This is a genomic window from Eximiradius sp., from assembly GCA_937127445.1.
Lineage (GTDB): Bacteria > Bacteroidota > Ignavibacteria > Kapaibacteriales > UBA2268 > JAKIZO01.
Genome location: CAKZLY010000020.1, coordinates 57,672 through 105,409 on the forward strand (window position 1 = coordinate 57,672; position 47,738 = coordinate 105,409).

Genomic DNA, 47,738 nt, shown 5'->3' on the forward strand with positions numbered 1-47,738 from the left:
AACAAGGTCGGAACTTATCTGAAAGCGTTAGCCGCAAAAGAACATAATGTTCCGTTCTGGGTAGCATTGCCAACAAGCACAATTGATTGGGAAATCCCAGATTTCAGAAAGATTCCCATAGAAGAGCGCTCTCCCGATGAGATAGACTTTCTCGAAGGCATTCATCAGGATAAAATTTGTAAAGTTAGAATTACTCCAATTGGTTCTAATTCGCTGAATTATGCATTTGATATTACCCCGAACCAATTTGTTTCGAAGTATATAACCGAAAAAGGTGTGTTCGATAGCATTCAAGATTTAAGAAAAAGTACTTAGGCAAACAAAAATGGCGGGTTCTGACCCGCCATTAATAATATAAGATTCAGAAAGACTAATTTATTCAATTAATTTTTGTTCTGCTTTGGGTCAACTGCGCTACCCCAGCCATTAATATCAATAGTTTTAGATTCTTCGTTGTCTGTTGTGATGGAGACACGAATTGAATTAACACCAATTTGAGTTGGGGTAAATTTTACTTCCAACGGGATTTCCGATTTTGGTTTTAATACATCATTTGCTTTTAGATTAATTTTTAATGATTCAGGGTTAGTTTTAATATCAAGAATTTTAATCGGAGCATCAGTGTTGTTTTTTAGCATAACTTTCGAAGTTGCTTCTTGCATATAATAGAGTTCGTTGAAAGGGATATATTGAGGGACAACGACAATCGGTCGGAATACATTTGCTTTGATATAGTAGTAGAAAGATTTTTTCTCGGGGTCGGTCGATTCAATCATAATGCTTTTGACAACATTGTCGGAATAACCGGTAATATTTAAAGTGATGTCTAAATTAGCGGAGTCGCCGGGAGTAAGAATTTTTTTATCAAGCGGAGCAGTAGTGCAACCGCAGCCAGGCTTAACATTTAGAATATGTAGTTCTTCGTTCCCTTTGTTGTAGATTTTTACAGTAGCTTTAAGTGGGTTGTCGGATGATTTCACCTTTCCCCAATTGTATTCATTCGGTGGGTAAATCTCAAGTTTTGGTTGAGAATATGCAGCAACACTCAAACCGATGAGAGCCAAGAACAAACCCAATAATCTTTTCATAGCAAACCTTTAAACAAAATTGATGAAACTAACAAGCAAACTTAAAAAAAAAAATAATATTATCAAATTATGGTTGATTTTTCAGCAACATAAAGGTATCACGAATTGCATAAGCCGAACCGACAACCCCGATGCCACCTTCGACACTACCAAGCAAAGGATTGACAGAATTTACTCCAACGTTTTGAAGATACCAGCGGACTAAATTCCAGTCTGCTGCCATAATAGCAACTTCGTGCTTGCCAAACCATTTGAAAGCCGACCACACAACACGAGTTTTTGTAGCAGGGATCAATCCTGAAACTGATTGTTCTTTATATCTATTTTCATTAATGAAAGGATTATATACTCTTCTATTTTTTTCATTAGTTGGTGAATCAAGATATTTACCATATTCAAGTGTATCTAAACAGGTTTCGGCAATAATATAATAATCGAAACCGGGAGCGCGTGTCCAAGAAATTGAATCACTTTGAGGCAAATTAATAGTATCCTTTGGGTATTGAATAATCTTATTAATACGGGTTTGCCAGGAAATTTCCGTTGGAGTAGTAGTTTTACCACTCAGAATTGTCCCATCGGGGAGTTTAACTTCAATTGAGTATTCAGTGTTTGGTTTCACTTTATAATTAACATCGGGGTAGTAATAGCCGGGCTTTAAAGTATCGTAATTGAACAAAAGTGGGAAAACTTGACCATCGCCTTTGACAAGAACTTCTGCATTTTTGATAAAAGCTTGATAATGATTATATTTTGTCGATATTGGCTGAGTTTTCAATACAGCAATGTTTTGGATTGGTTCGCCGACAAGCAATATGGCTTCTAAAACGTTTTCAGGTTTGTAGTCAGTTGGGACATCATCACCACAAGCAGCAAGAAACACCAACGAAATCAATATATATTTGAGCAGTTTCATTTTTCCTCCTAAAATTTAATTTCATAAGAAATAGTTGGTAAAATCGGGATTAAACGCACATCTTCGACTTTTGTTTCTTCTTCTTGCAGATTATAATATCTGAACCAGATATCGCGTCGATTATAAACGTTGTAGATATCAAAAATAAGTTTGGAATCAAGACCAAATGATTTAAAAGAATAAGTAGCATTGAGATTAAGCTGATGAGATGGCGGAAGTCGCAACCCATATCTTTGAGATGGGACGATTTTGCCACGACCATAGGTTTGAGTAGGCAGATAGGATTGAAATCTTGAAGTTGCACCAGTATAGGATTGCCCAGATTGGAAAGTAAAAGTAGCACCAATATCCCATTTTTCTGATAAATTATATTGCAAGACAACTTTAAAATCGTGCAATCGATCATATTTAGGTCTGAATTCTCGCCCATAATTGATACTATCGAATTTGGCACGAATATACCCTAAAGCATAACCAGCCCATCCGGTGAGCCTACCAACTCGCTTTTGCAAAAATACTTCGAAGCCATAAGAATAAGCATTTCCAATATAAAATACATCTCGAACATTAGAACCTTGAAGAGCATTTTGATTAAGTTCGCTAACATTTCTGTATTGTTTGTAGTATATATCAAAGTTCAAATCATAATCATGGAATGGCTTTGTTTCGACACTAAAAATGTAATGAGTAGCACGACTTGCGGGAACCGTGGAATCAGTAGGTAACCAGGTATCGAAGAATGAGAAATCAGGTTGAGTAGCAAGACGAAGATTTTGGCTGAATACTCCCCAGGCAGCTTTCAAAGAAATTTTATCGGTCAAACTGTATCGTAAAGCTAAACGTGGATCAATCAAAATTATGTTTCTCATCTCCCAATAATTAGCTCTTAATCCGGCTTGAACAGCAAATAATTCAATCGGAGAATAGCTAATTTGAGCATATGCCGAATAATTATAGTCCTTTACTTTTAAGTTTGTGGTTCCGGCAGAGGAACCTACCTGAGTACTATCGGTTTCGCCAGTGAAATTTTGCAAGAACTGAAAATTGTAATTGTTTATTTCTAAACCGAAATTATGAGTAATTTTTTCATTAGTAAACCATTCGAAATTAAGTTTTGCAGAATAATCAGTAATTGAATTTTCAATCAAAAATTCGTATCCTGTCTGATCACCACTAAAATTATTGAAATAATGGCTTGCACTAAGGTTTAAATTAGCAAAAAGAGAATTAGAAAATATATGTGTCCAATTTAGAGAAGCAAGCCTATTACCAATAGACAAATCCATTCCTATCCCGAAAGTGTTAACATCAAGGTTATCTTTACTCATAAATCCACTTAAAGATAATTTATCATTGTTTCCGATATCTTGCGTAACTTTTGCATTAACATCGTAGAAATTGAAATCTGGGATTGGTTGTTCAGGATCATTGTCGATGAAACTTTTGACGACTTCGAAGTAAGTGCGGCGCCCACCAATGAACCAGGAACCTTGTCCAAGAGGACCTTCCAAAGTAGCACGCGATGAAATTGCGCCAATAGATGCTAATCCTTGAGTTTGGCTTCTATCACCATCTTTTTGCGTAATATTGAGAACCGCTGAAAGCCGTCCACCGTATTGCGATTCAAAACCGCCCTTTATCAATTCAACATCTTTGATAGCATCAGTATTAAAAGTTGAAATAAATCCAAACAAATGAGTAGGATTATATACTGTAGAACCATCAAGAAGAACTAAATTTTGGTCTGGCGAACCACCACGAACAAATAAACCACTTGAAATTTGTGATGAAGTAAGCACGCCCGGCAAATATTGCAAAGAGCGGAAAACATCTGATTCACCGCCTATACGAATTTCCTTAATTGTTTCCACTGGAACGTTTACTTTGCTAATCATTACTTGCTTTTGTTCGATTTCTCGTTCGGCTTCGACAATTACGTCTTCCTTTCTAACGGCAGTTTGTTTCAACGAAATATCAAGGCGAAGTTCCTCATTTGCTTTTAAAGTAATTTTTTTCTCAAAGCGTTCATATCCCAAAAATGACACTACAAGGGTATAGTTGCCCGGAGTAATGCTTGATATACTGTAGAATCCGTTTTTGTTTGTTCTTGTTCCAAGCTTTGTGTCTTTGAGCATAACAGTTGCAGAGATAAGCGTTTCCTTGCTTTTTTCATCGCGAACAAAACCAGCGACAGAGGATGTATTCGGAGCATTTAAATTCGCGCTGAGATTAAAGAAAATAAACACGCTAAACAAACAGATAAAAATGATAAGTTTCATAATTCCTTTAAGTTATTGAATAACCACAGAACAAAAAACGTAAAAAATACTTAATAGTTTCAAAAAATTTTACAGCATACAATAATTAACGTATTTAACAGTGTATTATTAATTTCTAATTAACAATTATAGATTTGGATTGAGTATATAAATTTTGGTGAGAGTATGAAAAAATATCTGTTTATGCTATTAGTTGTTTTTTCTGTAAATAATCTGTTTGCAATTGAACCATTGCTGTTTAAGCCACTTGTAGGGAACACATTTGAGCCGCGGGTTGGAACCATATACAATATAGATGATGAAAAATTGCGTCTCGACATAGGCACTTCGATTGATTTAAGTACACTGCATAAATCTGATTCATCAGAAGTAAGATTAGGTGGTGATTTTTTCACATATACACGATTGCGTTCAGTTGGGCATTTTAAATTTCCGGTAGAGGCAAGCGATTACTTTTTTGGAGCAAATATTTCAGGAAAGACCTATTTAATGGAGCAACCATTTGAATGGCGTGTGAGGCTAGCCCATATATCAGCGCATTTGGTAGATGGCTATGCAAGCGACAGTGTTTTTCTGCAACGCCCGTTCAGTTATAGTCGTGAATTTGTCGAGGCGATTGGTGCAGTGCGTTATAAAAATGTAAGATTTTATGGCGGTACAACTTTTATTTTTTCAACGCTACCGAAGAATCTGGGTAAATGGGTGCCGCAATTTGGGTTTGATGGAGAGTATAAATTCTGGCGGAATCTATATTTATCTTATGGTTACGACTATAAAATTAGCAGAATAAAGAAAATCTCAAAACTCAATGCCACAGGTCAGTTAGGTGTAATATTTAAATCTACAATGAAAACAGGGATCGGGTTTTATCTGTACAATCACAATGGCTGGAACGAACACGGAATGTTTTATGATAAAAAATTAAATTATACAGGCATAGGATTTCAATTAATATTTTGAAATTACAAAAAAATTTCGTTGATTTGAAAATTGTGTTTTTATTATCTTTTTAGAATAAGGTTAGATATATGGCAAGAAGTGTTAACCGTGCCACATTAGTTGGCAATATTGGGCAAGACCCAGAATTACGCTCCACTCCTGGTGGAAGGAACGTATGCAGTTTCCGTATGGCAACATCCGAAGCTTATAAGGACAGCAACGGAGAATGGAAAGAAATCACCGATTGGCATACTGTTGTGTGTTGGGATAATTTGGCAGTGCAGGTTGCTGAGAACTTCCGCAAAGGCACAAAAGTATATGTCGAAGGGAAAATTAAGCACCGCAGCTACGAAGGCAAAGACGGTGTTACTCGCCACGTAACAGAAGTTATTGCTAACACCGTTATTTCTCTTGGTAGTCGTAAAACTAACGATAATCAGGAAAAAGAAACCTACGACGAACCTGAGTTCGACGAAGGCACACCTGACGATGACGTGCCATTTTAGGTTCAATGAAAAAAATTGTACTTTTTGATATAGATGGTACTATTTTAAATGTCGAAAGTTCACTCGCCAGAAGTATTTTTATTGATGCTTTTGGCGAGATGTTTAGTATAGATATTTCTCAAAATATCCCATCGTTTCACGGGAAAACTGATTTGCAAATAATTGCCGATATTGCTGATTTATATAGTATTGATTATAGCAGCAATATTGAGCAAATCTGGGAAAATATTTTCGATAAATTCAAGCAAAGAATTTCAAGAGATAGCATAACGATTTTGCCAGGGGCAGCGGAATTAATCGACGAGATTGCCAAAGCAGATAATTTTGAATTGGGATTGGTAACGGGCAATTTTCAGAAGAATGCTTATTTGAAGTTATCGCTGGTTGGTCTAGATAGTTATTTTCTTTTCGGTGGGTTTGGGGATGATTGTCCGGATCGCAATAAGCTACCTTTAATAGCGATTGACCGAGCAAAAAACAGCAAAATTATTGATGAGAATTTCTCGATTTCTAATTCAGTGATTATCGGAGACACGTTTCGTGATATTCAGGCGGCAAAGAGCAACTTGTTCAAATCTGTAGCGGTAGCCACTGGCAAAGCATCATTAAGCGAATTGCAACATTATGCTCCTGATGTTTTATTTGAAGATTTATCTGATTACAAAAAAGTACTTGATTGTTTGAACAAATTATAAAAAAATGAAAAAAATTGTAATCGCAATAGATGGTCCTGCTGGTTCGGGAAAAAGTTCTTCGGCAAAGATAGTAGCGGAACGTCTTGGCTATATTTATATCGATACAGGAGCGATGTATCGCGCTGTAACGCTTGAAGCACTGCGTCGTGGAATAGCCGAAAACGAAGCAGAAATATGCAAAATACTTGATGAAATTAATATTGAACTTCGCACTTCACCGCAAGGACAGCGAACAATCCTGAATGGCGAAGATGTATCGGACGATATTCGTTTGCCAGGAGTTACTCGGTTGGTGTCGCCAGTGAGTGCGATTGGATGCGTACGAGAAAAACTTGTTGCAGAGCAGAGGCGTATAGGCGAACGTGGTGGAATAGTAATGGATGGGCGCGACATTGGGACAGTTGTTTTTCCGAACGCAGAACTTAAAATATATCTTGTTGCTTCAATAGAAGCACGAACCGAGCGGCGTGCAAAGGAATTGCGAGCGAAAGGCATACGCGTAGAAATAGAAGAAATAAAGAAGCAAATTATTGAGCGGGACAATTACGATAGCAGCCGAGCGATTAGCCCATTGCGAAAGGCAGAAGACGCGATATTGATTGATACATCAGAAATGACATTGGAGCAACAATCGGAATTAATCATTGAACTTGCCAATAAAATTATAAATTTATAAGTTCAGAAAAAAAATTTTGTCAATAAATAATATTATGTTATTTTTGTAATCCGTTTATTTTATAAATTTTTATGTTGTTTGATATTATTTAAAATAACTATAAAAGCGAGGAAAAATGAATTATACGGGTCCAAAGGTCAAATTATCCAGAAAATTAGGGATAAATTTAACCGTTAAAGCTAAAAAATACAGCAGTAGAAAGCCAAATCCTCCTGGACAGCATGGTGCAGCAAAAAAACGTGCAAAGCTTTCGGATTACGGACGTCAGTTACTTGAAAAACAACGTCTTCGTTTGCAATATAACGTATCAGAAAAGCAAATGGGCAATTACTACAAGAAAGCGACAAGAATGCATGGCAACACAGCCGAAAATCTTGTGCTTTTGCTTGAAACTCGCCTTGATGCTGTAGTGTATCGTGCAGGATTTGCTCGCTCGATTTATTCTGCTCGTCAGTTTGTTAAACACGGTCATTTTCTGGTAAACGGGCGCCGTTTGGATGTCCCATCGTATCAGGTAAAGACTTCTGATGTTATTCAATTGCGTGAAAAGAGCCGCAATATCGAAGCATTCCAGGAATCAATTCGCAATTCTGCTCCTCCTGCTTACATTGAAGTATCGAAAGCAGATTTTTCAGCAAAATTGCTCTATCCACCAAAGAGAGAAGAGGTTCCTATTCAATGCGAAGTTTCTCTGGTTGTGGAATATTACTCGAGATAATTCAGTCAAAATATGATACGATGCCCGCTATTTTTTGTAATGGCGGGTTTTTTATTCAAAAATATTTAAAATACTTTGTTAATTTATTCGATATTAGCATAAAAGTAAAACAATTTGGAGGTGTGTTATGTTCTGGACCCCTGAACTTGCAGCATATTTAGAAGATGCACCTTGGCCCGCAACAAAAGAAGAACTTTTCGATTACGCTATGCGCTCGGGCTGCCCACAGCAGGTGCTTGATAACATTGCTGAACTTGAAGATAGCGACGAACTTATCGAAGGAATGGAAGATTTGTGGCCTGAATACGAAGATATGGCTAACGAAGAGTATTTCTATAACGACGACGAAGAAGAGCAATACATTTAAGCAAACAGTCGGGGCTTATTGCGAAGCCCCGATTTTGTTTGCGTTGCTATGTCACATTACTTAGCTATTGTTATTGGTATGGTAACAGTTTCTTTTTGATTGTTGAGACGAACGAAATATTTTCCGGCCCCGATTTCATTCAATTCTATTATATTTGAGTATAGTTTTCCTTCTTTTACTATTTTACCTTCTAATGAAACAATTGAAAAATCATCGAAATTTAAATTGTTAGTTTCAATTTCAATGAAAGATGTTGCAGGATTAGGATAAACTTTTATCATTTGTAGCAAATCCTTTACGCTTGCAAGTGGACTAACCCAAATAGTAACGTAATCGTTTGCAGAATAATCAAGGTTGTTTACCAATGCAGCAATAAAAACATCATTATCGTAATAATTTGTCCAGAGCATTCCTTCAATTTTCTTGCCTGCGTTTATTGTATTGACCGGTTGATTGTCTGTTGTCTTGAATTCGTAAATATTTCCATCGTAAGCAGAAACTCTGAATTTTGTGCCATCTGGGTTGAACACTAATTCGCGGGGACCATCGTAGCCGCTTGTGCCAATTTCATATTCGAATTTTTCATCGATATCGAGTGCATATCTATATACTTTGTGACTCCCATTAGATACAACATACAACTGGTTGTCTTTGATTTCAAAATAATTTCCGAATGAGCCAACCGGATAGGAATTTATTTCTTCTTTTGTGGATAAATCATAAACAGTAACGTAACTATCTTTCACACCAGTTCCTTCGTTAAGCACAAACAATTTGTTGTTGAAAATCTGGCACATTTGCACATTCATTTTTGTTTCAATAGTGTCTTTTGCTTCTTTTGTAGCAAGATCGATTGAAATCACATAATTGTGTTCGGGTGTCCAAGAACCAGGCGGGGTTATTCGTGTAGAAACATAGAGCAATCCATTATCTATTGAAAATCCATAAACAGTATGTTCAAATTCAATTGAATCTACAAGGCTACCGTTTATAATATTATATTTCCAGATATATCCATTTGTTTGAAGATAGAGAAATTCGGTATCGAAAAGCGCTCTTATAGGAAAGCTATTTAATCCGAAAGGGAATTCAATGATTTTCGAAGCCGAAAGTGGTCCCATCCCAATTGGGTCATTACGCCAAAGTGAAGGTGGCTCGTCAGTGTCAGGGTCGTAGCTGCCATCAAAATTAGCATCAACGCCTTTGCATAATACATAAAAATCTGAATTATAGCGGTAAATCATAAGTGGCTGTAAGCCAACGGATACATTAATTTGTGCATTTAAATAAAAAATGCTAACGAACATTAATGCGAAAAACGCATACAAATGCTTCATAAAAGAAACCTCCAATTATTTAAATATCTATAGAATCTGAAGGAAATGAAAAGATACAGATTGTCCTTTCGCTTCCCTCATTCATCAGTTTGCGCTGATGTACCACACGAAGTGGTTAATGAGTATTGCAAATCGGTCTTCTGACTTGAGCATCGAACCCTTGCGCTTTGCCTTCCCATTCTGTTTGAACAGTGGCTGCTTGCGTAGAGGCAAGCGTAAAGCCAAAGTAGCTCTTACAGCGGCGCAACCGTACAGGATTTTCACCTGTTTCCCGTACATTTGCAATAGCATTATTTTCAAAAATAGAAAAATAATATTTTTTTGCAAAGTAAAATAATTTCTGCAATCAATAAATCATCATTAATTAATTTATAAGTTATTTAATAACTTACTACTTAAATCTCAATGCAGATACAGGTTTTATTTTTGCTGCAATCAAAGCGGGAAGAACTGATGCCAGCAGCACCAGCACAAATGTAATCAAAGCAACAAGGACGTAATGCACTGGTGAAATAAAAATTGGCAGAGCATCTAAAAAATATATTTCACCTTTGAGATGAATAAATTTAAATTGTTGCTGTAAAAAGCAAAATACAAAAGACAAGACACAACCCGCGGCAACACCATAAAGCCCTATTTGAAAACCTTGGTATGCAAATATCTTGATAATACCAATTTTACTTATTCCCAGGGTTCGAAGAATTCCAATAGTGCGAGTTTTCTCGATGACGGTAATTATTAAAGTAGTGATAATATTCAGCATAGCAACAATAGAAATAATTCCCAGCACCAGAGGAATTGGCTCACGTTGGAGTTCAATCCAGGCGAACAGTGATGAATGTATTTCATAATAAGTCAAAGTCCAGAACGGGAATCCCAAAAATTGCATAATCGATTGCGAAACATCTTTTGCTTGGTTTATATCTGTGATGAAAATTTCAATCTTATTTGCAGAATTTGGTGGCATTCCAATGAAAGAGCGAGCGGAAGTTTCTGGCAGTAGTACCAAAGTTTCGTCATATGTTGTCATCCCAGTTTTGTATGTGCTTATTATCTTGAATTTTCTAATTTTATATTTAGGAGTATTCTCCTTAATGTTGATTGAATATAAGTTCACGAAATCGCCGATTTGAAGTCCAAGTTTTCTGAGCAATGGTTCGCCGACAATTATTTCATTAGCGCTATCGCTCGAAAAATAGTTTTTCCCAGCAATAAGTTTGGAAAACCCATTAGGATCTTTGCTGGGATTATAAATTCTGAACATTATGCCATCAATAAATCCGGTAGAACGGATTAGACCTTCGCCTTCGATTATCGGATGAATCACAGAAATTACATCAAAATGAGCTCGAATTTGTTCGGTAATTTCTTTAATATTACTGATAGGGTCTTTGTTATAGCTGAAAACAACAATGTGAGAGGTGAATTTTGTTGTATTATTGCGAAGTTCATTTTCAAAACCGTGGAGAATGGCTAAGCTTATCAACAAAGCCAAAACACCGAGCATAACACTCAGTAGCGACACTAACCGAGCAAATCGCAAAAATCTGGTTTTTCGTGATTTTGCAATTGTAGAAGAAATATATCTATATAAATTCATTTATCACTCAAAAACTTCAATTTGGAAACATTTAAAATATAATTTAACAAATATAAATTAAAATTTGTTTCAATAATTATTATTATTTTGCGTTTCTAAATCAATAATTATTAACAAAATAGCAGTTCTTTGATGGAGAAAAAGTATAAGATTTTAGTTACAAACGATGATGGAATAGATTCACCTGGTATTTACGCATTGGCAAGTGCTATGTCGCAATTGGGAGAAGTCGTGGTAGCAGCCCCGGACCGCCAGCAAAGTGCAGTTGGTCATGCGCTTACAGTAGCGCGCCCATTGAGAATAACAAAAGTAAAGCGAAATGGGACAGTGTTTGGGTATGCGATTGATGGAACGCCATCGGATTGTGTGAAAATTGCATTATCGAATTTGTTGGAGGGAAAGCCTGATTTAGTAATTTCAGGAATAAATCACGGGCAAAATACAGCGATAAATATACTATATTCGGGAACAGTTGCAGCAGCGACCGAAGGAATGTTGGCGGACGTTCCGTCGATAGCAATTTCGGTTGCATCGCACGATATAAGTGTTCCGATGGATGCAGCAGCAGAATATGCTTCGAAAATAGCAAGTAAATTGCTCGAAAGCAAGCTGAAGCCAAATTTTTTGCTTAATGTAAATGTACCAGCAATTCCAAAAGAAAATATTCTTGGTATAAAAGTTGCTAAACATAGTTCATCATATTGGAAAGATACATATGAAATGAGGTTAGACCCGTTTGGACGAAAGTATTATTGGTTTGCGGGTGAATATTGTCTGGAAAGCGAAGATGATATAGAAACGGACGATGCTGCATTAGCAAAAGGTTATGTAACAATTACGCCTGTTCATTTCGACTTTACAAAATATGATGTTCTATCTGAATTGAAACATTTCGAGGTTGAGTGATGGCAAAGGTCATTGCAGTAGAAGACATACAAGATGGTATGATAATAGCCGAACCGATTGTAAATCGTTACGGACAGGTTCTTCTGGCTGCGGGTGTTGTCCTTTCGCAGCAGCACGCAACTTTTCTAAAAACCTGGAATATTAGGACCATAAAAGTGTCGTCTGGAACAGAAGACGAGGAAACTTCTGAAATTTCGGAAGAGATGCGCCAACAAATACTGGAAAGCATTGCTCAAAGAACATCATGGACGCCTCGCATTCCAATAGAAGAAGATTTATTTAAAGTTGCCGTCTATCATCTTGCAAAAAAAATGTCTCACTCAGTGAAGAAATAATATGGATATTTTAAATAAATTAATTGCCCGTGCGGATGAATTTCCAACTTTGCCGACGATATATTCTACATTGTCGGATGTAATTTCTAATCCTCGCTCTACTGCACACGATGTTGCCAATATTATTGCGGAGGACCAGGCAGCAGCAGCAAAGGTATTGAAAGCAGCAAATTCACCAATTTATGGATTTAGAGGAAGAATTTCAACAATCTCTCAAGCTATTATCTTTATTGGGTTCGAGGAAGTTCGCAATCTTGTTATTGCTATGGGGATAATTGACGTTTTTCGGAATATGAAGGGCAATTTCCCAATAAATCCAGTAGATTTGTGGAAACATTCAATAGCAGTTGGCACAATTACGCGAGTGCTTGGCAAAACGCTTCGAATAACTAATCTCGAAAATTATTTTCTTGCTGGTATTTTGCATGATATAGGGAAGCTACTTTTCTTAAAATTTATACCCGATGAATATGCGAAATCAATTGAATATGCAATAGAAAAAAATCTGCCAGCTCGCGAAGCTGAGAATGCAGTTTTAGGAGTAAATCACATTATCGCTGGTGAAATTTTAGCTGAAAAATGGAAACTGCCACAATCTTTGAAAGATGCAATTCGCTATCATGCTGTCGGCAAAGTAGATAATGCAAATAACATACTTGTTGGATGCGTTCATATTGCAAATTCAGTAGCTTCTTTACTTGAACTTGGACAAGCAGGAGACGATGTTGTTCCAACTCCAAATCTTGACGCGTGGAAAGCCTTAAATTTACCTGATAACTACTGGTCCAAGAATTATGATGCAATGCTTCTTGAATATGAAGCAGCTATAGGTATTTTTCTTTTAAATTGATGTTTAGTTTTATTGTATTAATAAAAAATGATTATTGGCGAACATATTGGATATCTACAAAGCATTTATTTTGACGCTATCCAAGAATTTATTGTAATGAATAAAAATTTCAACAGGTTACCTGATCTGCTTAAAAGTGGTCTGAATGTATTCGTTAAATTTCCTAATTCAGTTTCATCGGCAATTTATCTTTTAAAAAACAATTCGTTTGAGTTCGAGTTAAATAGTTATTTCCCTGAAAGTGAAAAAAATAACATAGAGAAGATTTTCAATTCGTGTGTTCATAACGGGATAATTGGAGAAGCTCTGGCAAATGGCGCAATTTCCTATGGTTCGCCTGGTTTTGATAAATTAGTTACAATTGCTGTGCCTCTTGTATCATCATTTGGAGTTATGGGAATTGCTTTAATTAATTCTAATGATGATACACTTATCAAAACTGAACTAAACATTGTTACTTCTCTTTTTTCAAGGGTACTTTCCGCCAGTCTGGAAAATGTGCTATTGCAACAAAATTTAAAAGCTACAAAGTCAAGTTTGGAGCAAATGGTTGCTGCAAAAACTATGGATTTAACTCAAAGCAGACGAGAATTAAATGCTATTTTTGATGCTGTACAAACTGGAATAATAATTCACAACTGGGATTCACTCGAAATAATTAAAATTAATCCTGTTGCAGTAGAATTAATAAATTTAGATGAGAAAGATATTTTGGGAGGGAAAATATACGATTTTCTTGAAAAAATTGATTACAATGACCCCGATTTCTCTTCCGAAACATATAAAAATTTCGAATCTTATTTAATTAATTCTAATAGTGAAAAAATTCCGATAATCCGCACTACTTCTTTCGTTAATATTGGCTCAACAAAGAAAAGAATTGATTGCTTTATTGATATAACTGAACTAAAGAAATATCAAGAAGAACTGAAACAAATAAATCAAACATTAGAGCTAAAAGTAGAAGAGCGAACGCAGGACCTACAAATATTGGTTAAAAAGCTAAAAGACGAAATTGAGCAACACCACAAAGTTCAGAAGGAACTAAAATTAATGTTAGATAAGGAAAAAGAGTTAAATCAGATGAAGTCGCGTTTTGTTAGTATGGTGTCTCACGAGTTCCGCACCCCGCTCACTATCGTTCGTTCTGCAGCGCAAATGCTTGAGAAATACCAGAACTCTCTATCCGACGAGGAAAAGCAAGAATATCTAAACAGAATTATGAAAACTGTAGACAACTTAACTGATTTAATTGAGAATATGTTATTTATCAGCAAAGAAAAAGACAAAGGAGTTGAAACGGACAATGTCGAACAAATAGATTTAATTCAATTTACTGAAAACCTAATTAATGAATTTCAGACCACTTTGCTTCAAAGAAGGGATATTTCTTTCATAAACATTGGTTACAAAAATACAATTGCAACAAATGAGCGGTTGCTTAGGTTAATACTACTAAATTTGCTTTCAAATGCAGCAAAATATTCATCGCCAGACACACCAATAGATGTCAAACTATATTTCAACGAAGATAATTTTGCGTATGCAATAAGAGACTATGGAATTGGAATTCCAGATGATGAACAGGAAAAGATATTTGATTTATTCTATCGTGCTGATAATGTTGGGAAAATATCGGGCAGTGGTATTGGATTGCAGGTAGTGCTAAATGCAATAAAAATGTTAAATGGCAAGTTAGATTTTACAAGTAAAATTAATAGAGGAACTACTTTTACAGTAACAATTCCATATAGTTCAGGAAATTAAAATGAAAAAGAAAATATTAATAATCGAGGACGAAGAGGAAATTAGAAAAGACATTATAAAAATATTAAATATCAATGGGTTTGAAGTATTTCAAGCTAAGAATGGGAAAGAAGGCATTAATATAGCATTAGCTGTAATCCCAAACTTGATTATTTGTGATATTATGATGCCCGAAATGGATGGGTTAGCCGTATTAAAAGAACTGAGAAACTACCCTTCTACTGAGCTGATCCCTTTTATTTTTCTAACTGCGAAATCATCTCGCCAGGATATTCGGGAGGGTATGAACCTTGGTGCGGATGATTATATTACCAAACCATTTGATTTTGATGAACTGATTGCAGCTGTGCAAAAACGCCTCGAAAAAGCCGAAACAGCTGAAAAGAAGTTCAACTCAAAATATGAAACGCTTGCAAATACTTTGCGAAGTTATATGCCTCACGAAATTCGAACGCCGCTGAATATTATTTTGGGCTTATCTGATTTTTTGCGAAAGCACTACGACCAAACACATTATAATGAAGCACGTGATATTTTGCAAAATATCAATGAATCTGCAAAACGAATACAAAGATTATTCGAGAATTATCTTTTTTTCTCGAAATTACAATTAATCATTTCGAACGTAGACGAAATTGCGAAGTTGCGTCAGAAGAAAACACCTCTTGCAGATTTTCTTATTAGAGATATTGTGGTTTACTCGGCGGGAAATGCAGGACGTTCGAACGATATCGAACTTGATTTAGAAGAAGCAAGCTTAGCAGTTCCCGAAGATTTATTTATGAAAGCAATCGAAGAAGTTCTCGACAATGCTTATAAGTTTTCAGAGCGTGGTAAGCCAATTAAAATCGACTCAAACATTTCAAATGGTTATTACTTTATCCATATTACAGACTTTGGTCGAGGAATGACACAAGAACAAATTGTCAACATAGCACCGTATATTCAATTCGAACGTGATATTTATGAACAGCAGGGGTCCGGTCTTGGGCTCGCAATCGTTAAAGCAATAGCTGCAATAGTTGGTGGTGATATAATGATACAAAGCCAGCCAAATGTTTACACAACTGTTTCGATAAAATTCCCAATATTGAAATCTGAAAAATGAACTTCACCGGTTGCATAATTGCAAAAAATGAAGAAAAATACATTGCAGGCGCAATAAGCTCGTTGCTGCCTATTTGTTCCCAGATAGTAGTTGTTGATACAGGCTCAATTGATGACACACCCAAAATTGCTGCTAATTCAAATTGCGAAATTTACTTCAAGAAATGGAACAATGATTTTTCTGAGATGAGAAACTATGCTTTGAGATTTGCTAAACGTGATTGGATTATTTTTCTCGATGCCGACGAAGTGCTGCTACCATTTTCAGCAAAACAATATGAAAAAATATTTCAAGATGATAGAATTGGAGGAATTTCCTGCATAATTAGAAATTATCTGACGGACGATAGAACAAGTTTTATTGAGCACCGCTATACCCGAATTTTCAGGAATCATCCCAAAATTCGTTATCAAGGTGCTGTTCATGAACAAATTTCTGAAAGTATTTTCGAACTTGGTCTGGATATATATGAAACTGATATAATGATTGAGCATTTTGGCTACATAGATAATTCAACTGAAAAGAAACAACGTAATTTGGAACTTATAAAGAAGGAACTATCTCTAAATCCATCTGATTATTTGCTATTTCATCTTGCAAACACCGAATTTTCGATGAATAATTTGATAACAGCGAAGGAAATTTTTCTGAAAATTCTTGCTTCACGCGAGCTATCTGTTGATAATTTGGAACTTGCACAATTGCGTCTGTTCCAGATTGCAACAAGTTTGAATGACTGGAAATATATACTCGAACATCAGAATTACGTGTTTTCGAATAGTAATTACGAAGGGTTAAAACAATTTATTCTCTCGGCCTGCTTTATGCACCGCAAGCAGTGGGAAAAAGCATATCATTGCTTGCTTGCAGCAGAGAAATGTAATTCGAGCCTTGTTGATAGCGAACTGCTGCAGAAATCAATTAAAGCAGTCGAAAAATACATAGATTTCTTTTAGTCCGATTTATCGGCAGTTTTGTTTTTTTGTTTTATTGATTCAATTTTTGCAATAGTTTGTTGCCGAAGTTCCTCTAATGAACGAGCCGAAAGCATATGCAAGGCTTCTTCGCGTAATTTTCCCCATTCGTCGTGTACGGGACAGGGTTCATCAACCGAGCAATTTGGGAAACCAAGCACACATCGGTGAAAAACATCAGTTCCATCAATTGCTTCAACAATATCGATAAGTTTAATTTCCTTTGCGGGACGAGCTAAATAAAAACCACCGGATTTACCTTTGCGAGAACCGACTATCTCACTTTTTGTAAGAGTTTGAAGAATTTTAGAGGTAAATTCCTTTGGGGTACCAATTTCTTCTGAAATTTCCAATGCCGAGGTAAGCGCATCTTTATCCTTGTGGGCTAAATATAGCACCGCTTGAAGAGCCAACTCGCATTTTTTAGAAAAAATTACTGTCATTGATTTGTATAACTTTCAATAAATATATTAATGATATTTTAGTAAAATTAAGTATTTTTAAGAAATTTGAAAAGTCTAAAATCTATATGAAACGTTTAATTTTCTTTATATCATTGCTTGCTTTTTCGTTGAATTGCTATTGCCAAGGAACTGCTGGCAATTCGGCAGCTTTTGAAACTCGAGATATAGTGGATATGCCAACAGCGGGCATAATACCAAAAGGCGATTATGCAGTTGACTTAGTTTATTTTGATAATGGCGGTATAGCTTTTACTTTCAACTATGCACGTTGGCGAAATTTTAATATTGGCACAGCCCTTTCGGCACAAAATTTTGTGGGTTCGGGTGAAATAACTTTACAAAACATTCCCGCAATATTATTAAAATATAGATTTATAAACGAAACTATCGAAGTGCCTGCCTTTGCAGTAGGATTGTCCACACGAGGTTCGGGAATGTATTCAAACAGTTCAAACAGATATGCAATTGCATCACCAGGGATTTTCCTTGCAATTAGCAAGAATTTCCGTTGGGATTTAGGTTCGATAGCTACTCACGCTGGATTGAATTATTCATTCGAAAATAGTACAGACGAGTTTTTTATTAACTATTTCGCCGGAATTGAGCAATCTATTGGGAATAGAGTTGCTGTAAATGCTGAATACAATGCAGGCATGTTCGAATGGAAAGCAGGAAGAACAAAAGGGCGCGGATTTTTGAATACTTCTTTGCGTTATTCTCTTGGCTATGGTTTTACTCTTCAATTTCAATTTCGGGATATGCTAAATAACTTCAAAAATTCAGATAAAATTACTCGCTATTTTGGTATTGAGTGGGTTGGGAAACATTGATGGATGCCGAAGACTTACATAATTTTTGTCTTACTTTGCCAGATGTAACTTTCGATTTTCCTTTCGATGCGGACACAGTTTGTTATCGAATATGTAACAAAATTTTTGCACTTGCCTCGTTGGAGAGAGTTCCGCTAACGGTTAATCTTAAATGTTCGTCTGAAATTATTGATGAGATTAGGGAGAAATTCAGCAGCATCCGACCCGGCTATCATATGAACAAACGCAATTGGAACACCGTTGTTTTCGATGGAGTATTATCAACTTCTGCATTGAAAACTTTAATTCAGCACTCGTATGCAATGACTTTCCGCTCACTGACAAAGAAACAGCAGGCAATTGCTTTGCAGCAATCACCTGAAATCAAGCAAATCATTGATAATCATTCTGCGTTAGATTTAGAGAAATTACGCTAAAATTGAATTGGCAAGCCTGTTTTTAGAGATTCAATAGCGTAGAAAGTTGCTTCTGTGGTTTTAAATATTTCTTCAATTGAAATAGGGCTTGGCTTTCCAGAACGAATAGAATCAATAAACGCACAAACTTCTTCGGCAATGCCTTTTTTCCCATTGAATTTAAATGATTGGTGTTTTTGGCTATATAAATCAAGTGTTGTAAAATTATTCATAATAGCAGATTTACATTCGCAATGGACTTCGCAATATTCTTTTTCGAGCAAACTACTACCATTTGCAAAATATACAATATTGGCGATAGAACCATCGTTAAATTTGAGATTAATCGATACGTTATCAGAATTTGGCATCTGCGAGTGGCTTGCCGAAACGCTTGTAGCAAAAACACTAATTGGCACAGCATCAGTAAGATAGACGGCACAATCAACAAAATGACAAATTTCACCGATAATTCTGCCACCTTGCTCAGGAGAATGCACCCAGTGAGTAGCTGGAACAAATCCTGCATTAATTCTATAATTTATTACCATTTTACCCTGACGGTTGGCAAAAAAATCTTTCATTTTTACAAATGGAGCAGAGAAACGCCTGTTAAATCCAACAAGAAGTCTTGCGTTATTGCTTGAAATTACTTCTTTGATGCTGTCGAGTTGTTCGAAATTGACTGCGAGAGGTTTTTCAACAAATACATTTTTCCCAAAGCGGAGCCCTTCAACCACATAACGAGAGTGGCTATCGTGGCGAGATGCAATAAACAGAGTGTTTATCCTTGTATCATTTGCAATTTCATCTGAATTAGTTGTTGCTTCAACGAAGCCGAAACGTTCAGCAACACTTTTAGCATTAACAGCAGTAGCAGTTGAAACACTCAAAAAACGAACATTACAATTTTTCAGAGCAGGCAACAAATTGTTTTGTGCAAAATTGCCTGCACCAATAAATCCAATATTGATATTATTTTCTTGCCTAAATTCCGATTGTTTTATTTTTATTGTACTCTCAGGTTCTGTATTTTCATTGTAGCGAAGGAGTATACCGAGATAGCGTTCGCGTGTTTTCCCGGTAATTAGGTTGTAAGCATTAATTGCATCAGTAATCGGGAAAACGTGAGTTGTAAGAGTGCGACAGTCAAGTTGCCCATCTGCAATTAACTGCAAAAAAGCAATCATATTACGGTTTTCGGTCCAGCGAACATAAGCAAAAGGATAATCTTGACCGTATTCCTCATAAAATGGGTCATAGCGCCCAGGTCCATAGCTACAAGATATACGGTAATCAATTTCTTTTGTATAAAAGAGGCTGCGAGGGATATTCATTCCGACTGCACCAACAACAACGATTTTACCACGCTTACGACAAATATTCAAAGCCAACTCTGTTGGTTCATTAGAATTTGTGCTTGCAGTAATTATGACGCTATCGACGCCATAGCCATTAGTGAATGAATTAACTGTATTTACAATATCAGGTGAATTTTTAGCATTCAGGAGCAAGTCGCAGCTAAATTTTTTTGCATAATCGAAAGTATCAGGATTAATATCCATTCCAATAACGCGGCATCCAGCTGCTTTCAAGAGCTGGACTGTAATCTGACCGAGCAAACCAAGACCAACAACAGCAACTGTTTCACCAAGGACAGGTTCAGCTTGACGAAAACCTTGCAGGGCAATTGCTCCAAGAGTCGTATATGCAGCATCTTCGAAAGAAACACCATCGGGGATACGGACGACAAGATTTTTCGGGACTGCCACAAATTCAGCGTGAACAGCATAGCCGGCACCAGCAGCAGCAACTTTATCGCCTGGGGAAAATTCTTCAACATCACTTTCTACAACAACCCCTGAAATAGAATAACCAAGCGATTTATATGAATCAAGTTTATTGAGAACTTTTCCAATTGTTGTGCGAAGTCCGTCACGTTTGACCATATTAAGCACCTGGCGCACCTGCTCAGGTTGCTTACGGGCTCGCGATAGCAAACTTGATTGAGCGTTTTCGACAGAGGTTCGCTCTGTGCCTGCGCTTATTAAGCTAAATCGAGTTTGAATAAGAACACCACCGGCCGGACATTGCGGTGCTGGGAGTTCGGCTACTTCTAATCTCCCATCTTTTTGATATTGAACAACTTGCAACATAGTTCGAAATTTATATTAAGAATAATCACAAAAATAAGAAAGTTCGAACACATTCCTATAGGAAAATTAATGTTTTGATTACACTTCGATTAGACTATTTTCATAAAAAGGTATTAATAGAAATAAATTAATTTATGAAAACAATAAGTAAATAATATTAATAAGTTTGCGTCAAATAAAATATGAAAAGATATAATTATATAGCACTAGTTTTAATTTTGCTGCTTTATTTAGGGCAAGAGCTCAAATCTGACGTTATCAAGATAAGCGTCGAGGGAGGGATTTCTCCTGCAACAACTTTATTTATAAAAAAATCAATACAATATGCAGAAGACAGAAAAGCCGAAGCTTTGATTGTTCGGCTCAATACACCGGGAGGATTGCTCGATGCAACGCGCGATATAGTACAGGAAATAATGGGCGCAAATGTTCCGGTAGTAGTATGGATTGCTCCATCGGGTGCAAGGGCGGGTTCGGCGGGAGTATTTATTACGCTGGCGGCACATATTGCAGCGATGGCACCAGGAACGAACATTGGTGCAGCTCACCCGGTTGGGATGGGTGGAGAAAAGATTGACTCGACAATGAATGAAAAGATTACAAACGACGCTGCTGCGTTTATTCGTTCAATTGCAAACGAACGTAATAAGAACATAGATTGGGCAGAACGAACGGTCCGCGAAAGCATTTCAGCAACGGAGAAAGAATCGTTGCTTGCGGGTGCGATTGATTTTATTGCGCCAACTATTGACAGTTTACTTGTATTGATAGATGGATATGAAGTTAAAATTGCGAGCGGGACGAAAATCATATCGACCAAAGGGAAAAAAGTTGTCGAACGCAAGATGACATGGCGGGAAAGTCTTCTATTTTGGCTGGCAAATCCTAATATTGCCTATATTTTGCTAATGATTGGAATTTATGGATTGCTGTTTGAATTTTGGAGCCCTGGAGCAATGTTTCCGGGCATATTAGGAGCTATTTCGCTGATGATTGCATTATATGCATTGCAGATGTTGCCGCTTAATTATGCCGGAATTGGATTAATATTGATTGCAATTATTTTATTCATACTTGAAATTAAAGTAGTGAGCTACGGTTTGCTCACTATAGCAGGAATCTTGTCGTTGGCAATTGGTTCAATTATGTTAATAGATGCACCAAATGAAATTATGGATATTTCTATGAACTTGATAATAACAGTTGTAATAATTACAACTTTGCTGTTTCTTGTTTTGATTGTTTTCGGGATTAAAGCACAAACTCGCAGAGCAGTAACAGGCGATTTAGCTTTAATCGGCCTTAGAGGAACTGCAATGACTGATATTTCTCCTATGCAAAAAGGGCAAGTGAAGGTCTCTGGTGAGATTTGGAATGCGGTATCTGATGAGGAAATAAAGGAAGGTGAGGAAATAGTCGTGCAAAACGTTCAGAACTTTGTGCTAAAAGTGCGTAAATATATTGCGTGATATTTTTTGCCAATAATTTGTCCACCATTGTTTTCTTTATAAATTTCAGCAATGTAGGCAAACGCATCCACTTGATCGTCGTATTTCCCATCAGGAAATTGAGTGAGTTCTTTTTCGAAATCAATCAACCAATCAGCGTAATCTGGGAAAAAAATTCTGCCTGCTTCAAACATTGCTGATACAGGAATAGCACGAGTAAATTTATCCGAATAAGGTTTAATTTCTTTGACAGGTATCCCAAGAGCAGATACTTGATGCACTAAAGCATACTGATATTGAACTGCCTCTATTCCCCACAGTCTAACGTTGTATTTAATTGTTAAATTTTTTATTATTTCGATGTGTTTTGTTGGTTGGCAGCGAATACGAATAATGTCTCTAATCAATATTGACTTATCAGGAGTAACGGAGAAGACAAAGAAAACGCTCCAATCAGCATTATGACTGGTGGAAATAGCCAAATCGGCAGTTCCAAAATTCAAGCATTCTGTTAAATCAATATATCGCCCTTCAACAATAGCGTAGTTGTCAATCTGCTTGTAATATTTGAAATGCTCGCGTTTGAATAGCGAATTTGCATTGTCGGAAGGTTCTTGTTGATATAGAGCATTGAACCAATAGGAGCCGATTTGTTTATGAATTTGCTGCAAAGTGTCGATGGGAAAGCGTTCTGCCCAAAGTGCTTCGCCGGGGACTCTGCCGAGTGGGTCGTCGCTGGTTGCAATAGCAGGAATTTTCACCAGTTGCCAATCGCTTGAATAATCTTCAAGCAAACGCCCGACTAAGTCTTGCTTGTGCCAGCGTGTCATAATAATAATGCAAGAACCATTGGGTTCGATGCGAGAATAAGCAGTAGAAACGAACCAATCCCAGATATTCTGTCTAATAGTTTCGCTGTGAGCCTCTTCGGCATTTTTTATTGGGTCGTCTATGATTAGCAAATTGGCACCCTTTCCGGTGAGGGCTCCACCTGCACCAGCTGTCATCATAGTGCTATTGTTCGAAAGCTCAAAGAAGTTTGCAGCAGATGCTTCATTAGAAATTGAAACATTGAAATATTTGCCATAGTTTTCAATCAAAGCCCGTACTTTGCGTCCCCAAAATGCAGCGAAGTTTGCTTCATAAGAGGTAAGCAGCAATCTTTTTCCACTGAAAGTGGTTAAATACCAGAATGGGAAATATTTCGAGATAAGTTCGCTTTTGCCGTGGCGAGGCGGCAAGCACACAAGCAATCGTTGTTTTCTGTTGAAACTGATGCGATAAAGAATGCTGTCGATAAATTCAATATGCGGTGGAATTTGGTATGCACCATTGGTAATAATTTTTGCCAAAACTGCGGGCGAAAGAATATATTTTTTGATTTTTCTCATTTTCAAACATTTTTCTTCAAATATCGGAGAAATACGCAAACTGATTAAATAATTAAATTTAGAATGAGTTATAAAATAGGCGGATAGAGGAGTTTAAATTGAATAGCTGATTATTGAAGAGAGTGGTTGAATAAATGCTTTGTTTGTCGCAATCGGGATAAATTCCTCAAATATAATAATTTTTTTTTCAATCTTTTAATAATTATCTTTGTAAATGTTTTAAGTTGTATTGGAAAAAGATTTATGATACAACTTAAAAATTAATATTAAGAATAATTTGGAGTAAAGCAATGAAAATTTTGGTGTCTGATGGTATCGAAAAAATTGGAGCTGATATGCTAAAATCAGCTGGTTTCGAAGTAGTAGAGCAAAAGCTAACACCAGAAGAATTACTCAAAGAAATTGAAAAGTATGATGCAATAATTGTTCGCTCCGCAACAAAAGTTACCAAAGAAGTGATAGAAGCAGGTAAAAATCTAAAAGCAATTGCACGCGGTGGAGTTGGGCTGGATAATATCGATGTGGAATATGCAAAATCGAAAGGAATTCCTGTGCTGAACACACCCGGAGCATCTTCAATTTCGGTGGCAGAGTTGGCAATTGCTCATATGTTCGCTGTATGCCGCTTCCTGAATCAGAGTAATATTGAAATGCGACAAGGAAAATGGCCAAAGAAAGAATATTCGAAAGGTATCGAACTTACAGGTAAAACACTTGGTTTGCTTGGATTTGGCAACATTGGCAGAGAAGTTGCGAAAAGAGCAATTGGGCTTGGAATGACTGTTATTGCCCACGACCCATTTATTACTCAAACTGATATGAACGTTCGACTTGTAGGCAAAGAAGAAGTAATAAACCAATCGGATATAATTTCACTGCATATGCCACTTATCAAAGGTGAAGGTCCAGCAATAGGCGAAAAAGAAATTGAAATGATGAAAGAAGAAGTAATTATAATCAATTGCGCCCGTGGTGGAGTTGTTTCTGAAAAAGCATTGCTCGAAGGATTAAATTCGGGCAAAGTAGCTGCTGCGGGAATTGATGTGTTCGAAAACGAACCACCAACCGAAGCACAGACTGCGATTATCAATCACCCAAGAGTATCTGTTACGCCACATATTGGAGCTTCCACAGTAGAAGCACAAAATAGAGTTGGTGAAGAAATCGCTCAAAAAGTTATTGATGTTTTGAAAAAATAATTGTTAATAAATTAGGTAGAAGAAATGGCTGTATTCCGTCCTTTCAAAGCATTTAGACCAAAACCCGAGCTTGCTGCCGAAGTTGCAGCAAAGCCCTATGATGTGCTAAATTCTGACGAAGCCCGCGAAGAAGCAAAAGGGCATCCGCTTTCTTTTCTTCACGTAGGCAAGCCAGAAATTGATTTAGACCCATCAATTGATCTTTACGACCCACGTGTTTATGAAAAAGGTAAGGAGAATTTACAAAAATTGATACGTGATGGTGTTTTGGTCGAAGATAGCGAGCCGTATTATTATATTTATGCTCAAACTATGTTCGACAGAACTCAGTATGGGCTTGTTGGCTGCGCCTCTGTTGATGACTACTGGAATGATGTTATTTTGAAGCACGAGAAAACACGCAAAGATAAGGAAGAAGACCGCTGCCAGCACGTACGCGTAACTAACGCACACACTGGACCAATATTTCTTACTTACAAAGACAAACCTGAAATCGATGCAATAGTCAATAGATATATAGAGCAAAAGCCTAATACAGATATTATCACAGTCGATGGTATTCGCCACCAGGTGTGGGTTATTTCGGATAAAAACGATATTATAAAAATCCGTGAACTGCTCGCTGGTGTTGCTAAGTTCTACGTTGCAGATGGGCACCATCGTTCAGCAGCTGCCGCAATTGTTGGTCGCGAACGTCAGCAAGCAAATCCAAATCATACAGGCGAAGAAGAATACAATTTTTTCCTTGCAGTACTATTCCCGGCAAGTCACCTGTATATTATGGACTACAACCGCCTTGTCAAAGATTTGAACGGGCTTTCGCAAGATGAATTTCTTGCAAAGCTTGAAGATTTGTTCGTGGTTAATAAAGTTGATGGACAATTTGCTCCAAAGAAAAAAGGACAAATCGGTATGTATCTTGGCGGTCAATGGTATAGTCTGGATGCAAGAGAAAAGCTCTTTCATCCAGATGACCCTGTAGAAAATCTTGATGTTTCGATTTTGCAACATCACGTTCTGGCACCGATTTTAGGGATTGACGACCCACGCACAAGCAAACGCATTGATTTTGTTGGTGGTATTCGTGGGCTGGGCGAGTTGGAACGCAGGGTAAATTCTGGCGAAATGACTGTGGCTTTCTCAATGTATCCAACTTCGATTGAGGAACTTATGGCTATTGCTGATGCTGGGAAAATTATGCCACCTAAATCAACTTGGTTCGAACCAAAATTGCGTGATGGATTATTCGTTCATTTCTTAGATTAAATAGAAAGAAGAATATAATTATTCAAAGGTTGCCGCGCAAGGGCAGCCTTGTTTTTTGAAGAAGAAAAATAGAGAATAAAAATCGATTATGCTTTGATAGTGTTTTCTTTGCGTAATTGTCGCAACTTTTCGTAAAGAGATTTTTCTTCGTCTGTTAGATTTTTGGAGACTTTAATCTGAACATTGAGATAAAGATCACCGCGTTCGCCATCAGAATTATATTTAGGCATACCCAATCCTTTGAGCTTAAGGACTTTACCAGAGCTTGTTTCTGGCGGAATAGTAACTTTAACCATTCCACTGAAAGTTTTGATTTTAGCGGAACCACCCAAAACAGCAGTGAATAAATCAACAGGTAAATCTAAGTAAAGGTCGTCTCCGCGTCGCTCAACTTTGTTGTGGGGCAACACTTTAACTTTAACAAGCAAGTCGCCTTTCTGCCCGCCGTAGTTTCCGTCGCCTCCTTGCCCAGTTATTTTCATTACCTGCCCATCAGTGATACCAGGCTTGAATTTTACTTCTATTTTTTTACCATTGGCCTGTATTTGCCGAGTTGCTCCATTGAATGCTTCAGCTAATGTTAATTCAACTTCTACTTCTACATCTTCGCCACGTTGAGGTGGATACTTGAACCCCTGACGCGAAGAAAACCCCGAACCGAATATTCGTTCGAAGAAGTCAGACAAGCCGCCACCAGAAGAAAAGAAATCACCAACCGTCTGGTAAGTGGAACGTGTGCGGCGTCCCGCAGATTGCTGAGCTTCGGCGAACCAGCTTGCCCAATCGAAATTGTCGCTCGAACCACCAGTTTGACGATGGCGATTGAAGGAATTATTTAAATTATCATATTTTCGGCGTTTTTCAGGATCCGAAAGTACCTGATAAGCTTCGGAAATTTCTTTAAATTTGTTTTCTGCATTTGGGTCAGATTTGTTCGAATCAGGGTGATATTGACGAGCAAGTTTTCGATATACTTGCTTGATTTCGTCAGTAGTTGCAGTTTTATCGACGCCTAATATTTTATAATAATCTTTAAATTCCACTAAAATCACCTCCTTGTGAATTTATTCAATTAGTATTTTGCCTGTCATTTCCTCTGGAATTTCAAGCCCCATAATATTGAGAACAGTTGGGGCGACATCGGCTAAAATACCATCTTTTGCTTTTTTATATTCATCAGAAACGACGATGAAAGGCACAGGATTGAGAGAATGAGCTGTGTTTGGTGAGCCATCTGGATTTTTTGCGTAGTCTGCGTTACCGTGGTCAGCAAGAATTAGCACGATATAATTGTTTTTTCGAGCAATTTCGACAACATCCGCAAGACAAGTATCAACGGCTTCGACAGCTTTGCGAATTGCTTCATAAACTCCCGTATGCCCTACCATATCACCATTAGCAAAATTCAAGCAAATGAAATCATATTTCTGGGTGTTAAGTTGCTCGGCAAGTGCATCTTTCACTTCAAAGGCACTCATTTCGGGTTTCATATCGTAAGTAGGGACTTTTGGAGAATGGATTAGAATTCTATCTTCATTTTCGAAAACTTCCTCTCGCCCACCCGAGAAGAAAAATGTAACGTGAGCATATTTTTCGGTTTCGGCTATTCTCAGTTGGTGAAATCCTGCTTTGGAAATAACTTCGCCCAAGGTATTGGATACATTTTCCTTATCATAAATTACGTGAACATTCTGGAAAGTGTCGTCGTATCGTGTCATAGTAAGACAATATAAATTTATAGTATGCATATCGTATTCGTGCATATCTTTTTGAGTAAGTGCAATTGTAATTTCGCGAAGTCTGTCAGTTCGGAAATTGAAACAAATAAAGACATCGCCTTCCTGAACCACCGCAATAGGTTTTCCACCGTCATCGACACAAACTATTGGCTTAATAAATTCATCAGTAACATCTTCGTCGTAAGACTCTTGAATTGCTTTGAGGATGTCAGTTGTAGGTTTACCAATTCCTTTCGTAATTAAATCGTAACCTTGTTTGATGCGTTCCCAACGTTTATCTCTATCCATTGTGTAATACCGGCCGCAGAGAGAGGCAATTTTCCCGTTAGAATGCTCAAGATGATCGAGCAAGTTTTTAATGTAGCCATAGCCGCTTCGAGGGTCGGTATCTCGTCCATCGGTCAATGCGTGGATAAATACACGTTCTAAACCATAGTCTTTTGTAAGGTCGCATAATTTGTAAAGGTGTTTGTCGAGTGAATGAACACCGCCATCGGAAACTAGACCGAGAAAATGAACAGCTTTATTGTTTTCTTTGGCATATTTAAACGCATCTGCAAGAACAGGGTTTTTGTCTATTTTTCCTTCGCGAATTTCTTTGTTGATTTTGACTAAATCCTGATAAACAATGCGTCCAGCACCAATATTCAAGTGTCCAACTTCGGAATTGCCCATTTGCCCATCAGGAAGACCAACATTTTCTCCGCAAGTAAGCAATTTCGAGTTTGGATAATTAGCAATTAATTGATCCCAATATGGTGTATTGGCAACACTAATAACGTCAGATTGGCTACCATCGCCAATTCCCCAACCGTCTAATATTGTCAGTAAAACTTTTTTTCTCATACTATTCCCAAATTAGTTCTTAATAAGATGAAGACGATTTTCTAAACTATTAATTTTCAATAATTATTCTTAATTTGGGAAGATAATTTTGGTATAATGCAATGAAAATTGGGTATTTATCATATTTTAATTCTAAAGACGTTCGAGCGTGGTCGGGTTCTATCTATTTCATACGCCGAGAACTTGAAAAAATGGGTATAGAGCTTGTTCCGATTGACGATATTGGGAGTATGCTTGATGAATCGTATAAGATTAAGTCGTTATATTACAAGGCAATAGGGAAAAATCATCATCGATTACGTGAAAGTCGAATAATGCAAAGGGCAGCAGAAAAAGCTAAGAAACTTATAGAAAAGTATCGTCCGGATGTTCTATTAAGTCTTGGTTCGCTTGAAATCTCTATGCTAAAATGCGAAGTACCTGCAACATTTTGGGCTGATGCGACTTTTCGTCAGCTTGTGAATTACTATCCAGAATATTCGAATTTATCGGCGACTACGCTGCGAGAAGGTGAATTTTTAGAGAAAAAAAGCATTGATAATGCATCTCGAATGTTTTTTGCATCGGAATGGGCTGCATTGGGAGCAGTAGAATTCTACCGTGCTGATAAGAATAAAGTAAAGGTTTTACCGTTCGGGGCAAATTTGTATAATCCACCCGCAGAAAGCGAAGTAGCAAGTTATATTGAAAATAAGAGCTTTGATGCTATTGAATTACTATTTGTAGGAGTGGCCTTCGAGCGAAAAGGTGGCAGGACTGCTTTGGAAATAGCCCACAAAATAAATCAAAAAGGGCGAAAGGTGCGGCTTCATATAATCGGTTGCCAACCTGAAATAAATGAAAGCAATGATTTTATCAAAATCTATGGATTTCTTAACAAAGCCAATCCCAATGATATGAAGACAATTGAGGAATTATATAGGAAAGCGCATTTTTTTGTTATGCCATCGATTGCTGAGTGCTATGGAATTGTATTTTGTGAAGCGAACGCTTACGGACTACCTGTTGTTGGAGCAAATAATGGAGGAATGCCAACGATAATAAATCCGAATAATAATGGTTTTTTGTTCGATTATTTGAATTATGAGCAAAGCGTAAATTATATATCTGAAAAAATAATTGAGATTGGAGCAAATCGTAGCAATTACGAAGAAGCGGCTTATAAATCACGCAATGAGTACGAAAAACGTCTAAATTGGGAAGTATCGGTAAAGGAATTAATACGTGAATTGAAATCTATAATATAAAGAAGGCTGCTCTAAACGAGCAGCCTTTCGAAAATTTAAGAACAGAATTAATCATTCATTTCGTGTGATAATTTCTTTTGACGACGAGCGGCTTTAATACGCGACATACGTTTTTCGACCGAAGGCTTCACATAAGCTGTTCTTTTTTTGAACTCGCGTAGAATACCCGAGCGCTCATATTTTTTCTTAAAGCGTTTTAAAGCGCGGTCGATATTTTCATTAGTTTGAAGAGTTACGCCTATCACTGCTATTTTTCACCTACCTTTCGCGCAGATTTAATTTAGTTCAACATATTTATGATAATTTTTCGATAAGACGTTTTTCGTTGTTCTTTTCAAATTGAACGATGATTGAATGGCCACCATTGCTAGTAACTTCTTTTTTGCGAACAATGCCGACATCTTGCCACACTTCGTGATAGATTACGTCGCCGATTTTATATTCGTTTTTAGGTGTGTATGTTTTTGCATCCTCACGTGTAATATGAATAACGGCTTTGGACTTATCCTGGTCTTGTTCGATTGCATCCAAATTAACAAGTTGGGAGTGGCGGCTTCTGGTGCATCTTGCCCATTGCTGGCGTCCGTTTTCGGTTTCGATTGGTTCGCCGATGAGCTCGTGTTTGGTTTCTTTCATTAAAAAGGGAGAGTATAGAGTAATGTACTTAGCTCTACGAGACCTTCTTTTTATGGCCATATTAAATCTCTTTATGAAAAAGAACAAAAATTATATGCAAAATTACGAAAAAATTTGTTGAAAATCAAAAAATATATTATAATGCAAAATTATATTTGCATAAAATGGAATAAAATATTTAATTTTTTTGTTTAACTAATAAGCCCCAATTCTCTTCCAACTTCTGCAAATACTTCTAAAATTTTGTCCAAATGTTCTTTTTCATGGGAAGCCATATATGAAGTTCTCATCATACTCATATTAGGTGGAACGCCTGGCGGAATAAATGCGTTGACGAACACACCTTTGTCGAATAGTTTACGCCAAAAAACGAAAGCTATCTCGACTTGTCCAACAATTACAGGAACGATTGCTGTTTTGCTTTCAACAATATGGAAGCCTAATTGCTTGAAGCCTTCGCGCATATAATTTGCGTTCCAGATTAATTTGTCGACAAGTTCGGGCTGCTCTTCCAAAATATCGAGTGCAGCAAGAGTTGCTGCGCAGGAAGCAGGAGTTGGGCTGGCACTAAAAATAATAGCAGGAGAATTATGTTTCAAGTAATTAATAACACGTTCGGGACCACCAACAAAGCCGCCGAGAGAAGCGAAAGTTTTCGAGAATGTTCCCATAACAAGATTCTGCTTGACATCTATTCCGAAGTAACTATGAGTACCTCGTCCACCTACTCCAATTACGCCAGTTGAATGAGCATCGTCGACAAGGACGCGAGCGCCATATTTTTCTGCAATTGCAACTAATTCAGGAAGGTTTACTATTTCGCCTGTAACTGAGAAGACACCATCGGTAACGATAAATTTGCCGGCACTATCGGGAATTGACTGAAGGACTTTTTCCAAATCTTCCATATCGTTGTGTTTGTAGCGTTTGAATTCAGCAAAAGCACCTTTTGCCATCATCGCACCGCTTACGATACAAGCGTGATTTTCCTTGTCGGAGATAATCACATCGCCTTTTTGAGCAATAGTAGAGATAATTCCAAGAGCTGTTTGGAAGCCCGTGCTGAACAGCAGAACAGCTTCTATTCCAAGGAATTTAGCCAGTCTTGCTTCCAGTTCATTATGCAAGTCGAGTGTGCCAGTCAGATAGCGCGAGCCGGAGCAACCGGTTCCGTATTTATTGATTGCGTTGTGGGCAGCTTCCTTTACTTTTGGATGTGCAGTAAGTCCTAAATAGTTATTCGAACCAGCCATAATCATTTTCTTGCCATAGACAGAAACAACTGGTCCTTCGTTTTCTTCGATAGCGTGGAAATATGGGTATAATCCCTGAGCTTTTACTTCATCAGCACGAGTAAAGGCAAAACATTTTTCAAAAACGTCCACAGTATGTCCTTTATGATAGTTAATTATTCTCGTAAAACATACAAAGATATGAAAAAATAAAAACTTAAAAAAGAATTAACTTACTTAACAGAGTATTAATCAAACAACTAATTAGTTATAAATATTTTTATAATCTACTGTGTAATAATGAAATAGAAGTTTTTTACCTTCTATAGTAAGATAAGAAAAATAAAAAACTGCCACACATTATGGGCAGTTTCAATTTATTAAGCAATAATGAATTCCTTCTATATAATTTCATAGCAAAATACTACTTCAAATTAGCCCATTTACAAAGATACATTTCAGCAGGATGAACAAGATATTTATGTTTTGGAAGAACACGTATAGTAAATCCTTGCATACCTGTATCGGGGCAAATGTAGCTGCCACTGAAATAATGAACATTTTTTTCTGTTTTCACATAGAGAAGTTCTTCTGCGACAGCATTTTGGAATTCGCCGTGGTGGTCAATTGAACCATAATATACTTGAACGGAAACATCATCAGGTTGAATTTCACCAAGTTTAACTTTAACCGAGATAGGCACTTTACGCCCAACGTAATAATCGCGTTTATGTTCGAAGTCGACTTGAAGAATATCAACATTTTGCCAATGCATACGAATTCTGTCTTTCCACACCTGGAATTTTTTTGCTTCGGCAGCACCATTTTCGGCGAGAGTGCGGTATTTTTCGGCAGCAGGCAGATAAAATTGGTCGGTGTAGTTGCGCACCATACGATGAGTGGAAAAGCGCCCTGCAATAGTTGCGATAGAGTTTTTCATATATTGCACCCATTCTTCGGGTACTTTGTTTGCCGAACGTTTATAGAACATTGGAACGATAACGGTTTCGAGAGTATCATAGAGCATATCTGCTTCGATATTTTCCATTTCTGGGCTATTGTCGTGCTCTTCGCCAGTGCCAATAGCAAAGCCGTTTTGAGCATTAAATCCTTCGTCCCACCATCCATCTAAGATTGAGAAATTTAGAGTGCCGTTTATTGCAGCTTTCATACCGCTTGTTCCGCTTGCTTCGAGCGGGCGAATAGGATTATTGAGCCATACATCACAACCTTTGACAAGCATACGTGCAATTACCATATCGTAGTCTTCGAGAAAAACGACATGTTTTTCGAGTCCCCATTGGCGAACACGCTGGATAATTGACTGTATTACTTCTTTGCCTTGAATATCGTGTGGATGAGCTTTGCCGGAGATAACCACTTGCACTGGATGTTCTGGATTGGTCAGGATTTGCTTTAATCTATCCATATTCTTGAACAGAAGCAAAGCACGTTTATATGTAGCGAACCTACGGGCAAAACCAATAGTCAGAGTGTCCGGATTGAGCAATTCGTTTATTTTGCTTACTTGGTCGGGCGGGAGTGAGTGTTTTTGTTTTGTGTTGAGATAATTACGTGCAAAAAGAATAAGTCGAACACGGCGGCGTTGCTTTTCGCGCCAAATTTCTTCTGATGGTATAGAATATATCATCTGCCAAATGTCTTCCCTATCGGTTTCAGAACGCCAAATTGGAGAAAGATACCTATCGAAAAGTTCGGCAAATTCGCGTGCTATCCAGGTCTGGGTATGAACGCCATTTGTAATTCCACAGATGGGCACCTCATTTTCAGGGAAACATTTATATAGAGAGTGCCACATTTTTCGGGCAACCCGTCCGTGTAATTTACTTACTCCATTATGATACGAAGTCATTTTCAGCCCCAAAACAGTCATCGAGAAATCGCCTTCGGGATTAAAAGAACCGATTTGCCCCATTTCGAGAAGTTCTTCGCGAGAGATGCCAAATTCATCTTTAAAATAAAGCAAATTATTCTCAATTCTAAACAGTTCGAAAGTTTCGTTGCCAGCTGGCACCGGGGTATGGGTAGTGAAAACCGAGCTTTCTTTGCATAAAGTTTTTGCAGAGCGGAAATCAAGGTTGTATTTTTTCATAAGCTGCTTTGTTCTTTCCCAGAGGGCGAATGCAGCGTGTCCTTCGTTGATATGAATCACTTCTGCATTAATTCCCATAGCTTCGAGAGCACGCATACCGCCGATGCCAAGCACCATTTCTTGCTGGATACGAGTTTCACGGTCGCCGCCATAGAGCTGGTCGGTAATATCTTTGTATTCAATATCGTGGTTATCATCGATATTGGTATCCAGCATATAAAGGCAAATTCTGCCGATATTAATTTTCCAGATTTGAGCAAAAACATTTCCTTTGGGCAATTTTACAGTGATTTTGAGTGGTTCGCCATCATCACCACGAACAATTGTAAGCGGCAGCGAGAAGAAATCATTATAGATATATTGCTCGTTTTGCCAGCCATTTTGAGTAATTCTTTGACGGAAATAGCCTTGCTGATAAAGCAGTCCTACACCGACGAGTGGTAAACCAAGATCGCTTGCGGATTTTAAATGGTCGCCAGCAAGCACACCCAGACCACCAGAATAATTAGGGAGGCTCTCGTTTATTCCGTATTCCATCGAAAAATATGCAATTACACCATCAGTTGAAATATGTTTGGACTTATAGTAGGTATTCCCATTTATATAAGAAATGAATTTGCTGTGAATATAATCAAGGTAGCTGACAAAATCTTGCGATTCGGCTAACTTTTTCAATTGTTCCTGAGATGTTTTGTTAATCAAAAGCACGGGATTATGATTGACTTCTTCCCAAAGACTTCTGTTTATTCTGATAAACAACTCGCGAGCATCAGAATTCCAGCACCACCAATAGTTGTAGGCGAGTTCCTTGAGCTTTGCAATGCGTGCTGGCAAATTAGCAGTAACAACAAATGAATGAAGTGGCTTCATTTTCTTCTCCAATATATCTAAATAATTCTGTTCAAATAAATTTTAATGAAGTTTAATATAAATAATTTATTTTAGAAAAATGAAAAAAATAATTCAACTAAATTCTTTTGTTCGAATGAAGCGGCAAAATTATATTTCAACATTTTTGGTGTTTTTTTCAGCATTCGCCTGGTTTCTGATTGGAGCGAATTTTGGTTTAAATATATACGATGAAGGAATTGGAATAGTTGGTGCCAAACGAATTCTGATGGGCGAAGTTCCATATCGAGATTTTTGGACCATATATTCGCCACTGTGGTATTATGTATTGGGTTTGTGGATAAAACTTTTCGGTAGCGAGATCTTTGTAATTAGACTGTTTACAATTTTGTTGAATAGTATCAGTATTTCTATTATCTATAAAACTATTAAATCGCAAAATATCAATCCATATCTTGGCACTCTTGCAGCCGCGATGTTTCTGAGCCTTTCGCCGTTTTATGGTAGAGCAATCCCGCTGGCATTATTGTTCACTTTTCTTATGATTTACTATCTATTGAATAAAAAAAGCAATTCGGATTATATAATTATTGGTATTTTGAATGTTTTGCTGTTTGCAACTCGACACGATTTCGGAATTTATGCAATTGCCTCCACAATCTGTGTTGCAATATTTGAAAATAAGATATTAAAAGAGAAGAGCATAAAGCAGTATTTGATTTATCTTATGACATTACTTTTTGTTCTTTGTTTGTATTTTCTTATACTGCTTAAAATTGGGGCGCTGGGAGACTATTTTGAATACGCATACAAGTTTGTTTTTGAAAAATTTGGTGTGGGACGTTCACTTCCTTTCCCAAATCCATTTATTGTGTTTTTTGAAGAGAACGTTCCTATTGGAAGCAGAGTATATAATTTATGGCTCTCTATTATATTTTATCTACCATTTGTATTAATTGGCACTTTGTTTTATTTAATAATAAAATCGAAAATAGAAATCAGCAGCGAAAGCAAATTCTTCGTAACAATAACGTTATTTTCCCTAATTTTTAGTGCACAAGGAATGGTTCGTTCGGGGTATGAGCATATTTTACCATCATTATTGATAATCACGATGATGATTACGTCAATTATGGTAAGGCTTAATCTGGCAAATAAATTTTATTTATTATTTCTACTGATTTTCTTTTCGTTTCCGCCAATAGCAAAGAAGGCACAATCATTGATTTACTTATATTCGGGTAAATCATCGGAAATAAAATCGCATTTTTCTAAATTCATCAAATTGCCCAAAGAAGAAGCAGAAAACTACAACAACCTTATCGAATACGTGCAAATATTCGACCGCAGTGAATATTTATACTCGGGTGTTTTATACCACGAAAAAATATTCATAAATGATATTATGCTTTACCACCTTACAAATCGCTATCCTGCGACGAAATATCACGAACTTCATCCAGGACAGGCAACCGAAGCAAGTATTCAAGATGAAATTATAGCAGAGTTGAAGAGCAAAAAAACCCATGTTTTAGTTCTTTATTACGACAAAGAAAGTGAGAAACAGAAAATAATTGGCGAAAGCAACCTGGATGAGTATATAAGAGAAAATTACCTGTTAAGCAAAATTTTTGGCAATTATTATGTATTTAGATTAAACAAGCATTAAAACCCGCCAAGATAGGCTTATTTCTCAATACTTTTCTTGATATTTTCAATATCTTCGGATAGTTTGTCCTCGTTTTGATAAGTAGAGAAGCGAAGACGTAGGTAGCGTTTTCTTTCTGGAAGTTTAACCAGTGCAATTTTGTATTTTGAGCGAATACGAATTGATTTTTCATATTTAATGATAATTCTCTCGATTTCTGAAAATTTGTACTTTTTTTCTTTTTTCCCAACACGGAAAACAATATAATCGTTGCCGATAACAATAAATCTTCGTTTGATGGAATTAATGAACAAGGAAACAGAAGCAACGACGATAAACAGCGCAAGCAAAATAGTTATTGGGTCGAGCAGGCGAATTGTCATATATCCGCCTTCGATTGTGCCTCTCAAAATACTATAAAACACAAGGACAATAGCATCGATAGCGATTGTCTGATAGTAGAAATCGAGTCTCTGAGGATAGATTTTTTCAATATTGTTTAAATCGTTCATATTACAACTCATAGCCAATTGTTTTTAATACTTCCAGAGCAACATCACGTGCTGCATTGGGTCGGGCAAGTTTTCGAGCAGCAGCGGACATTTGCTCTAATTTATCATCAGAAAAAATCGTATCGATTATTTCAAAAAGTTTAGTTTCTATTTGGTTGTTCAGTATAATTTCAGCAGCACCGTTTTTCTTGAGTATTTCAGCGTTGAAAAGCTGCTCGTTGTTGGAAGCAGACGGGAGTGGGACTAAAATTGCGGGTTTTGCTGCAACAGTAATTTCCCACACAGTAGTAGCACCAGAACGACAAACAACCAAATCGGCAGCTGAATAGTAATCAGCTATATTGTCGATAAATTCTTTAACAATAAGATTTTTGTGTTTAGCACCGTTGAATTGATAGTTCTTGCCGGTTTGCCAGAGAACGAAATAGCCGCTTTCGAGCAAGCTATCAAGGTGCTTCTCGACAGCTTTATTAATAGAGGACGCCCCCAAGCTCCCACCAAAAATAAAGATAGTTTTCATATCGAGCGGAATACCAAAGGAATTCCGGGCATCGATTTTGTTCGGAAAGTCCAAAAATTGTTTGCGAATAGGATTTCCGAGAGCACTAATTTTATTATGATATGATTTATCGAAGTAATTGATGCTTTCATCAAAAGAAGTGATTATTTTCGTAGCATATTTGCAAAGAGATTTGATTGCTTTTCCCGGACGAACATTCGATTCGAGCAAGAATAGAGGTAGTTTGTGCAAGTTAGCAGCGTAACCGGGCGGGAAGCTCAGATAAGCGCCAGTTGCGATGACAGCAGAAATATTATTTTCACGTATCAGCTTTCTACATTTATTAATTGCACTTGCAATTTGAAACGGGAGCAAAAGTACAGCAGGTGATTTCTTTATACCCATAATTTTAATAGGATGGAAGTTATAGCCAAGAGACGGCACAACCCTACTTTCAATTTTATTAGAATTGCCGACAAAATAAAACTCGCATCTACCACCGGTAATATCATTAAGTTGCTCGCAAACAGCAACTGCGGGGAAAAGATGTCCTCCGGTGCCACCTGCTGCTATTAATATGCTTATCTTATCATTCATATTACAAATATAATAAAAAGTTACAAAAAATGTGTTTTAGAGTAGGGGAAAAAACAGATCGTAAAATATTTTGTAGCTAAAAAATTAGGGGCATTTATAAACGATTGCCCCTCTTTTGATCAATATTTAACTATTTAAAATTTCAATCAAAACAAAAAGTATAAATTTAGTTTTTTTGTTCTGGAGAAGTAATGATAACAATTTCTGTTCGGCGGTTTAGTTGTTTGCCAAACTCATCTTTGTTACTTGCGATTGGACGACGTTTGCCATAGCCAACAACGGACATTCTGTTTTTATCGACGCCTTTTGTAACAAGATAATTCATTACGCTTTCTGCACGCTTTAGGGAAAGTGCATCATTGAATGGATCAGTGCCAACGTTATCGGTGTGCCCTTCGATAATAATCGAAATGTTGGGTTTATTAAGCATAAATTCTGCAAGAATATCGAGTTCTTTGACAACTTCAGGTAAGTTATATTGGGCAGTTTTAAACAAAAGATTTTCGATGATGAGTTTACGTCCAAGTTCAACGATTGGGATAACTTTTTTAACAAGTTTATTTTCAGTAGGATTAAAGAGAGCAATTTCAATTGAATCAGGGATAACAGGTTCGTCTGAACGGTAGCTTAGTATATACAAATTAGTAAGTTGTTTAGAGAAATTATCTAAAATATTAGAAAAAGGCAAATCAAGGTCAAAAGCAGCACCACGCGTAGTGCGGGAGATGAGTTCGTAATTTTTTAATCTTGGTGGGACAATACTAAAAACTCTGATATCGTTTTTAATAAGTTTTTCGGTAATAGATTGAGTAGTGTGCTTTGTGGAACCCATACCTTTTTCACCAGCTTGATGATAAGGAGCGTCTGTAATAAGGACAACGCAACGAACAGCATCGGGACGGAAACGGAAACGAGTAGCTTCGTCGAGTGCTTCCAGAGCGTTTTCTTTTTCGTCGCCACCGCCGAACGCACGAACCGGAGCCAACCAACCAATAAAGTCAGCAACTTTATTAGTAGGTTTGAATACTTTATTTATATCATCATCAAAAAGAATTAATCCTAATCTGTAATCTATGCCACGTTTAGCTAAATTATTAGTAAAATCTGCTATATTATCTTTAACTTGATTAATATAAGTTTGCATCGATCCAGTAATATCGATAGCAAAAATAAAATCAACCAAAACATTATCAACGACAGGGATTTTTTCAACTTTTGTTACTTTTTTAGGAACGCCTTTTTCAAAAACGAAAAGGTTATCAGAAGTTAGAGTATCGATTGGCTCACCGAGCTTGTTGTAAGCTTCGATAACAACTCTCATTTCTGGGAATTTCGAAATATCAACGTTTCGGATAGATATTTCGATTTCTTTTCGGGCTGATTCTACTTTTGTTTCTTGCAATAGTTCAATTCGATTGAACTTATCTTGTGAAAAAGCAGATGCAACAAATACAAAAATTAATAGACAATAAATTGATTTTTTAATAATCATCTTAATTCTTTTATTTTATTTATACATAAAAAATTGCCCCAACTGAATAAATACAGTGGGGCAATTATAGAAATACACGAAATTATATTGTAATTCTCAATAATGGCGAAATCATAAAGAAGTTTTTGATTTCATAAGGACGCTCGTTACGCAAAGGAGTAGAAAATTTAGCTTCGAGATAGAACCAGTTGCTAAACAGTGGCAACCAGATGCGTCCTAGCATAATCTGATTAGAGTATTGTATGCTTGCACCGAATGGAAAAATTGCCTGATTACGGTATTCAACTTTGGCAAACATCCAGTCGGCAAATTCCTTTGGTTTGTATGTTTTAAGTCCAGTCACATTTTCAGCAGTAATTTCATAATTTAGTCCGTTTGTTGTATTTGGGTAGTGGTAAAGTGCAGTTTCGCGAATTTCTGAATAATTAAGACCAAGGTCGAAACGGAAATAATTTTCTGGGTTTGCTTTGTCGAGCCACCAGTTGTAGAAAACTGTTGCGTATCCAGTAGAACGGATAACAGGGGCAACAGCAGCAATTGTTGAAATATCGGAACGGACATCACCTTCTTTAAACTGGATTTGGTCGAAATGCGAAGGGACATAGGTTCCGTAAGTAGTTCTATCGACACCATAGGTGGTTAGTTTTTCGAGAGGAATTTCAGCGGTAAAAGCAAATCCTAATGCTGGATGGAAAGGCATATGGAAATCAAATCCTGCGATTAATTTCCCGCCGGGAGCAGCGTTCAAAACGCGTTCTGGCACCCACGAAAACAAATCATTATCGCCTAATCCGGAAGTCATTCGATAGCCACCACCCAAATATGCATTTATCAGATATGGGATACCCTGACGAGTAGCATAATCGCTATTAACGTACAATGGTCTTTGTAGAATGATTTTTGATTCGCCTGCGGACCAGAATGGATAGCCAATGTGGTCGGAGCCAACTATTGAGCGAAGCCAAAATCCGGTAGCACCAACTTTGAGAGATTGTTCGAAAAGCGACACAGTAAAAGCTTGTTTTACATTTGTTGGTTGTTTTATATAATCGAGGATAACTTCTGCTTGCGAAGCTTGCAAAGGATATTCGATAGGAACTTCGGTGTAGCAATAGTCTCTGCGAGCGACATCAGCAGGGAAGCCTCTATCTTTGCCTTGATAAACATACTCACCAGTAAGGAAGCGGACAAGTTTATCGCCCATATAATATTCAATTTGAACAGCATTCATTGAAGCCTTGCCGCAATTAATCATAAGTAATTCGAAAGGGTCACGTTCGTCTTCGCGGGGAGCAGCAAGAATTTCCATGTTTTGCTCATTTAAATCACTTTTACTGAACCCCATAAAGAGAAAAGTTTGATAAATTTGTATTTGTAGGTCAGGTTCGCAGACCTTCCAGCGTGGGAAATATTTAATAATTTCGGGGTCGATAGTTGTAAGCGAATCAACTATTTCCCTTTCATTAGTAATTCTGCCTGTTTGAGCATTAACAACACTCAGTGCTGCGATTGCTAAGATAACTGTCAAGAAAAATCTTTTCATAGTATTCTTTCTATTTAATTTAACTAATCTTCTTAATTAAAAAGTAAAAATTAATCTTGCGGTTGGCATAAATACACTGTTAAGTTCCCAATCGCGAAGTTTGCCTTTCATAGCGGCGGAATAACCTTTTGCATCGAAACGAACAGCAACACGATTGCGAACAATTGGAACAGAAAGCCAGATATTCGCAAAGATTGATTCATCAAAGTACTGGATAGAAGCACCATACGGGGTACGAGCATTTTTTGCCATGAAGTCCAGTCTAGCACTAATGCCCGTAACATTATCAGAAGACTTCTTTACATATTTTGTTTTAATAATATCATTTTCTTTGTCTTCGATAACTTTATTATACCATCTATCAGCGGTATAGGTTGTTCCGCCGAGCCCAAAACGCAGCCAATAATCGTCATCAATAGCAATACCGAATGTATAGTGCAGAGAAGCATTAAATCTAATCATATAATCTTCATCATTGAACAAAGCATTACGCATTGCAGCAATATCGGTATAATCATCTATGCTCTTTTTACGATTTTTGTAATCAGGTTCGTTTGCATCACCGAAAATGTATCCGAAAGTGAAATTAAAGATACCACTTTGAGGGATCACTTTTATTGGGAAATCCCCTGATGCAGAGATACCAATACTTCCAGAAGTCAATTTTCTATCAACATTATAGAAGTCTTTCGAAAGCGATGCCCAGCCAGATGTAGGCAGAATGAAACCAAGTTTCACATTTTCCCAGATAGCGGATAAGGTTAATCTTTCGCTCCATAAGCTTGGGTAGTTGATTTCGTCTATACCGTATTTAAGCTCAACACCATATTGAGGCAAGCTTTGGTTAGTAACAGTAGAAAGAGTGTCAACATAGCCATCGGAATAGACAATCATAGGTTGCTCGTAGTGGCGCCAGCTAATCAAGTCGGAGCTAAGAATCAATTCATTTTTACGGAGTTCATAATCAAGAGGTTGTCCGTCGGAAATTCTCATAAATGTTTGCACATCGAAAGGAGTAATTTCGTATTCGTTTTTGACAAGCGATTGAGAAGTACCGTAAACTTTTGGAGCAAATTTTTTGAAAGTGCCAAAACCCTGTGCTTCAAGAGTTTTGTTTTCAACGTTACCCTGACGGAAAGCTGTAACAATAAGTTCGTACATATTGAAAGCACGGTACTCATTTTCGTCGAGAGTGAAAGAGAAAAGTTCTGGATTAGTATATACATTACGAGGAGGCACTTGTCGTAAAGATTTTTCAATATCATCTTCGCTGTCGTAGGAGACAAGCATAGCTATGATAGAAGAAGGAACAATTTGGTCGCGTTCCATACGAGTAGTAACAACATAAACATTTTGAACAGTCGCAATGGATTGACCTTGCGATTGCAAGCTCTGGATGATACAATCGATATCATCAGGGACCTCATAACCACGAGAGAGCATCCCTTGCTTGATTGCGATGTCGCTTGCACCAGCTTCAACCTGGGAGCGTACGAAGTCTACAATAGTTCTATCTGCATTTTTGACACAAGCTTCGTCTGCAACAGCAACTGTACGGGTAAGCGCTTCGTCTTGTGCACGAATTGCTTTGCGAATATCGCCAATATCTTTGATACGATAAATAGAAATAGTTGAAAATCTGTAATTTTTGAATTTGTTTAAAATACTTTCGAGTTTGATGCGGAAAGATTCATCAATTTGAGCATTAGATTGAAAGCTCAAAGCGACCCCCAAAAGTATACTTAGAATTAATACCGATGATAATTTCTTCATCATTTTATATCCCTTGTAAAATCTTAATTTCAATAATAAATTTATTTCAATTGCCTGAGCGGAGGCGTCGAAGTCTCCGCTCAGGAATATAAGAATTATCTACGTCTTGGACCGCCACGTTCAGGTGAATAATCGATGCTAATAGTAACTCTTTGAGCACTTGAACGCGATTGTTTATTATTTATCGGATTAATTGCCACAACATTAACAGGAATTGTCAAAGTACCTTTAATTTTTGTTTCGCCGCGTGGCAAATTGCCGGACATTTCAAGGTTAATGTTATAAGTACCGTCGCCCGCATCCTCGATTTCCGGACCGGCAGCAAGTTCGTAAGCGTTGAGAGTTCCAGTCTTTTCAGAAATAGTTTTAGCTTCGGCACGAACTGTAGCCAAAGTGCCTTCGACGCCCGTAGTAGGCTTAGAAATTCTGATTCCCTTGATAGAAATCTTGATTCTTTGCGGTTGTCCTGAAATTTCAACTCTCATATCGCGTGTATTGATTGAAGCTGGTTCTTGCTTAATTTCGAATGTACGAGTTGGGAAGAGTTCGACTTCTACACCCGAGGCTGGTTGAATCCAGGTAACACGGATTGAAAGTTTATCTTTATCAGGAGTATAGACGAAATTCATATTGCGAGTAATTGCAAGACCTTCGACAGGTGGCTTTTGCATATCATTGTCGAAGTAAGCATAAATACGGAACTGGTTAGCAGCAATTTTGTTGCCAGATTCAGGTATTACATCGAGCAGGAGCGAACCACCATAATAAGCATAAGCATCGATAGTATTAACAATCTTACGCTCACTTTCATCTGTTAGACCAGTTCTAAATATTCCAAGTGTAGCTGATTGAGTAGCACGACGGGATTGTAAATTGTGAACAACTTCGATTTTATATTCACCCGGTGAAAGTTTTGATTCGACAGTACCGCGATAATCACGTTTTTCGCCTTGGCGAGGTGTCGGGACACCAGAGCCTGGAAGTTCATCCAATGCTCTGAAAGTAATTCTCGAGACAACATTTCCACTCTTATCAAGCACGTTGCCAGTAACAGTGTTCTGACCGGGCTGATAAGGAGAAATCGATATATCAAAGACGTGATTAACAGCATCGAAGCAATACATCGCAGCGGCCATATTAATTGTAGGTTCTGCAATATTTGGTTTAGGAGTGATTACACGAACGTTAAATTCTATGCTGCCGCGATTCTGATCGAAATTGGAGGACATACCCGGAGCGAGCAACTGAGCAATGTAGCTAAACAATCTGATTTTACCAATAAGTTCGGTTGCTTCGCGGTCGGACATAGCCACTTCAATTGCAGCCTGAATTTTCTGATTGAATTTATCCATATCACGAGTTCTAATAAACTCTTCTGCGTCAGGAAGGTTGAATTTTTCGAGGTTATTTTGAAGTTCTTTGAGCACTTTTCTGAGGTCGCGCACAGTCAATTGAACGGTACCGATATTGACAGTAGCATCGTCGCTAATATCGGCAGCGCTCTGATCGGAACGAACACCTAAGATACGATTAGTGCGCGAAGAGAAACGCAATTTATACCAACCTGCTCTGCTTGGTGGCTGAAAATTAACAATAAATGAGCGTTTATTTAAACCACTTGCAGTTGCAAGTTTTCTTGTTTCAGTTTCGGAATAGAAAAATACACTATCCTGGGATAAGTTTGGTGGTGCATACGAAGGACCTATGATAACTTCGTTGCTTTTTGGATAGACAGGAGAAATATCAGCAGTAGATTTTAAATTTGCAAAATCGAGTTTATCGAAAGTTGCTTTAGAGTCCAAATTTAATTGACGAACAGCGAGGAGCTCCCAATCTTCGCCATTGGGACCGGGAAACTTTTGTCCGGGCTGCATTTTAAGGAAATCTATATTATTCTTTTTAATGTACTCGTCGGTTTGGAACAAAGGAGCACTAGTTGGATCCTGACTACCGCTGTAGAAGATTTGATATTGCAGTTCCGCAACATTTGCAAGTTCAACAAGTTTCTGTAAACGTTCGACGTGTTCTTTGTCGGTTTCGCCTTCACGCCTTTTGAGAGCAGTAGTAACATCGGTTACACCGACTTCCACGCTGTAACGACGATAGGATTTGATGTCCGAGCCAATCATTTCACGCATATTGATACCGGGAGGAGTAATGGTGATTTCGTCCTGTGGACGAGTGTTAATTCCTTCGGTACCGGCACCGGATTGAAGTTGAGTAAGAATACTTTCAACAATTTTCATTGTTTCTTGTTGTTTTCTGTGGAGATGCTCTTCTGCTTCGTCACGTTCAACGATGATAATCAGAAGTTCCAATACAACGGCAAGATAAAGTACGAAATATACTTTCCCTGCTCCGCCGCCTTTTGACATACTAAATACCCTCCAAATTTATAAATTCTTCAAAATGTCTAAAATATTGTAGTGTAAAATACGACATATTTCAAATATTACTAAACAACTTATTAACGAATTTTTAAAAATCTAACAAAAAATATGTTAATTGCAAAATATATTTTCTCTATGTTGAAATTTATTTTAAATAATAATCAATTGAGATGAAGATTTTGGCTAATGATTTTATAAGTATATTACTTAATTCAGAAAAACCATCGGATTTTTTAGAATACTTAAAAAAAAATAATAAATTGTATTCTTTTCCTGAATTGTATTTTTTGATTGTAACCTGTCAGGATGCAAGTTGGCATCCCGAGGGAAGTGTCTGGACCCATACTTTAATGGTAATCGATGTTGCAGCTGAATTCAGATGCACTTATGAAACGGAAAAAGATGCTTTATCATTTATGCTTGGGGCGCTTTGCCACGATTTTGGAAAACCATACGCTACGATTATGAAGCAAGGTAGGATAAAAAGTCCTTTGCATGATTTGATGGGGTTGCCGCCGACAAATTCATTTCTCAACAAATTAGGATTAAGCGAGTTTTTTCCTTTTGTTTCGGCATATATAATGGAGCATCTAAAACCAATACAGTTGTATAAAAACAGAGAAGATGTTTCTGACGCAGCGATATTGAGGCTTAGCAAGCGAATAAATATATATGATTTATATAAGCTGAGCGCTTCGGACCACTGGGGACGCACCGATGAAGAAGCAGTCAAACGAATTCACCCGGCGGGCGAATGGCTGCTGAAAAGATACAATGAGATCTTAGCAAAAAAAGTGCTTAGTGGGTTGCCTGCTTGATGAAATTTAAATAATCAACAGGTAAATCGGCGTAAAGATATATTGCCACAGCAATTGCAGCAATACATTTTTTGAAATCCTGCGCTACAATTTTGTCGAAAGTATCCCATTCAGAGTGATGATAGCGAAAATAATTGCCTTCGCTATTGGTCCACAAACTCATTGCTGGGACACCGGTGCGGACCATTGGATCAATATCTACTCCACCGCCACCTGTTACAACAGAAATACTGTCTATTTTTTGCAACAGCGGCTCAAAAAACTTAACAATCGAGAATATAGTATCTGGACCGGAGAAGCCAATTCTCCAAGGACGGAAACAGCCAGCATCAAACTCGAACATAAGAGAATGAGGGGAATGAGAATGTTGGTCGCGATAGGCTTTACCGCCACGGACGCCGTTTTCTTCATTTGCCCACATTACCGCTCTAAGAGTGCGACGCGGGCGCAGCTCAGCATCTTTGATATACTTGACAGCAGCCCAAGCAGCAACGCAACCACAGGCATCGTCGTGAGCACCAGTGCCAACATCCCAGGAATCGATGTGCCCACCTAAGGCAATATATTCGTTCGGATGCTCCCAACCGACAAGCTCGCCCCGCAAGTTCCAAGACAAAAAATCTGGCAATGTCTCATTAAGTAAAGTTAATCGCAAACGAGGAGTAATACCGCGATTTTGCAGTCTATAGAGCAAATCAGCATCTTCGGAGGTTAGCGTTCCGTGAGGTATTTTGTTGACATCATCGCTGTAAATCATCATTCCTGTGTGCAGCGAATTATTTTGAGGAGTAACTGAACGAGCAAGGCTTGCAACCGCTCCGGCTTCTGCTGCATTTATAGCACCACGAAATCGAAATGGCACCGCCTGAGAATAACTAATGAATGGCACATTATATACAACTATTTTTCCTTTTGCTAAATCAGCTTTTGCTTTGAGTTCTTCGAAGCTTGTTACAACTAAAACATCGGCTTCAATTCCTTCTTTTGGGGTAGATATGCTGCCGCCGTATGCCATAACCGGGATTTTTTTCTGCATTGGATAAATAAGTTCGCATTTTTCCTCCTGACGAACCCAATGAGGCACCCAAACACTGTCTTTTGCAACACTTTGCAAACCGTCCTTTTTCATTTCCGAATACAGCCAATCAAGTGCACGTTCTAGATTTTCCGAACCACTGAGCCTATGCCCAAATACATCACACAAGTAACCGAGACGATTGTAAAATGTATCGTCTTCCATTATAATTTTGATAAGGCTATCGACTTTACTCTCATATTTAGAAAGAATATATTCCTGTGTAATTTGAGCGTTCAGTTCCAAAACACAAAGAAACAAGTACAGAAATAGGAATTTTTTCATATTATACTCATAAATGAAATATAATCTCACAGCAAAAATAAATAATCATTAGTATTATTAAAACAAAATAATTTTATGCCTTAGATGGTTTAGATATAATTTTAAATAAGTAAATTTTAAATAAGTAAATTTTAAATAAGTAAATTTTAAATAAGTAAATTTTAAATAAGTAAATTTTAAATAAGTAGAGTGAACAAATATAATATTCCTAATTTTATAATATTAATAAATAAT

Annotated in this window: 42 protein-coding genes and 1 riboswitch (1 of these 43 only partly in view); of the genes, 21 read left to right on the plus strand and 21 right to left on the minus strand. The window is 37.3% G+C overall.

The genetic code is table 11. The annotated features are described in order from the left end of the window. On the plus strand, positions 1–315 hold the end of the coding sequence (gene mtnA, locus AC6QZF_RS06650; RefSeq protein ID WP_499799100.1) for an S-methyl-5-thioribose-1-phosphate isomerase. Its footprint begins 771 nt before the window's first position; only the last 315 of its 1,086 coding nucleotides appear in the window; its start codon lies beyond the left edge, outside the window; the stop codon is at positions 313–315. Between the two features lie 68 nt (positions 316–383). On the opposite strand, the gene AC6QZF_RS06655 is transcribed toward mtnA, so the two are convergent. From AC6QZF_RS06655 to AC6QZF_RS06665, 3 genes are all read right to left on the minus strand, one after another. Beyond that, complete coding sequence (locus AC6QZF_RS06655) at positions 384–1,088, minus strand: DUF1573 domain-containing protein (RefSeq protein ID WP_499799101.1); 705 nt, start codon at positions 1,086–1,088, stop codon at positions 384–386. A 67-nt stretch (positions 1,089–1,155) separates the two neighbouring features. Further along, positions 1,156–2,004 (minus strand): DUF4249 family protein, encoded by an 849-nt coding sequence (locus AC6QZF_RS06660; RefSeq protein ID WP_499799102.1) that lies wholly within the window; start codon positions 2,002–2,004, stop codon positions 1,156–1,158. 8 nt (positions 2,005–2,012) lie between these two features. Beyond that, positions 2,013–4,283, minus strand: coding sequence for a TonB-dependent receptor (locus tag AC6QZF_RS06665; protein ID WP_499799103.1), 2,271 nt, complete (start codon positions 4,281–4,283; stop codon positions 2,013–2,015). A gap of 165 nt (positions 4,284–4,448) precedes the next feature. Here AC6QZF_RS06665 and AC6QZF_RS06670 point away from each other — a divergent pair, with 165 nt between their 5' ends. The 6 genes from AC6QZF_RS06670 (at position 4,449) to AC6QZF_RS06695 (ending at position 8,184) form a co-directional block, all read left to right on the plus strand. Then, positions 4,449–5,243 carry a DUF1207 domain-containing protein gene (locus AC6QZF_RS06670; protein WP_499799104.1) on the plus strand — a complete coding sequence of 265 codons (795 nt, stop codon included), beginning with the start codon at positions 4,449–4,451 and terminating at the stop codon, positions 5,241–5,243. Positions 5,244–5,311: 68 nt separating this feature from the next. Beyond that, entirely contained in the window at positions 5,312–5,728 is a 417-nt protein-coding gene (locus tag AC6QZF_RS06675) for a single-stranded DNA-binding protein (RefSeq protein WP_499799105.1), read from the plus strand. A gap of 5 nt (positions 5,729–5,733) precedes the next feature. Beyond that, the gene (locus AC6QZF_RS06680) at positions 5,734–6,423 is read left to right on the plus strand and encodes an HAD family hydrolase (protein ID WP_499799106.1); all 690 of its coding nucleotides are present in this window, start codon (positions 5,734–5,736) and stop codon (positions 6,421–6,423) included. Positions 6,424–6,427: 4 nt separating this feature from the next. Beyond that, complete coding sequence (cmk, locus tag AC6QZF_RS06685; RefSeq protein WP_499799107.1) at positions 6,428–7,099, plus strand: (d)CMP kinase; 672 nt, start codon at positions 6,428–6,430, stop codon at positions 7,097–7,099. 115 nt (positions 7,100–7,214) lie between these two features. Beyond that, positions 7,215–7,817 (plus strand): 30S ribosomal protein S4, encoded by a 603-nt coding sequence (gene rpsD, locus AC6QZF_RS06690; RefSeq protein ID WP_499799108.1) that lies wholly within the window; start codon positions 7,215–7,217, stop codon positions 7,815–7,817. Positions 7,818–7,944: 127 nt separating this feature from the next. Continuing rightward, positions 7,945–8,184 carry a DUF2795 domain-containing protein gene (locus AC6QZF_RS06695; RefSeq protein ID WP_498369364.1) on the plus strand — a complete coding sequence of 80 codons (240 nt, stop codon included), beginning with the start codon at positions 7,945–7,947 and terminating at the stop codon, positions 8,182–8,184. 56 nt (positions 8,185–8,240) lie between these two features. On the opposite strand, the gene AC6QZF_RS06700 is transcribed toward AC6QZF_RS06695, so the two are convergent. After that, complete coding sequence (locus AC6QZF_RS06700) at positions 8,241–9,521, minus strand: T9SS type A sorting domain-containing protein (protein WP_499799109.1); 1,281 nt, start codon at positions 9,519–9,521, stop codon at positions 8,241–8,243. A 113-nt stretch (positions 9,522–9,634) separates the two neighbouring features. Further along, positions 9,635–9,834, minus strand: a riboswitch (cobalamin riboswitch). A gap of 78 nt (positions 9,835–9,912) precedes the next feature. Further along, on the minus strand, positions 9,913–11,121 hold the full coding sequence (locus tag AC6QZF_RS06705; protein ID WP_499799110.1) for an FtsX-like permease family protein: 1,209 nt from the start codon (positions 11,119–11,121) through the stop codon (positions 9,913–9,915). Positions 11,122–11,253: 132 nt separating this feature from the next. Here AC6QZF_RS06705 and surE point away from each other — a divergent pair, with 132 nt between their 5' ends. The 6 genes from surE to AC6QZF_RS06735 are packed head-to-tail and all read left to right on the plus strand — an operon-like array spanning position 11,254 to position 17,043. Beyond that, positions 11,254–12,027: a 5'/3'-nucleotidase SurE gene (gene surE / locus AC6QZF_RS06710; protein WP_499799111.1), complete on the plus strand. Its 774-nt coding sequence runs from the start codon at positions 11,254–11,256 to the stop codon at positions 12,025–12,027. Beyond that, a complete protein-coding gene (locus AC6QZF_RS06715) occupies positions 12,027–12,362 on the plus strand; it encodes a hypothetical protein (RefSeq protein WP_499799112.1) in 336 nt (111 codons plus the stop codon). The genes surE and AC6QZF_RS06715 overlap by 1 nt, the downstream gene beginning before the upstream one ends. Before the next feature lies 1 nt (position 12,363). After that, positions 12,364–13,212, plus strand: coding sequence for an HDOD domain-containing protein (locus AC6QZF_RS06720; RefSeq protein WP_499799113.1), 849 nt, complete (start codon positions 12,364–12,366; stop codon positions 13,210–13,212). A 27-nt stretch (positions 13,213–13,239) separates the two neighbouring features. Next, positions 13,240–14,979 (plus strand): ATP-binding protein, encoded by a 1,740-nt coding sequence (locus AC6QZF_RS06725; RefSeq protein WP_499799114.1) that lies wholly within the window; start codon positions 13,240–13,242, stop codon positions 14,977–14,979. 1 nt (position 14,980) lies between these two features. Then, on the plus strand, positions 14,981–16,087 hold the full coding sequence (locus tag AC6QZF_RS06730) for a hybrid sensor histidine kinase/response regulator (RefSeq protein ID WP_499799115.1): 1,107 nt from the start codon (positions 14,981–14,983) through the stop codon (positions 16,085–16,087). After that, positions 16,084–17,043 (plus strand): glycosyltransferase, encoded by a 960-nt coding sequence (locus AC6QZF_RS06735; RefSeq protein ID WP_499799116.1) that lies wholly within the window; start codon positions 16,084–16,086, stop codon positions 17,041–17,043. The genes AC6QZF_RS06730 and AC6QZF_RS06735 overlap by 4 nt, the downstream gene beginning before the upstream one ends. Here the strand turns inward: AC6QZF_RS06735 and AC6QZF_RS06740 are convergent. After that, on the minus strand, positions 17,040–17,504 hold the full coding sequence (locus tag AC6QZF_RS06740) for an RrF2 family transcriptional regulator (RefSeq protein ID WP_499799117.1): 465 nt from the start codon (positions 17,502–17,504) through the stop codon (positions 17,040–17,042). The two genes, AC6QZF_RS06735 and AC6QZF_RS06740, sit on opposite strands and share 4 nt — an antisense overlap. An 86-nt stretch (positions 17,505–17,590) precedes the next feature. Here AC6QZF_RS06740 and AC6QZF_RS06745 point away from each other — a divergent pair, with 86 nt between their 5' ends. Both AC6QZF_RS06745 and AC6QZF_RS06750 read left to right on the plus strand, forming a co-directional pair. Continuing rightward, the gene (locus AC6QZF_RS06745; protein ID WP_499799118.1) at positions 17,591–18,355 is read left to right on the plus strand and encodes a hypothetical protein; all 765 of its coding nucleotides are present in this window, start codon (positions 17,591–17,593) and stop codon (positions 18,353–18,355) included. Continuing rightward, a complete protein-coding gene (locus AC6QZF_RS06750; protein ID WP_499799119.1) occupies positions 18,337–18,771 on the plus strand; it encodes an MmcQ/YjbR family DNA-binding protein in 435 nt (144 codons plus the stop codon). Before AC6QZF_RS06745 ends, AC6QZF_RS06750 begins: the two co-directional genes overlap by 19 nt. On the opposite strand, the gene AC6QZF_RS06755 is transcribed toward AC6QZF_RS06750, so the two are convergent. Further along, the gene (locus AC6QZF_RS06755; RefSeq protein ID WP_499799120.1) at positions 18,768–20,906 is read right to left on the minus strand and encodes a bi-domain-containing oxidoreductase; all 2,139 of its coding nucleotides are present in this window, start codon (positions 20,904–20,906) and stop codon (positions 18,768–18,770) included. The two genes, AC6QZF_RS06750 and AC6QZF_RS06755, sit on opposite strands and share 4 nt — an antisense overlap. A 182-nt stretch (positions 20,907–21,088) precedes the next feature. Here AC6QZF_RS06755 and AC6QZF_RS06760 point away from each other — a divergent pair, with 182 nt between their 5' ends. After that, complete coding sequence (locus AC6QZF_RS06760; RefSeq protein WP_499799121.1) at positions 21,089–22,375, plus strand: NfeD family protein; 1,287 nt, start codon at positions 21,089–21,091, stop codon at positions 22,373–22,375. Here AC6QZF_RS06760 and terL read toward each other — a convergent pair. Then, positions 22,336–23,745 (minus strand): phage terminase large subunit, encoded by a 1,410-nt coding sequence (gene terL / locus AC6QZF_RS06765; RefSeq protein WP_499799122.1) that lies wholly within the window; start codon positions 23,743–23,745, stop codon positions 22,336–22,338. The two genes, AC6QZF_RS06760 and terL, sit on opposite strands and share 40 nt — an antisense overlap. A 290-nt stretch (positions 23,746–24,035) precedes the next feature. Between terL and AC6QZF_RS06770 the strand changes: the two genes are divergently transcribed. Then, positions 24,036–24,944, plus strand: coding sequence for a D-2-hydroxyacid dehydrogenase (locus AC6QZF_RS06770; RefSeq protein ID WP_499799123.1), 909 nt, complete (start codon positions 24,036–24,038; stop codon positions 24,942–24,944). A 24-nt stretch (positions 24,945–24,968) separates the two neighbouring features. Then, positions 24,969–26,210, plus strand: a complete 1,242-nt coding sequence (locus AC6QZF_RS06775; protein ID WP_499799124.1) for a DUF1015 domain-containing protein — start codon at positions 24,969–24,971, stop codon at positions 26,208–26,210. Positions 26,211–26,296: 86 nt separating this feature from the next. Here AC6QZF_RS06775 and AC6QZF_RS06780 read toward each other — a convergent pair whose 3' ends face one another. Both AC6QZF_RS06780 and gpmI read right to left on the minus strand, forming a co-directional pair. After that, positions 26,297–27,253: a DnaJ C-terminal domain-containing protein gene (locus AC6QZF_RS06780; RefSeq protein WP_499799125.1), complete on the minus strand. Its 957-nt coding sequence runs from the start codon at positions 27,251–27,253 to the stop codon at positions 26,297–26,299. A gap of 21 nt (positions 27,254–27,274) precedes the next feature. Then, positions 27,275–28,795, minus strand: a complete 1,521-nt coding sequence (gene gpmI, locus AC6QZF_RS06785; RefSeq protein WP_499799126.1) for a 2,3-bisphosphoglycerate-independent phosphoglycerate mutase — start codon at positions 28,793–28,795, stop codon at positions 27,275–27,277. A gap of 101 nt (positions 28,796–28,896) precedes the next feature. On the opposite strand from gpmI, the gene AC6QZF_RS06790 reads away from it, so the two are divergent. Then, positions 28,897–30,042 (plus strand): glycosyltransferase family 4 protein, encoded by a 1,146-nt coding sequence (locus tag AC6QZF_RS06790; protein ID WP_499799127.1) that lies wholly within the window; start codon positions 28,897–28,899, stop codon positions 30,040–30,042. Between the two features lie 47 nt (positions 30,043–30,089). On the opposite strand, the gene rpsU is transcribed toward AC6QZF_RS06790, so the two are convergent. The 4 genes from rpsU to glgP form a co-directional block, all read right to left on the minus strand. After that, on the minus strand, positions 30,090–30,287 hold the full coding sequence (gene rpsU / locus AC6QZF_RS06795; RefSeq protein WP_491814523.1) for a 30S ribosomal protein S21: 198 nt from the start codon (positions 30,285–30,287) through the stop codon (positions 30,090–30,092). A gap of 49 nt (positions 30,288–30,336) precedes the next feature. Continuing rightward, a complete protein-coding gene (locus tag AC6QZF_RS06800; RefSeq protein WP_499799128.1) occupies positions 30,337–30,738 on the minus strand; it encodes a hypothetical protein in 402 nt (133 codons plus the stop codon). A 131-nt stretch (positions 30,739–30,869) separates the two neighbouring features. After that, entirely contained in the window at positions 30,870–32,063 is a 1,194-nt protein-coding gene (locus AC6QZF_RS06805; RefSeq protein ID WP_499799129.1) for an aminotransferase class I/II-fold pyridoxal phosphate-dependent enzyme, read from the minus strand. A gap of 271 nt (positions 32,064–32,334) precedes the next feature. Beyond that, positions 32,335–34,893 (minus strand): alpha-glucan family phosphorylase, encoded by a 2,559-nt coding sequence (gene glgP / locus AC6QZF_RS06810; RefSeq protein WP_499799130.1) that lies wholly within the window; start codon positions 34,891–34,893, stop codon positions 32,335–32,337. Positions 34,894–34,972: 79 nt separating this feature from the next. On the opposite strand from glgP, the gene AC6QZF_RS06815 reads away from it, so the two are divergent. After that, a complete protein-coding gene (locus tag AC6QZF_RS06815; protein ID WP_499799131.1) occupies positions 34,973–36,541 on the plus strand; it encodes an ArnT family glycosyltransferase in 1,569 nt (522 codons plus the stop codon). A gap of 17 nt (positions 36,542–36,558) precedes the next feature. Here the strand turns inward: AC6QZF_RS06815 and AC6QZF_RS06820 are convergent, their stop codons facing one another. The 6 genes from AC6QZF_RS06820 to AC6QZF_RS06845 form a co-directional block, all read right to left on the minus strand. After that, the gene (locus AC6QZF_RS06820; protein WP_499799132.1) at positions 36,559–37,032 is read right to left on the minus strand and encodes a hypothetical protein; all 474 of its coding nucleotides are present in this window, start codon (positions 37,030–37,032) and stop codon (positions 36,559–36,561) included. Position 37,033: 1 nt separating this feature from the next. Further along, entirely contained in the window at positions 37,034–38,128 is a 1,095-nt protein-coding gene (murG, locus tag AC6QZF_RS06825) for an undecaprenyldiphospho-muramoylpentapeptide beta-N-acetylglucosaminyltransferase (protein ID WP_499799133.1), read from the minus strand. A 166-nt stretch (positions 38,129–38,294) separates the two neighbouring features. After that, complete coding sequence (locus AC6QZF_RS06830) at positions 38,295–39,620, minus strand: OmpA family protein (protein ID WP_499799134.1); 1,326 nt, start codon at positions 39,618–39,620, stop codon at positions 38,295–38,297. Between the two features lie 82 nt (positions 39,621–39,702). After that, positions 39,703–41,163 carry a hypothetical protein gene (locus AC6QZF_RS06835; RefSeq protein ID WP_499799135.1) on the minus strand — a complete coding sequence of 487 codons (1,461 nt, stop codon included), beginning with the start codon at positions 41,161–41,163 and terminating at the stop codon, positions 39,703–39,705. Between the two features lie 36 nt (positions 41,164–41,199). Further along, entirely contained in the window at positions 41,200–42,939 is a 1,740-nt protein-coding gene (locus AC6QZF_RS06840; RefSeq protein ID WP_499799136.1) for a hypothetical protein, read from the minus strand. Positions 42,940–43,031: 92 nt separating this feature from the next. Continuing rightward, positions 43,032–45,311, minus strand: coding sequence for a hypothetical protein (locus AC6QZF_RS06845; protein ID WP_499799137.1), 2,280 nt, complete (start codon positions 45,309–45,311; stop codon positions 43,032–43,034). Between the two features lie 185 nt (positions 45,312–45,496). Here AC6QZF_RS06845 and AC6QZF_RS06850 point away from each other — a divergent pair, with 185 nt between their 5' ends. Continuing rightward, entirely contained in the window at positions 45,497–46,144 is a 648-nt protein-coding gene (locus tag AC6QZF_RS06850; RefSeq protein ID WP_499799138.1) for a hypothetical protein, read from the plus strand. Here the strand turns inward: AC6QZF_RS06850 and AC6QZF_RS06855 are convergent. Further along, on the minus strand, positions 46,125–47,504 hold the full coding sequence (locus tag AC6QZF_RS06855; RefSeq protein ID WP_499799139.1) for a M20/M25/M40 family metallo-hydrolase: 1,380 nt from the start codon (positions 47,502–47,504) through the stop codon (positions 46,125–46,127). The two genes, AC6QZF_RS06850 and AC6QZF_RS06855, sit on opposite strands and share 20 nt — an antisense overlap. Positions 47,505–47,738: the final 234 nt, after the last annotated feature.

What these genes read in the sequence shown, in the direction of transcription:
- AC6QZF_RS06655 (WP_499799101.1), bottom strand. Translation starts at nt 1,088, where the DNA reads ATGAAAAGATTATTGGGTTTGTTCTTGGCTCTCATCGGTTTGAGTGTT.
- AC6QZF_RS06660 (WP_499799102.1), bottom strand. Translation starts at nt 2,004, where the DNA reads ATGAAACTGCTCAAATATATATTGATTTCGTTGGTGTTTCTTGCTGCT.
- AC6QZF_RS06665 (WP_499799103.1), bottom strand. Translation starts at nt 4,283, where the DNA reads ATGAAACTTATCATTTTTATCTGTTTGTTTAGCGTGTTTATTTTCTTT.
- AC6QZF_RS06670 (WP_499799104.1), top strand. Translation starts at nt 4,449, where the DNA reads ATGAAAAAATATCTGTTTATGCTATTAGTTGTTTTTTCTGTAAATAAT.
- AC6QZF_RS06675 (WP_499799105.1), top strand. Translation starts at nt 5,312, where the DNA reads ATGGCAAGAAGTGTTAACCGTGCCACATTAGTTGGCAATATTGGGCAA.
- AC6QZF_RS06680 (WP_499799106.1), top strand. Translation starts at nt 5,734, where the DNA reads ATGAAAAAAATTGTACTTTTTGATATAGATGGTACTATTTTAAATGTC.
- cmk (WP_499799107.1), top strand. Translation starts at nt 6,428, where the DNA reads ATGAAAAAAATTGTAATCGCAATAGATGGTCCTGCTGGTTCGGGAAAA.
- rpsD (WP_499799108.1), top strand. Translation starts at nt 7,215, where the DNA reads ATGAATTATACGGGTCCAAAGGTCAAATTATCCAGAAAATTAGGGATA.
- AC6QZF_RS06695 (WP_498369364.1), top strand. Translation starts at nt 7,945, where the DNA reads ATGTTCTGGACCCCTGAACTTGCAGCATATTTAGAAGATGCACCTTGG.
- AC6QZF_RS06700 (WP_499799109.1), bottom strand. Translation starts at nt 9,521, where the DNA reads ATGAAGCATTTGTATGCGTTTTTCGCATTAATGTTCGTTAGCATTTTT.
- AC6QZF_RS06705 (WP_499799110.1), bottom strand. Translation starts at nt 11,121, where the DNA reads ATGAATTTATATAGATATATTTCTTCTACAATTGCAAAATCACGAAAA.
- surE (WP_499799111.1), top strand. Translation starts at nt 11,254, where the DNA reads ATGGAGAAAAAGTATAAGATTTTAGTTACAAACGATGATGGAATAGAT.
- AC6QZF_RS06715 (WP_499799112.1), top strand. Translation starts at nt 12,027, where the DNA reads ATGGCAAAGGTCATTGCAGTAGAAGACATACAAGATGGTATGATAATA.
- AC6QZF_RS06720 (WP_499799113.1), top strand. Translation starts at nt 12,364, where the DNA reads ATGGATATTTTAAATAAATTAATTGCCCGTGCGGATGAATTTCCAACT.
- AC6QZF_RS06725 (WP_499799114.1), top strand. Translation starts at nt 13,240, where the DNA reads ATGATTATTGGCGAACATATTGGATATCTACAAAGCATTTATTTTGAC.
- AC6QZF_RS06730 (WP_499799115.1), top strand. Translation starts at nt 14,981, where the DNA reads ATGAAAAAGAAAATATTAATAATCGAGGACGAAGAGGAAATTAGAAAA.
- AC6QZF_RS06735 (WP_499799116.1), top strand. Translation starts at nt 16,084, where the DNA reads ATGAACTTCACCGGTTGCATAATTGCAAAAAATGAAGAAAAATACATT.
- AC6QZF_RS06740 (WP_499799117.1), bottom strand. Translation starts at nt 17,504, where the DNA reads ATGACAGTAATTTTTTCTAAAAAATGCGAGTTGGCTCTTCAAGCGGTG.
- AC6QZF_RS06745 (WP_499799118.1), top strand. Translation starts at nt 17,591, where the DNA reads ATGAAACGTTTAATTTTCTTTATATCATTGCTTGCTTTTTCGTTGAAT.
- AC6QZF_RS06755 (WP_499799120.1), bottom strand. Translation starts at nt 20,906, where the DNA reads ATGTTGCAAGTTGTTCAATATCAAAAAGATGGGAGATTAGAAGTAGCC.
- AC6QZF_RS06760 (WP_499799121.1), top strand. Translation starts at nt 21,089, where the DNA reads ATGAAAAGATATAATTATATAGCACTAGTTTTAATTTTGCTGCTTTAT.
- terL (WP_499799122.1), bottom strand. Translation starts at nt 23,745, where the DNA reads ATGAGAAAAATCAAAAAATATATTCTTTCGCCCGCAGTTTTGGCAAAA.
- AC6QZF_RS06770 (WP_499799123.1), top strand. Translation starts at nt 24,036, where the DNA reads ATGAAAATTTTGGTGTCTGATGGTATCGAAAAAATTGGAGCTGATATG.
- AC6QZF_RS06775 (WP_499799124.1), top strand. Translation starts at nt 24,969, where the DNA reads ATGGCTGTATTCCGTCCTTTCAAAGCATTTAGACCAAAACCCGAGCTT.
- gpmI (WP_499799126.1), bottom strand. Translation starts at nt 28,795, where the DNA reads ATGAGAAAAAAAGTTTTACTGACAATATTAGACGGTTGGGGAATTGGC.
- AC6QZF_RS06790 (WP_499799127.1), top strand. Translation starts at nt 28,897, where the DNA reads ATGAAAATTGGGTATTTATCATATTTTAATTCTAAAGACGTTCGAGCG.
- AC6QZF_RS06800 (WP_499799128.1), bottom strand. Translation starts at nt 30,738, where the DNA reads ATGGCCATAAAAAGAAGGTCTCGTAGAGCTAAGTACATTACTCTATAC.
- glgP (WP_499799130.1), bottom strand. Translation starts at nt 34,893, where the DNA reads ATGAAGCCACTTCATTCATTTGTTGTTACTGCTAATTTGCCAGCACGC.
- AC6QZF_RS06815 (WP_499799131.1), top strand. Translation starts at nt 34,973, where the DNA reads ATGAAAAAAATAATTCAACTAAATTCTTTTGTTCGAATGAAGCGGCAA.
- AC6QZF_RS06820 (WP_499799132.1), bottom strand. Translation starts at nt 37,032, where the DNA reads ATGAACGATTTAAACAATATTGAAAAAATCTATCCTCAGAGACTCGAT.
- murG (WP_499799133.1), bottom strand. Translation starts at nt 38,128, where the DNA reads ATGAATGATAAGATAAGCATATTAATAGCAGCAGGTGGCACCGGAGGA.
- AC6QZF_RS06830 (WP_499799134.1), bottom strand. Translation starts at nt 39,620, where the DNA reads ATGATTATTAAAAAATCAATTTATTGTCTATTAATTTTTGTATTTGTT.
- AC6QZF_RS06835 (WP_499799135.1), bottom strand. Translation starts at nt 41,163, where the DNA reads ATGAAAAGATTTTTCTTGACAGTTATCTTAGCAATCGCAGCACTGAGT.
- AC6QZF_RS06840 (WP_499799136.1), bottom strand. Translation starts at nt 42,939, where the DNA reads ATGATGAAGAAATTATCATCGGTATTAATTCTAAGTATACTTTTGGGG.
- AC6QZF_RS06845 (WP_499799137.1), bottom strand. Translation starts at nt 45,311, where the DNA reads ATGTCAAAAGGCGGCGGAGCAGGGAAAGTATATTTCGTACTTTATCTT.
- AC6QZF_RS06850 (WP_499799138.1), top strand. Translation starts at nt 45,497, where the DNA reads ATGAAGATTTTGGCTAATGATTTTATAAGTATATTACTTAATTCAGAA.
- AC6QZF_RS06855 (WP_499799139.1), bottom strand. Translation starts at nt 47,504, where the DNA reads ATGAAAAAATTCCTATTTCTGTACTTGTTTCTTTGTGTTTTGGAACTG.